The 54,983-nt window shown below is 71.3% G+C and carries 58 protein-coding genes (1 of these 58 running past the window's edge); 34 read left to right on the top strand and 24 right to left on the bottom strand.

Translation table 11 applies throughout. The annotated features are described in order from the left end of the window. On the bottom strand, positions 1 to 458 hold the 5' portion of the coding sequence (locus ACWV17_RS21150; RefSeq protein WP_455360976.1) for a hypothetical protein. The gene continues 214 nt to the left of window position 1, outside the view; the window shows 458 of its 672 coding nt (coding positions 1-458); the start codon lies at positions 456 to 458; the stop codon falls past the left edge of the window. Positions 459 to 551: 93 nt separating this feature from the next. On the opposite strand from ACWV17_RS21150, the gene ACWV17_RS21145 reads away from it, so the two are divergent. From ACWV17_RS21145 to amaP, 5 genes are read left to right on the top strand one after another with little or no spacing between them, the layout of a single operon-like run. Then, a complete protein-coding gene (locus ACWV17_RS21145) occupies positions 552 to 1,007 on the top strand; it encodes an Asp23/Gls24 family envelope stress response protein (RefSeq protein ID WP_455360975.1) in 456 nt (151 codons plus the stop codon). A 59-nt stretch (positions 1,008 to 1,066) separates the two neighbouring features. Next, entirely contained in the window at positions 1,067 to 1,258 is a 192-nt protein-coding gene (locus ACWV17_RS21140; RefSeq protein ID WP_455355816.1) for a hypothetical protein, read from the top strand. Then, positions 1,255 to 1,614 (top strand): Asp23/Gls24 family envelope stress response protein, encoded by a 360-nt coding sequence (locus ACWV17_RS21135; RefSeq protein WP_455360974.1) that lies wholly within the window; start codon positions 1,255 to 1,257, stop codon positions 1,612 to 1,614. The genes ACWV17_RS21140 and ACWV17_RS21135 overlap by 4 nt, the downstream gene beginning before the upstream one ends. Then, positions 1,611 to 2,243 carry a DUF6286 domain-containing protein gene (locus tag ACWV17_RS21130; protein WP_455360973.1) on the top strand — a complete coding sequence of 211 codons (633 nt, stop codon included), beginning with the start codon at positions 1,611 to 1,613 and terminating at the stop codon, positions 2,241 to 2,243. The genes ACWV17_RS21135 and ACWV17_RS21130 overlap by 4 nt, the downstream gene beginning before the upstream one ends. Continuing rightward, the gene (gene amaP / locus ACWV17_RS21125) at positions 2,215 to 2,829 is read left to right on the top strand and encodes an alkaline shock response membrane anchor protein AmaP (protein WP_455360972.1); all 615 of its coding nucleotides are present in this window, start codon (positions 2,215 to 2,217) and stop codon (positions 2,827 to 2,829) included. Before ACWV17_RS21130 ends, amaP begins: the two co-directional genes overlap by 29 nt. A 61-nt stretch (positions 2,830 to 2,890) precedes the next feature. Here the strand turns inward: amaP and ACWV17_RS21120 are convergent, their stop codons facing one another. The 6 genes from ACWV17_RS21120 to ACWV17_RS21095 form a co-directional block, all read right to left on the bottom strand. Next, a complete protein-coding gene (locus tag ACWV17_RS21120) occupies positions 2,891 to 3,646 on the bottom strand; it encodes an SDR family oxidoreductase (RefSeq protein ID WP_455360971.1) in 756 nt (251 codons plus the stop codon). A 4-nt stretch (positions 3,647 to 3,650) separates the two neighbouring features. Then, positions 3,651 to 5,435, bottom strand: coding sequence for a glycoside hydrolase family 15 protein (locus ACWV17_RS21115; RefSeq protein ID WP_455360970.1), 1,785 nt, complete (start codon positions 5,433 to 5,435; stop codon positions 3,651 to 3,653). A 57-nt stretch (positions 5,436 to 5,492) separates the two neighbouring features. Further along, on the bottom strand, positions 5,493 to 6,290 hold the full coding sequence (locus tag ACWV17_RS21110; RefSeq protein ID WP_455361016.1) for an SURF1 family cytochrome oxidase biogenesis protein: 798 nt from the start codon (positions 6,288 to 6,290) through the stop codon (positions 5,493 to 5,495). Positions 6,291 to 6,370: 80 nt separating this feature from the next. After that, a complete protein-coding gene (locus ACWV17_RS21105) occupies positions 6,371 to 6,604 on the bottom strand; it encodes a hypothetical protein (protein WP_455355810.1) in 234 nt (77 codons plus the stop codon). A 64-nt stretch (positions 6,605 to 6,668) separates the two neighbouring features. Next, the gene (locus ACWV17_RS21100; protein WP_455355809.1) at positions 6,669 to 7,673 is read right to left on the bottom strand and encodes a DEDDh family exonuclease; all 1,005 of its coding nucleotides are present in this window, start codon (positions 7,671 to 7,673) and stop codon (positions 6,669 to 6,671) included. A 72-nt stretch (positions 7,674 to 7,745) separates the two neighbouring features. Next, the gene (locus ACWV17_RS21095) at positions 7,746 to 8,363 is read right to left on the bottom strand and encodes a TetR/AcrR family transcriptional regulator (protein WP_455360969.1); all 618 of its coding nucleotides are present in this window, start codon (positions 8,361 to 8,363) and stop codon (positions 7,746 to 7,748) included. A 100-nt stretch (positions 8,364 to 8,463) separates the two neighbouring features. Here ACWV17_RS21095 and ACWV17_RS21090 point away from each other — a divergent pair, with 100 nt between their 5' ends. The 4 genes from ACWV17_RS21090 to ACWV17_RS21075 are packed head-to-tail and all read left to right on the top strand — an operon-like array spanning position 8,464 to position 12,699. After that, complete coding sequence (locus ACWV17_RS21090) at positions 8,464 to 9,267, top strand: acetoacetate decarboxylase family protein (RefSeq protein WP_455360968.1); 804 nt, start codon at positions 8,464 to 8,466, stop codon at positions 9,265 to 9,267. Then, on the top strand, positions 9,267 to 10,184 hold the full coding sequence (locus ACWV17_RS21085) for an SDR family NAD(P)-dependent oxidoreductase (protein WP_455360967.1): 918 nt from the start codon (positions 9,267 to 9,269) through the stop codon (positions 10,182 to 10,184). The genes ACWV17_RS21090 and ACWV17_RS21085 overlap by 1 nt, the downstream gene beginning before the upstream one ends. After that, positions 10,184 to 11,473, top strand: a complete 1,290-nt coding sequence (locus tag ACWV17_RS21080; protein ID WP_455355805.1) for an amidohydrolase family protein — start codon at positions 10,184 to 10,186, stop codon at positions 11,471 to 11,473. The genes ACWV17_RS21085 and ACWV17_RS21080 overlap by 1 nt, the downstream gene beginning before the upstream one ends. Further along, positions 11,470 to 12,699 (top strand): amidohydrolase family protein, encoded by a 1,230-nt coding sequence (locus ACWV17_RS21075; protein WP_455360966.1) that lies wholly within the window; start codon positions 11,470 to 11,472, stop codon positions 12,697 to 12,699. Before ACWV17_RS21080 ends, ACWV17_RS21075 begins: the two co-directional genes overlap by 4 nt. A 24-nt stretch (positions 12,700 to 12,723) precedes the next feature. Here ACWV17_RS21075 and ACWV17_RS21070 read toward each other — a convergent pair whose 3' ends face one another. Continuing rightward, complete coding sequence (locus ACWV17_RS21070) at positions 12,724 to 15,894, bottom strand: NACHT domain-containing protein (protein ID WP_455360965.1); 3,171 nt, start codon at positions 15,892 to 15,894, stop codon at positions 12,724 to 12,726. Positions 15,895 to 16,051: 157 nt separating this feature from the next. On the opposite strand from ACWV17_RS21070, the gene ACWV17_RS21065 reads away from it, so the two are divergent. The 3 genes from ACWV17_RS21065 to ACWV17_RS21055 all read left to right on the top strand — a co-directional run bounded on the left by ACWV17_RS21065 (position 16,052) and on the right by ACWV17_RS21055 (position 18,842). Then, entirely contained in the window at positions 16,052 to 16,957 is a 906-nt protein-coding gene (locus tag ACWV17_RS21065; RefSeq protein WP_455360964.1) for a sterol desaturase family protein, read from the top strand. 91 nt (positions 16,958 to 17,048) lie between these two features. Continuing rightward, entirely contained in the window at positions 17,049 to 17,729 is a 681-nt protein-coding gene (locus ACWV17_RS21060) for a lysoplasmalogenase (protein ID WP_455360963.1), read from the top strand. A 69-nt stretch (positions 17,730 to 17,798) separates the two neighbouring features. Beyond that, positions 17,799 to 18,842: a zinc-dependent alcohol dehydrogenase family protein gene (locus ACWV17_RS21055; RefSeq protein WP_455360962.1), complete on the top strand. Its 1,044-nt coding sequence runs from the start codon at positions 17,799 to 17,801 to the stop codon at positions 18,840 to 18,842. A 64-nt stretch (positions 18,843 to 18,906) separates the two neighbouring features. Here ACWV17_RS21055 and ACWV17_RS21050 read toward each other — a convergent pair whose 3' ends face one another. Then, positions 18,907 to 20,424, bottom strand: coding sequence for a S8 family serine peptidase (locus ACWV17_RS21050; RefSeq protein WP_455360961.1), 1,518 nt, complete (start codon positions 20,422 to 20,424; stop codon positions 18,907 to 18,909). 237 nt (positions 20,425 to 20,661) lie between these two features. On the opposite strand from ACWV17_RS21050, the gene ACWV17_RS21045 reads away from it, so the two are divergent. The 3 genes from ACWV17_RS21045 (at position 20,662) to moaA (ending at position 23,784) form a co-directional block, all read left to right on the top strand. Further along, positions 20,662 to 21,030 (top strand): DUF485 domain-containing protein, encoded by a 369-nt coding sequence (locus ACWV17_RS21045; protein WP_455360960.1) that lies wholly within the window; start codon positions 20,662 to 20,664, stop codon positions 21,028 to 21,030. Continuing rightward, positions 21,027 to 22,652: a solute symporter family protein gene (locus ACWV17_RS21040; RefSeq protein WP_455360959.1), complete on the top strand. Its 1,626-nt coding sequence runs from the start codon at positions 21,027 to 21,029 to the stop codon at positions 22,650 to 22,652. The genes ACWV17_RS21045 and ACWV17_RS21040 overlap by 4 nt, the downstream gene beginning before the upstream one ends. Before the next feature lie 142 nt (positions 22,653 to 22,794). Then, on the top strand, positions 22,795 to 23,784 hold the full coding sequence (gene moaA, locus ACWV17_RS21035; protein WP_455360958.1) for a GTP 3',8-cyclase MoaA: 990 nt from the start codon (positions 22,795 to 22,797) through the stop codon (positions 23,782 to 23,784). Here the strand turns inward: moaA and ACWV17_RS21030 are convergent. Next, positions 23,767 to 24,000, bottom strand: coding sequence for a hypothetical protein (locus ACWV17_RS21030; RefSeq protein WP_455360957.1), 234 nt, complete (start codon positions 23,998 to 24,000; stop codon positions 23,767 to 23,769). The two genes, moaA and ACWV17_RS21030, sit on opposite strands and share 18 nt — an antisense overlap. A 185-nt stretch (positions 24,001 to 24,185) precedes the next feature. Next, positions 24,186 to 24,560, bottom strand: a complete 375-nt coding sequence (locus tag ACWV17_RS21025; protein WP_455355793.1) for a DUF3099 domain-containing protein — start codon at positions 24,558 to 24,560, stop codon at positions 24,186 to 24,188. Positions 24,561 to 24,773: 213 nt separating this feature from the next. Between ACWV17_RS21025 and ACWV17_RS21020 the strand changes: the two genes are divergently transcribed. After that, positions 24,774 to 25,052, top strand: coding sequence for a GlsB/YeaQ/YmgE family stress response membrane protein (locus tag ACWV17_RS21020; RefSeq protein ID WP_455355792.1), 279 nt, complete (start codon positions 24,774 to 24,776; stop codon positions 25,050 to 25,052). Here the strand turns inward: ACWV17_RS21020 and tyrS are convergent, their stop codons facing one another. The 3 genes from tyrS to ACWV17_RS21005 form a co-directional block, all read right to left on the bottom strand. Next, a complete protein-coding gene (gene tyrS, locus ACWV17_RS21015; protein ID WP_455360956.1) occupies positions 25,053 to 26,378 on the bottom strand; it encodes a tyrosine--tRNA ligase in 1,326 nt (441 codons plus the stop codon). A gap of 217 nt (positions 26,379 to 26,595) precedes the next feature. Then, the gene (locus ACWV17_RS21010) at positions 26,596 to 27,987 is read right to left on the bottom strand and encodes a metallopeptidase TldD-related protein (protein WP_455360955.1); all 1,392 of its coding nucleotides are present in this window, start codon (positions 27,985 to 27,987) and stop codon (positions 26,596 to 26,598) included. Beyond that, on the bottom strand, positions 27,984 to 29,507 hold the full coding sequence (locus ACWV17_RS21005; protein WP_455355789.1) for a TldD/PmbA family protein: 1,524 nt from the start codon (positions 29,505 to 29,507) through the stop codon (positions 27,984 to 27,986). The genes ACWV17_RS21010 and ACWV17_RS21005 overlap by 4 nt, the downstream gene beginning before the upstream one ends. A gap of 167 nt (positions 29,508 to 29,674) precedes the next feature. Here ACWV17_RS21005 and ACWV17_RS21000 point away from each other — a divergent pair, with 167 nt between their 5' ends. The 5 genes from ACWV17_RS21000 (at position 29,675) to ACWV17_RS20980 (ending at position 32,508) form a co-directional block, all read left to right on the top strand. Continuing rightward, entirely contained in the window at positions 29,675 to 29,962 is a 288-nt protein-coding gene (locus ACWV17_RS21000; protein WP_455355788.1) for a type II toxin-antitoxin system Phd/YefM family antitoxin, read from the top strand. A 5-nt stretch (positions 29,963 to 29,967) separates the two neighbouring features. Then, entirely contained in the window at positions 29,968 to 30,354 is a 387-nt protein-coding gene (locus ACWV17_RS20995) for a PIN domain-containing protein (protein ID WP_455355787.1), read from the top strand. 127 nt (positions 30,355 to 30,481) lie between these two features. Continuing rightward, a complete protein-coding gene (fabG, locus tag ACWV17_RS20990; RefSeq protein WP_455360954.1) occupies positions 30,482 to 31,201 on the top strand; it encodes a 3-oxoacyl-[acyl-carrier-protein] reductase in 720 nt (239 codons plus the stop codon). Positions 31,202 to 31,206: 5 nt separating this feature from the next. Further along, entirely contained in the window at positions 31,207 to 31,974 is a 768-nt protein-coding gene (gene fabI, locus ACWV17_RS20985) for an enoyl-ACP reductase FabI (protein WP_455355785.1), read from the top strand. Between the two features lie 156 nt (positions 31,975 to 32,130). After that, on the top strand, positions 32,131 to 32,508 hold the full coding sequence (locus tag ACWV17_RS20980) for a hypothetical protein (protein ID WP_455355784.1): 378 nt from the start codon (positions 32,131 to 32,133) through the stop codon (positions 32,506 to 32,508). Here ACWV17_RS20980 and ACWV17_RS20975 read toward each other — a convergent pair. After that, positions 32,486 to 33,172 carry a FadR/GntR family transcriptional regulator gene (locus tag ACWV17_RS20975; RefSeq protein WP_455360953.1) on the bottom strand — a complete coding sequence of 229 codons (687 nt, stop codon included), beginning with the start codon at positions 33,170 to 33,172 and terminating at the stop codon, positions 32,486 to 32,488. The two genes, ACWV17_RS20980 and ACWV17_RS20975, sit on opposite strands and share 23 nt — an antisense overlap. Before the next feature lie 54 nt (positions 33,173 to 33,226). On the opposite strand from ACWV17_RS20975, the gene ACWV17_RS20970 reads away from it, so the two are divergent. The 4 genes from ACWV17_RS20970 to ACWV17_RS20955 all read left to right on the top strand — a co-directional run bounded on the left by ACWV17_RS20970 (position 33,227) and on the right by ACWV17_RS20955 (position 35,565). Then, on the top strand, positions 33,227 to 34,513 hold the full coding sequence (locus tag ACWV17_RS20970; RefSeq protein ID WP_455360952.1) for a CynX/NimT family MFS transporter: 1,287 nt from the start codon (positions 33,227 to 33,229) through the stop codon (positions 34,511 to 34,513). Between the two features lie 4 nt (positions 34,514 to 34,517). Continuing rightward, a complete protein-coding gene (locus ACWV17_RS20965; RefSeq protein ID WP_455355781.1) occupies positions 34,518 to 34,634 on the top strand; it encodes an SGM_5486 family transporter-associated protein in 117 nt (38 codons plus the stop codon). Positions 34,635 to 34,779: 145 nt separating this feature from the next. Further along, complete coding sequence (locus ACWV17_RS20960) at positions 34,780 to 34,986, top strand: hypothetical protein (protein ID WP_455355780.1); 207 nt, start codon at positions 34,780 to 34,782, stop codon at positions 34,984 to 34,986. A 60-nt stretch (positions 34,987 to 35,046) separates the two neighbouring features. Then, positions 35,047 to 35,565, top strand: a complete 519-nt coding sequence (locus ACWV17_RS20955) for a SixA phosphatase family protein (protein WP_455355779.1) — start codon at positions 35,047 to 35,049, stop codon at positions 35,563 to 35,565. 47 nt (positions 35,566 to 35,612) lie between these two features. On the opposite strand, the gene serB is transcribed toward ACWV17_RS20955, so the two are convergent. After that, positions 35,613 to 36,818: a phosphoserine phosphatase SerB gene (gene serB, locus ACWV17_RS20950; protein WP_455360951.1), complete on the bottom strand. Its 1,206-nt coding sequence runs from the start codon at positions 36,816 to 36,818 to the stop codon at positions 35,613 to 35,615. Between the two features lie 552 nt (positions 36,819 to 37,370). Beyond that, positions 37,371 to 38,942, bottom strand: coding sequence for a streptophobe family protein (locus ACWV17_RS20945; protein WP_455360950.1), 1,572 nt, complete (start codon positions 38,940 to 38,942; stop codon positions 37,371 to 37,373). Positions 38,943 to 39,185: 243 nt separating this feature from the next. On the opposite strand from ACWV17_RS20945, the gene ACWV17_RS20940 reads away from it, so the two are divergent. Continuing rightward, the gene (locus tag ACWV17_RS20940; protein WP_455360949.1) at positions 39,186 to 41,753 is read left to right on the top strand and encodes an FHA domain-containing protein; all 2,568 of its coding nucleotides are present in this window, start codon (positions 39,186 to 39,188) and stop codon (positions 41,751 to 41,753) included. 125 nt (positions 41,754 to 41,878) lie between these two features. Here ACWV17_RS20940 and ACWV17_RS20935 read toward each other — a convergent pair whose 3' ends face one another. From ACWV17_RS20935 to ACWV17_RS20925, 3 genes are all read right to left on the bottom strand, one after another. Further along, on the bottom strand, positions 41,879 to 42,652 hold the full coding sequence (locus ACWV17_RS20935) for a transglycosylase SLT domain-containing protein (protein WP_455357435.1): 774 nt from the start codon (positions 42,650 to 42,652) through the stop codon (positions 41,879 to 41,881). A gap of 290 nt (positions 42,653 to 42,942) precedes the next feature. Continuing rightward, positions 42,943 to 44,112 (bottom strand): S-adenosylmethionine:tRNA ribosyltransferase-isomerase, encoded by a 1,170-nt coding sequence (locus tag ACWV17_RS20930; RefSeq protein WP_455360948.1) that lies wholly within the window; start codon positions 44,110 to 44,112, stop codon positions 42,943 to 42,945. Further along, on the bottom strand, positions 44,109 to 44,816 hold the full coding sequence (locus ACWV17_RS20925) for an SDR family NAD(P)-dependent oxidoreductase (RefSeq protein ID WP_455360947.1): 708 nt from the start codon (positions 44,814 to 44,816) through the stop codon (positions 44,109 to 44,111). Before ACWV17_RS20925 ends, ACWV17_RS20930 begins: the two co-directional genes overlap by 4 nt. A 179-nt stretch (positions 44,817 to 44,995) precedes the next feature. Here ACWV17_RS20925 and ACWV17_RS20920 point away from each other — a divergent pair, with 179 nt between their 5' ends. From ACWV17_RS20920 to ACWV17_RS20910, 3 genes are all read left to right on the top strand, one after another. Continuing rightward, entirely contained in the window at positions 44,996 to 46,141 is a 1,146-nt protein-coding gene (locus ACWV17_RS20920) for a GAF domain-containing sensor histidine kinase (RefSeq protein ID WP_455360946.1), read from the top strand. Continuing rightward, positions 46,134 to 46,778: a response regulator gene (locus ACWV17_RS20915; RefSeq protein ID WP_455360945.1), complete on the top strand. Its 645-nt coding sequence runs from the start codon at positions 46,134 to 46,136 to the stop codon at positions 46,776 to 46,778. The genes ACWV17_RS20920 and ACWV17_RS20915 overlap by 8 nt, the downstream gene beginning before the upstream one ends. Before the next feature lie 140 nt (positions 46,779 to 46,918). Continuing rightward, positions 46,919 to 47,167: a chaplin family protein gene (locus tag ACWV17_RS20910; protein WP_455357438.1), complete on the top strand. Its 249-nt coding sequence runs from the start codon at positions 46,919 to 46,921 to the stop codon at positions 47,165 to 47,167. 266 nt (positions 47,168 to 47,433) lie between these two features. Here ACWV17_RS20910 and ACWV17_RS20905 read toward each other — a convergent pair whose 3' ends face one another. Next, on the bottom strand, positions 47,434 to 48,225 hold the full coding sequence (locus tag ACWV17_RS20905; protein ID WP_455360944.1) for a hypothetical protein: 792 nt from the start codon (positions 48,223 to 48,225) through the stop codon (positions 47,434 to 47,436). Between the two features lie 176 nt (positions 48,226 to 48,401). Here ACWV17_RS20905 and ACWV17_RS20900 point away from each other — a divergent pair, with 176 nt between their 5' ends. The 4 genes from ACWV17_RS20900 (at position 48,402) to ACWV17_RS20885 (ending at position 51,666) form a co-directional block, all read left to right on the top strand. Continuing rightward, on the top strand, positions 48,402 to 49,193 hold the full coding sequence (locus tag ACWV17_RS20900; protein WP_455360943.1) for an ABC transporter ATP-binding protein: 792 nt from the start codon (positions 48,402 to 48,404) through the stop codon (positions 49,191 to 49,193). Positions 49,194 to 49,307: 114 nt separating this feature from the next. Next, on the top strand, positions 49,308 to 49,736 hold the full coding sequence (locus tag ACWV17_RS20895; RefSeq protein ID WP_455357428.1) for an NfeD family protein: 429 nt from the start codon (positions 49,308 to 49,310) through the stop codon (positions 49,734 to 49,736). Positions 49,737 to 49,830: 94 nt separating this feature from the next. Next, positions 49,831 to 50,817 carry an SPFH domain-containing protein gene (locus ACWV17_RS20890; RefSeq protein WP_455360942.1) on the top strand — a complete coding sequence of 329 codons (987 nt, stop codon included), beginning with the start codon at positions 49,831 to 49,833 and terminating at the stop codon, positions 50,815 to 50,817. 75 nt (positions 50,818 to 50,892) lie between these two features. After that, positions 50,893 to 51,666 carry a sulfite exporter TauE/SafE family protein gene (locus ACWV17_RS20885; RefSeq protein WP_455360941.1) on the top strand — a complete coding sequence of 258 codons (774 nt, stop codon included), beginning with the start codon at positions 50,893 to 50,895 and terminating at the stop codon, positions 51,664 to 51,666. Positions 51,667 to 51,760: 94 nt separating this feature from the next. Here ACWV17_RS20885 and ACWV17_RS20880 read toward each other — a convergent pair whose 3' ends face one another. The 3 genes from ACWV17_RS20880 to ACWV17_RS20870 form a co-directional block, all read right to left on the bottom strand. Further along, positions 51,761 to 52,264 (bottom strand): HNH endonuclease, encoded by a 504-nt coding sequence (locus ACWV17_RS20880; protein ID WP_455357425.1) that lies wholly within the window; start codon positions 52,262 to 52,264, stop codon positions 51,761 to 51,763. Positions 52,265 to 52,453: 189 nt separating this feature from the next. After that, positions 52,454 to 52,990 (bottom strand): YbhB/YbcL family Raf kinase inhibitor-like protein, encoded by a 537-nt coding sequence (locus ACWV17_RS20875; RefSeq protein WP_455360940.1) that lies wholly within the window; start codon positions 52,988 to 52,990, stop codon positions 52,454 to 52,456. A gap of 48 nt (positions 52,991 to 53,038) precedes the next feature. Next, positions 53,039 to 53,821 carry a sporulation protein gene (locus ACWV17_RS20870; RefSeq protein ID WP_455357423.1) on the bottom strand — a complete coding sequence of 261 codons (783 nt, stop codon included), beginning with the start codon at positions 53,819 to 53,821 and terminating at the stop codon, positions 53,039 to 53,041. 137 nt (positions 53,822 to 53,958) lie between these two features. Here ACWV17_RS20870 and ACWV17_RS20865 point away from each other — a divergent pair, with 137 nt between their 5' ends. After that, positions 53,959 to 54,600: a DNA-3-methyladenine glycosylase gene (locus ACWV17_RS20865; protein WP_455360939.1), complete on the top strand. Its 642-nt coding sequence runs from the start codon at positions 53,959 to 53,961 to the stop codon at positions 54,598 to 54,600. The last annotated feature ends 383 nt before the right edge of the window (positions 54,601 to 54,983 follow it).

The raw sequence follows: 54,983 nt of genomic DNA, 5'->3' as shown, positions 1-54,983 counted from the left end.
GCTCCCGCCGGCTCAGCCTCTGCCACGGGCTCCTCCTCCGGTGCGCGCTCGGCCGCCGGTGCCCGGTCCAGCAGCGACGTCACCCGCACGTCCACCTCCGTCACCAGCAGCCCCAGGTCCTCCCGCGCCGTGGTGAACAGCGCCGCGCGCAGGGCCTGTGCCGTGGCCGGCAGCGGCGCGTCCGCCGTGGCCGCGAGCTCCGCCTCGATGCGCAGCGGTCCCGGCGGGAGCGCGCCCGGGGGAGCCGGCACCGCGGGCTCGCCGGCCTCGTCCGGATCGGCCAGGGCGATGCGCAGGGTCACCTGGCCGGCCGACGGTACGGAGGCCGCTGCACGCCGCAGTACGGAGGCCGCTGCCCGTTCCGCCAGCCAGGCCCCGTCCGCCGCCTCGCCCAGAGGCAGCAGCCTGCCCAGCCCGAGCCGCTCCCGCACCACCCGTGCCCATCGGTCAGCCGTCATTGCTCCAGCCTGCCGTATCCCCGGCGCGCTGCGGGGCAACCACGCCTAATGTGGGCAAGGGAGCCCATACATGCCGGAAAGGGACGAACAGCGATGACCGAAAGCGGACAGGCAGGCGCAGAACTCAGGAAGGCCGACGGCAGAAGGGGCGGCGGTGACCCGGCGAGCCGTGGCCGCACGACCATCGCCGACGGCGTGGTGGAGAAGATCGCCGGGATCGCCGCGCGCGAGGTGATCGGCGTCCACGCCATGGGCAGCGGTATCTCCCGTACCTTCGGGGCGGTACGCGACCGGGTGCCCGGAGGCACCAAGTCCGTCTCCCGCGGGGTCAAGGCCGAGGTCGGCGAGGTGCAGACGGCCATCGACCTGGAAATCGTCGTCGACTACGGAGTGGCGATCGCCGACGTGGCCCGCGAGGTACGGGAGAACGTCATCTCGGCCGTCGAGCGCATGACGGAACTCGAAGTCGTGGAGGTCAATATCGCGGTCAGCGATGTGAAGCTGCCGGACGAGGAAGACGAAGAAGAGCCGGAGTCACGGCTGCGGTAGCACGGTAGATCCGTACACGGCAGATCCCTGCCCGGCAGATCCGTAGAGGAGAGCGCAGCATGAGCATGGCCATGGTCGGCCTGGTGGCCGGCATGGCGCTGGGGTTCGCCGGATACTTCGGCGGCTTCGGGGCCTTTCTGCTGGTGGCGGCGCTCGGAGCCGTCGGCTTTGTCGTGGGCAGGTTCCTGGACGGGGACCTGGAACCCGGCGACTTCTTCCGCCCGCGCGAGCGTGGCGACCGGCTGCGGTGACCCACGTGACCCACTCGGGGCCGGTCGGGGCGGCTGAGCGCGGGGCCACCCGCATCGCCGACCGGGTCGTCGCGAAGATCGCCGCGCAGGCGGCCCGGGAGGCGCTGGACGCCGTTCCGGCGGGCGGCAGCGCGCCGCACGCGTCCGTCACGGTGCACCGCGACACCGCCAGGGTGCGCATCACCGTCGATCTCGGCTACCCGTCCGACATCGGCGGCCAGTGCGCCTCGGTGCGTCGCCAAGTCGCTCAGCGGGTGCACGCGTTGGCGGGAATGGAAGTGCCCGAGGTGGCCGTCCACGTGGAGGGGCTCTACTCGGAGCACACGCGGGGCACGGCCAAGGAGAGGATCCGATGAGTACCCGGCCGCCAGAACCGGATCAGCCGGCCTCCGCCGCGGCACACGACCCGGAGCCCGCCCCCGCCGAGCCCGCGGAAGCGGTCCGGGCCGGCCGGTTCTGGTCGGGGCGCAGACTCCCGGCCGGGCTGACCGCCCTGGTCGTGCTGGGCGCCGCGGGCCTGCTGCTCTACGACATCGCGTCGGTCCGGGCCGACCGCCCCGCGATGTGGTGGCGCCGGTTCCTCGCCGGGGAGCTCGCGGAGCGCTCCCTCGACGGCACCTGGGTGCTCGCGGGCGCGGCGGCGGCTCTCGCGCTGGGCGTGTGGCTCCTGGTGCTCGCGGTCACGCCCGGACTGCGCCGCATCCTGCCGATGCGGCGCGAGAGCGCCGACGTACGGGCGGGACTGGACCGGCGCGCGGCGGCACTCGCGCTGCGCGACCGCGCGATGGAGGTGCCCGGCGTCCACTCGGTACGGGTACGCGTGCGGCGCTCGAAGGCGGCTGTCCGTGCCGTGTCCCACTTCCGCGAACTCGACGAGGTACGGGCCGACCTGGACACGGTACTGGCCGCCCGTCTCAGGGATCTCGGGCTCGCCCGCTCACCGGGCCTGTCCGTCCATGTCGGCCGGCCGACGAAGAAGGGGTGAGGCGGCGGTGCTGCGTACGGTGAACCGGGTGCTGCTCGGACTGGTGGGACTGGTGCTGATCGTCACCGGGGGCGCGGTGCTGACCGCCGGCCTGGGCCTCCGCGTACCGTCCTGGTGGCCCTTCGACGGGCGCGACGACGTACTGCTGAGCCGGGCCGACCGGTACCGGTGGCGTGACGAGGGCTGGTGGTGGCCCGTGGTCCTGGCCGTCCTGGCCCTCTGCGTGCTCCTCGCCCTGTGGTGGCTGCTGGCCCAGTTCAGGCGCGCGCGGCTGGACGGGGTTCTGGTCGACAGCGGCGACGACGAGGGGGCGCTGCTGCGGGGACGGGCCCTGGAGGGCGTGGTGGCGAGCGAGGCGGAGGCGATGGACGGGGTGGCGCGCGCTCACGTCCGGCTCAGCGGCCGCCGCGACGCCCCGACGACCCGGGTGAACCTCCTGCTGGAACCGCACGCGGCGCCGGCGGAGGCTCTGGCGGGCCTGACGGACGAGGCACTGGCCCACGCCCGCGAGTCGGCAGGCCTGGCGGCCCTGCCGTCGGAGGTCCGCCTGCAGGCGGTCAAGCACCGCGCGGAACGCGTGGCCTGACCGCCCTGACCGCGCCGCCCTGACCGCCCTGACTGCCCCGCCCTGACCTCCCGGCGTACCGTCAGAAGCCGTGGCGGGCGCCGCCGTCCACCGGGAGCATGACTCCCGTCAGGTACGACGCCGCCGGCGAGAGCAGGAACGCCGCCGTCCTGCCGAACTCCTCCGGGGTGCCGTACCGGCGCAGCGGGATGCGGGACTCGTTCGCCGACCGGGCCGACTCCGCGTCGCCGGACAGCGCGTCGAGTTCCCGGACCCGGTCCGTGTCGATCCGGGCCGGCAGCAGGCCGATCACCCGGATGCCGCGCGGGCCGAGTTCGTCGGCGAGCGACTTCGCGAAGCCGGCCAGACCCGGGCGCAGGCCGTTCGAGATGGTCAGGCCCGGAACGGGCTCGTGGACCGAACTGGAGAGCACGAAGCCGATGACCCCGCCCTCGCCGAGTTCCGCCGCGGCCGCGCGGGCCAGCCGTACCGCGCCGAGGAACACCGACTCGAACGCCGCCTGCCACTGCTCGTCGGTGTTGTCGGCGGCGAAGCCCGGTGCCGGGCCGCCGACGCTGATGAGGATGCCGTCGAAGCGGCCGAATCGCTCCCGGGCGGTGCCGATCAGGCGCTGCGCCGCGGACGGGTCGGCGTTGTCGGCCGCGACGCCCAGCGCGCCCGGGCCGAGCCCGGCGGCCGCCTCCTCGGCGCTCTTCTCGTCCCGGCCGGTGATGATCACCCGCGCGCCGTCGGCGGCGAGTGCGGTGGCCGAGGCGTGGCCCAGCCCGCGGGTGGCTCCGGTGACGACGTAGACACGGTCCTTCAGTCCAAGATCCATGGCCCTATCCTGCCGTCTCCTCCTCGTCCAGAGCGAGGGCGGTCCCCACCAGACCGATGTGGCTGAACGCCTGCGGGTAGTTCCCGAGCTGCCGGCCCGAGAGCGGGTCGTACTCCTCGGCCAGCAGCCCCACATCGTTGCGGAGCGACAGCAGCCGCTCGAACACCTCCCGGGCCTCCTTCACCCGGCCCGTCATCCGCAGCGCGTCGGCCAGCCAGAACGAGCAGGCCAGAAAGGTCCCTTCGCCGCCGGGCAGTCCGTCGACCGGCAGGCCCCGGGTGCTGTAGCGGCGGACGAACCCGCTGTGGCCGAGCTCGTCGCGCACCGCGTCGATGGTCCCGATGACCCGCGGGTCGTCGGGCGGCAGGAATCCGACCCGGGGGATGAGGAGCGTCGCCGCGTCCAGCTCCTCCGAGCCGTAGAACTGCGTGAAGGTGTTGCGGACCGGGTCGTACCCCTTCTCGCACACCTCCCGGTGCACCTCGTCCCGCATCGCGCGCCACCGCCCGACGCTGCCACCGAGGGTCGGGTCCGCTTCCAGGGTGCGCACGGCACGGTCGGCGGCCACCCACGCCATCACCTTGGAGTGCACGAAGTGGCGGCGCGGCCCCCGTACCTCCCACAGCCCCTCGTCCGGCTCGCGCCAGCTGTCCTCCAGGAAGCCGAGCAGGCTGACCTGCAGATGCCAGGCGTTCTTCTCGCCCACCAGCCCGGCACCGCGTGCGAGATGGAGGGAGTCGATGACCTCCCCGTACACGTCGAGCTGGAGCTGGGTGACGGCGGCGTTGCCGGTGCGCACCGGAATGGACGACTCGTAGCCGCTCAGCCAGGGCAGTTCCGTCTCCGGAAGCCGCCGCTCACCGGCGAGCCCGTACATGATCTGCAGGTCGGCGGGATCCCCGGCCACCGCGCGCAGCAGCCAGTCCCGCCAGGCCGCGGCCTCTTCGAGATAGCCGGCGGAGAGCAGGGAGCCGAGGGTGAGGGTGGAGTCGCGCAGCCAGCAGTACCGGTAGTCCCAGTTGCGTACGCCGCCGATCTCCTCCGGCAGCGAGGTGGTGGCGGCCGCGACGATGCCGCCGGTGGGGGCGTACGTCAGCGCCTTGAGGGTGATCAGCGAGCGCAGGACCGCTTCGCGGTACGGACCCTGGTACCGGCACCGCCCGGCCCACTCCCGCCAGTCCTCCAGACTGTGCCGGAGCGCTTCGAACGGGTCGACCAGCGCGGGGCGCGGCTCGTGCGAGGGGTGCCAGGTGAGGACGAACGCGACCTTCTCCCCCTCGGCGACGGTGAACGTCGAGTGGGTGGCGTTCTGCTTGCCCCAGGTCTGTACGGCCGGTTCGCTGCGCAGCCATACGGAGTCGGGGCCGGCGATCGCCACCCGGTGCCCGTCGGCGCGGCGCATCCAGGGCACGATGTTGCCGTAGTCGAAGCGCAGCCGGAGCGTGCTGCGCATGGCCACCTCTCCGGAGAGGCCCTCGATGATCCGTACCACGTCGGGTGCGCGGTCGCGCTGCGGCATGAAGTCGGTGACCTTGACCGTGCCGTGCTCGGTCTCCCAGACCGACTCCAGGACGAGGGAGTCGTCGGCGTACGCTCGGCGGGTGCAGTTGCCGGCGCCCTCGGGGGCGATCCGCCAGTGGCCGTTCTCCTGGTCGCCGAGCAGCGCGGCGAAGCAGGCGGCCGAGTCGAACCGGGGCAGGCACAGCCAGTCGATGGAACCGTCCCGGCCGACCAGGGCGGCGGTCTGGAGATCGCCGATCAGGGCGTAGTCCTCGATGCGTTGGGTCACGCGATCCGTGTGCCCGGAAGGCCGGAAAGCCAATCAGCCAACGGCGTCGAGGAGGTCTCAGGAGACGGCGGCGGCCGGTTCGGCCGGGTCCCGCGTGCTCCGGGCGGCGGCCGCGGCGCGGTCCTGCTTCTCGCGGCGGACCAGGATCACCCAGCCGACGGGCACCCCGGCGGCGAACAGCCACCACTGGACGGCGTACGCCATGTGCGCGCCGATGGAGTCGTGGTCGGGGGCCGGGATCGGCTCGGGAGTGTCACCGGCGGGTTCGGGCGCGGTCTGCTCCAGGTAGCCGCCGAGCACAGGCCGGGACAGCGCTTTGGCCTGCTGCTCGCTGTTGATCAGCATGACCTGCCGGTCCGGCAGGTCCCTGAGGTCCTTGATTCCGCTGGTGCCCGTCGTCTCGTCGGCCTTCAGCCGGCCGGTGACGGTCACCTCGCCGCCGGGCGCGGGCGGCACCTCGGGGAACGCCCGCTGGTCGGAGGCGAACGGGATCCAGCCGCGGTTGACCAGGACCGCGCGGCCGTCCTTCATCACCAGCGGGGTCAGGACATGGAAGCCGACCTGGTCGTCGGCGTTGGTCCGGCGGCGGACGACGACCTCGTGCGCGCTGTCGTACGTCCCGGTGACTGTCACCCCGCGCCAGTAGTCGCCCCGGGGCACGGTGTGGCCCGGGGAGGTCAGCTCACCGGCCGGGACCGGTTTCGCGGCCAGGCTGGCGGCGATCAGCTGGTTCTGTGCGACCCGGCGCTCATGGCGGTGGAACTGCCAGAAACCCAGCTCGACCATCACCGGGATGAGGACGAGTGCCAGGAGGGTGAGGATCACCCACTGCCGGGACAACAGGAAGCGGTACACCCCACGACCGTACAACTCGGTCATGGGGTGTCCGGACGGAGGGGGGTGGAGCGCCCGGGCCGGTGCCCGGGGCCGCGGCCTCAGACTCTGTCGACGATGCCCACCTTCCCCTCCGCGCGGGCGCAGTGCGCGCCGCAGTAGAAGTGGCCATCGGCCTCCACGCCCTGTCCGATGATCTGGACCTTGCAGTGCTCACACAGGGGCGCCATGCGGTGAATGGCGCAGGAGAAGCAGTCGAAGACGTGCACCGCGCCCTGCGCGTGCACCTCGAACGACATGCCGTAGTCGTTTCCGCATACCTCGCAACGTGCCATGCGCCACAGGGTGCGGCGCGTGGCGGCGGCGGAGCGAGCGGGTGGCTGGCGAGTCGTCCGCCAATCACCCGTCTGCCGGGGCCGCGTCCGCCGCGGGGATGCCCGCCGGGGCCACATCCCGCAGCAGCTGGGTGAAGCCCGCCTCGTCGACCACCGGGGTTCCGTACGACCTGGCCTTGACGGTCTTGGAGGTCGCGGCGTCCGGGTCGTTGGTGACCAGCAGGCTGGTGAGCCGGGACACACTCGTGGCGATGTGCAGCCCGGCCTCCATCGCCCGGTCCTCCAGCAGCTCGCGGTCGACGGAGGTGTCACCGGAGAACGCCACCCGCATGCCCTGCTTCAGCGGCTTGCCCACCTCGTACCGCCCGGGGTTCGGGTAGGGGCAGGCCGGCCGCCTGCGCGAGGGCCGCCAGCTCATCGGCCGGTACGAGGCCTGGGGGCCGACCCGCGGGGTGGCCGGCGCGTCCGACCACTCCGTCAGCGGCCGGCATTCGAGCAGCGGCAGCCGGACCCCGTCCCGCACGGCCGCGTGCAGGCTCGGCCGGAAGGCCTCGGCCAGTACGCGCGCGTCGTCGAGGGCGTGGTGCGCGCGCTGCTGTACGACACCGAAGTGCGCGGCCAGGGACTCCAGTTTGTGGTTGGGCAGTGGCAGCCGGAGCTCTTTGGACAGGGCGATGGTGCAGAGCCGCTGTCGTACGGGGGCGGTGCGCTCGGCCCTCGCGTACTCCCGGGCGATCATGGACCAGTCGAACATGGCGTTGTGCGCGACGAGTACCCGGTCGGCGAGCCGGGTCGAGAACTCGTACGCGATGTCCTGGAAGAGCGGGGCGCCTTCGAGCACCTCGCTCGTCAGTCCGTGGATCCACACCGGCCCCGGATCGCGCTCGGGGTTGACCAGCGTGTACCAGTGGTCCTCGACGTTGCCCTGCGCGTCGAGCCGGTAGACGGCAGCGGACACTATCCGGTCGTCGCGGGCGAGTCCGGTGGTCTCCACGTCGACGACCGCGTACCCCTCGGGGTACGCGGCCGGCCACGCTGCTGCGGTCATCTGGTCGTCGAGCATGGTCACAGAGAATACGGGCTGCGACTGACAGCCCTGCCCCGGCCCGGAGTCCGGCCGCGCCCGGGGATGCCGGAAATGTCAGGGCGTCAGCAGAGCGGTCACCAACGCCCGTACGGACGTGGCGAACAGCTTCTCCGGATCGGCCGGCCGGGCCAGTGCCCGCGCCAGTGCCGGATCCTGTTCCGCGGTCGCGGTGTCCCACAGCTCGCTTTCGCCCGGGGACTGGACGGGAGAGCGCTCACGGTTCCGTTCGACCAGGACGAACCCGACAATCTGGTACTGGACGGCGCGTACGGCCTCCGCCGCGCGCGCCCCGCGCAGACCGGCGGCGTGCACCTCGTGGACGAGCGCCTGCTGCGCCGGAAGGAACATCCGCTCCGTGAGACCGCGTTCGTGGACCATCGCGATCAGGTGCGGGCGCTCGCGCAGCTCGCGGCGCAGCCGCCGGGCGACCGAGACGATCCGCTCGGCCGGGGTGCGGCCGGCCGGGCGGATGGCGCCCATCTCCTGGACGGTGCGTTCGACGAGGGCGTCGAGCAGCGACTCGCGGTTGCCCACGTGCCAGTAGATGGAGGTGACGGCGGTGCCCAGTTCGGCGGCGAGCTTGCGCATCGTCAGGGCTCCCGGGCCGTGCTGCCTGACGAGGCCGGCGGCGGCGTCGAGTACCTCTTCGCGGGTCAGTGCGGTTCTCGGCATCGCGCCTCCAACTCCGTTGCGTGCACGGCTCTTTACCCTTCGTCCGCTGCGGTGTAACTGTGTTACAGGCAGCTCCGTGTGAGAGGAAGGGCGGTACGACATGGCATGTGTACGGTACGGCGCGCGCACCGAGGCCGAGACCCGGGCGGCGCGCGAGCGCGGCTCCGCACTCCCCGACATCTGGTCCACCGGGCTGGTCGCGGTGTGGGAGAGCGACCCGGACGTGGTCGCGGCCGTCCTCCCGCCGCCGCTCAAGCCCGCCGAACGGCCCCTGGTCCGGGCCACCATCAGCAAGGTCGACCTGCCCGGCTATCCGCTGGGTGCCGGCTCCGTGGCCGTGTCCGCCCGGCACGGCGGCGTCGAGGGCTGGTACCCCCTGGTGATGCCGATGACGCACGAGCGGGCCCTCATCGGCGGCCGCGAGGTCTTCGGCGAGCCGAAGAAGCTGGGCGAGGTCACCGTCGAGCGGGACGGTGACATGGTCCGGGCCTCGCTCGCCCGGCACGGGACCGCCTTCGTGGAGGTGCGCGGCGTGGTGGAGGGGGCGCTGCCGCTGCCCGAGCCGGAGCGCAGGACCGACTTCTACTTCAAGTTCCTGCCGTCCGTCGACGGCGGGGGCTCGGGCTTCGACACCGAACCGGTGCTGGTCCACTGCACCCGCAACGAGAAGGTCCGCAGGCTGGAGAAGGTCACCGGCGACGTGGTGCTGCGCGAGTCGCCGTTCGACCCGGTCGCCGATCTGCCCGTCCGCCGCCTGGTCGGGATCACCCTCGGCGAGAAGACCACCGACCAGCAGGGCAGGGTGGTCGAACGGGTCAGCGCCCAGGCCCTGCTCCCGTACATCCACCAGCGCTACGACGACCCGCAGCAGATCCTCGACGGACCGCCCGAGGGGAGCGTCTGATGCGGCTGCGCCCGGGGCAGGTCGCCGTCGTCACCGGCGCCGCGAGCGGGATCGGGCTGGCCATGGCCCGGCGCTTCACCGACGAGGGGCTGAAGGTCGTCCTCGCGGACGTCGAGGAGGGCCCGTTGCGCAAGGCGGCCGACGAACTGATCGAAGGGGGCGCGCAGGTGCTCGCGCGCGTGGCCGACGTCAGCGAACGCGCCTCCGTCCAGGCGCTCGCGGACGCCGCGTACGACACGTTCGGCGCGGTGCACGTGCTGTGCAACAACGCGGGCGTCGGATCCGGCGCCGAAGGGCGTATGTGGGAGCACGAGCCGGCCGACTGGGAGTGGGCCTTCGCAGTCAACGTGTGGGGTGTCTTCCACGGCATCCAGGCGTTCGTGCCGCGCATGCTGGCGGCCGGCGAGCCCGGCCACGTCGTGAACACCTCCTCGGGCGACGGCGGGATCGCGCCGCTGCCGACCGCGTCCGTGTACGCCGTCACCAAGGCCGCCGTCGTGACGATGACCGAATCGCTCTACGCGCACCTGAGGGCGGAGGGAGCGGACATCGGAGCCTCGGTGCTCTTCCCCGGCCCGCACATGCTCCGCACCGGCCTGTGGGAGTCCCACCGCAACCGTCCCGGGCGGTACGCGAAGCAGCGCCCGCGCCGGAGCCCGTACCGCAGCCTCGACCAGTGGGAGGCGGCGATGAAGCAGGCCGGGCACGAGGTGCGGTTCACCCCGGTCGAGCAGGTCGCCGCACTCGTCGTGGACGGGATCGGGGCGGACCGGTTCTGGATGCTGCCGGAGAGCGAGCACAACGACCGGCAGATCCGGGCCAGGTCGCAGTCGATGCTCGACCGCGCCAACCCGGCGTACCTGGAGAGCTTCATTCTCGACCGACCCGACCGACCGGCTCGACCCAGGGAGCAGTGATGACGGACGACCACCACGACCCGTACCTGATCATCTCCTCCGACTGCCACGCCGGGCTGCCCACCGAGCGGTACCGGCCCTATCTCGACTCCCGCTTCCACCGCGCGTTCGACGACTTCCTGGGGCAGCGCGACGCACGCCGGGAGGAGGCCACCCGCCTCGGCATCCGCAACGAGGCCTTCGCCGACCAGTGGTTCCGGGACAACGAGGAGGGTCTGAAGGGCGGCTGGGACACCACGCAGCGCGTCAAGGAGCTCGACGGCGACGGCGTGGCCGCCGAGGTCGTCTTCCCCGATGCCGACGCCGTCGACAGCCAGACCGCGGCGCCCTTCGGAGTCGGCCTCGGCCTCTCCGGGGACCAGGACCCCGACCTCGGCATGGCCGGCGCGCAGGCCCACAACCGCTGGCTCGCCGAGTTCGTATCCGAACATCCCGAACGGCACTGCGGGGTCGCGCTGCTGCCTGTCACCGGCGAGCCGGAACGGGTCGTCGCCGAGATCCACCGGGCCAGGGAGTCCGGACTCGGCGCGCTGATGATCCCCTCGATGTGGGTGGACAAGGCCCCCTACCACGACCGGCGTTACGACCCGGTCTGGGCCGCGGCCGCCGAGACGCGGATGCCGGTGGTCACCCACTCCGGCGCGGCTCCGCGCCACGAGTACGGCGACCACCTCGGCATCTACGTCTCCGAGGTCACCTGGTGGCCGGCCCGGCCGCTGTGGTTCCTGCTCTGGTCCGGCGTCTTCGAGCGCCACCCGGGGCTGAGGTTCGGCGTCGCCGAGTCCGGCTGCTGGTGGCTGCCGAACCAGCTGTGGTTCATGGACCGGCTCTACCTCGGCGCGCACGGCGGCAAGAAGCTCTCGCCGTTCGCCGAGCTGAAGCGCCCGCCGAGCGAGTACCTGGACCGCCAGGTCTTCATCTGCGCCACCAACACCAAACGCCGGGAGCTCGCCCAGCGCTACGAGATCGGCGTCGACAACATCCTCTGGGGCAGCGACTTCCCGCATCCCGAGGGGACCTGGCCGCACACGGGGGAGTGGCTGAGGAAGACCTTCCACGACATCCCGGTCGGCGAGACCCGCCGGATACTGGGCCTGGCCGCGGCGGACGTCTTCGGCTTCGACACCCAGAAACTGGCACCGGTCGCTCGCCGTATCGGCCCCACCCCCGCCGAACTCGGCCAGCCCGAGGACCAGTCGGCGGTCGAGGCGTCCTGGGCGCGGTCGCGCGAGACCGGCCGGCACTGGCTCACCGGCCACGACTTCCCCCGGCTGGGGGTGGACGCATGACGGACGACCGCTACACCGTCATCTCGGCCGACTGCCACGCGGGGGCCGACCTGCTGGACTACCGGCCCTACCTGGAGTCGAAGTACCACGAGGACTTCGACGCGTGGGCGGCCACCTACGTCAACCCGTACGAAGACCTCCTCGCCGACACCGCCGACCGCAACTGGAACTCCGCCCGCCGCCTCGCCGAGCTCGAAGCGGACGGGATCGTCGCCGAGGTGATCTTCCCCAACACCATCCCGCCGTTCTTCCCCAGCGCCTCCCTGATGGCCCCCGCGCCGACCCGCGCGGAGTACGAGCAGCGCTGGGCGGGCCTGCGCGCCCACAACCGCTGGCTCGCGGACTTCTGCGCCGACGCGCCCGGCCGGCGGGCGGGCGTGGCGCAGATCCTGCTGAACGACGTCGCCGAGGCGGTACGGGAGATCCGCCGCGCGAAGGAGGCCGGCCTGACCGGTGGCATCCTGCTTCCCGGCGCCCCGCCCGGCTCCGGCATCCCCGAGCTCTACTCGCAGACGTACGACCCGGTCTGGGCGGTCTGCGCGGAGCTGGAGGTTCCGGTGAACCACCACGGCGGGTCCGCGTCCCCGCCGCTGGGCGACGAACCGGCCGCGCGGGCCGTCTTCATGGTGGAGACCACCTGGTTCTCCCACCGGGCCCTGTGGCACCTGATGTTCGGCGGGGCGTTCCGGCGCCACCCGGGGCTCAGACTGGTCCTCACCGAGCAGGGCTCGGGCTGGATTCCCGGCGTGCTCGACATGCTTGACTACTACCACGGCCGGCTCGTCGCGGCGGCGACCCGTGCCTCCACCGCGGAGTCCAAGTTCGGTGCGGGGCTGGCCGCCTCGATGGGCGAGGGGCCCAGCGAGGTCTGGCGCGAGAACTGCTTCGTCGGAGCCAGCTTCATGCGGCCGCACGAGGTGCCGCTGCGCGACCGGATCGGCCTCGACAAGATCATGTGGGGCAGCGACTACCCGCACGACGAGGGCACCACGCCGTACTCCCGCGAAGGCCTCCGCATCGCCTACGCGGGCCTGCCACACGAGGAGGTCGCGGCGATGGCCGGCGGCAACGCGGCCCGGGTGTACGGCTTCGACCTGTCCGTACTCGACCCGGTCGCGGCGAAGGTCGGCCCGGCGGTGGCGGAGATCGCCGAGCCCCTGACGGAAGTCCCGCCGAACGCGACGAGCCCGGCCTTCGCCCCGGGGGGCTCGGTCCGGGTGTGGTGACAGCTGCCTCCGGCCCGGGCCTGGTCACTCGGGCCGCAGGACCTTGGTCCGCTCCCGGACCAGACGGCCCGGCGGAAACCGGTCCTCCCCGGTCACGGCGACATGGTCGACCAGCGTGACGGTGAGCCGGTCGAGGCCGCTCAGCGGAGTGAGGTCGATCGGCCCGCCCACGGCCCGGCACTTGGACAGCCGCAGCGTGGTGAGGGCCGGAAGATCCCGCAGCGGGGAGAGGTCGCGGACCAGATCGCACTGCCACAGAATGATCTCCCGCAAGGAGGTCAGATGGGTCAGGACCGAGACGTCCAGCGCGCTCTGCCAGTGCAGTCGCAGAAACGACAGCGAGTCGAGCGTGGGCAGCCGCGGCAACTGCGGAGCCTGGACATCGCCGACCAGCGACAGCCAGGTGAGTCCCGGCCACCGTTCGATCCCGTCGAGTGAGACATGGCGGGCGTGGTTGTACAGCGCGAGTTCGGTGAGATCCGGCCCGAGCGGCAGCTCGCCCACGCTGCCGACCGGCAGGGGGTAGTCGAACCCGACGTGCCGCAGCTCGGGCATGTGCCCCAGCGCGTCCAGCCGGAGCTCCGGATCGGTGTCGAAGAGGTACAGCCGCTCGATCGCCGACCCGCGCAGCGGAGACAGGTCGCGCAGCGCGGGACAGCGGTCGAAGCCGACCAGCCTCAGCGCGGGCATCCCGGCCAGCGGTGAGACGTCGGTCAGTTCCGGATTGTCCGCGACGAAGAGCCACAGCGGGTCGTCGAGCACATGCAGCGGCGTCAGATCGGGGTGGCCGCCGGACAGATTGACCCGCCGGGTCCCCCGCAGCAGCGCGAGCGCCCGTAACTGCTCCGGAGTACGGACATGGAGGTACGTGTCGTCCCAGCCGCCCGGCGCCAGCACCGAGGTGACGTACGGCTCGGTGTCGAAGGCGGACCAGGACCTCGACAGCTCCAGCCGCACGCCGTGCCGCTCGTCCGCCCTGAACCGGGAGACCACCCCGAGCGCGGCGTCACCGCCGATGAGGGCGGCCGTCCGTACCGTCACCGCGGCGCTCTCCTCGTCCAGCTCCTCGGGGCCCGGCAGCAGCTCCAGGACCAGCTCGCCCGCCTTCGCCAGCTCCGCCGGGTCCTGTCCGGGGCGAGGTGGCAGCAGCTCCGCCGTTCGCCGCTCCACCTCCGCCCGGATCGCCGGGTCCAGCTCCGGCGCGTGCTCCAGGCAGGCCGCGGCCAGCAGGATCAGCCGGTGGCGGTGCGTCTTGACCCGGTCCGCGCGGCGCAGCAACTGGCGGAGCACGACGGCCCGTTCCTCCGGACGCGCGTGGCCCACCGCCATCCGTACCACGTCGTCCCACTGGTCGTCGTGCGCCTTGCTCACCAGCAGGCCGAAGTCCCGGGCCTCCACCGCCGCCTTCGCCCCCAGGTAGTCCTGGAACGTGCGGTGTACGAAGTCGACGGTGCCCGGCACCGGCTCGCGCAGCAGCCCGCTGCGGATCAGCAGGTGGGAGAACACCTGCTCCGCGGTGCCCTGGGCGCGTACCTGCGGCATGGCGGCCAGCCACTCGTCGATCATCTCGACGGCCTCCGCGCGGCCCGCCTCCACCTGGCCGTTGCGGATCAGCCAGTACGCGAGCCGCTGCAACAGCAGCGTCTGTTCGTCCCGGGTCAGATCGACGCCCTCCACGCCGGTGATCTCCCGCTCGGTGTCCCGCCGGACCAGCAGCATGTCCAGCGCCGCGTCGTACAGCTCCTTCCGGGCCCGCGGCAGATGCATCCGCCGGTCCCGGTTGAGGGCGCACAGCAGCGCGCACATCAGCGGGCTGGTGGCGAGCCGGCCCAGCTCCCGCCGGGTGGCGACCGCCTGCGTCAGCGACTGCTCGTACGTGTCCAGCGACTCCCGCTCGGCGGCCGACGCGCAGTCCCGCCGCGCGGAGTCGTGCCAGCGGGCGATGAACGCCCGGATGTCCTCGCGCTCCATGGGCAGCAGCGAGGGAGTGGCGAAGCCGAGACCGGCCAGCCAGTCCTCGGGGACCGCGGACGGGCGGGTGGTGACGGCGTAGCGGGCATGCGGAAAGGCCGCTGTCAGCGTCCTCAGCCAGGCCTCGGTACGGCTGCGCAGCCGCGCCGGAACCTCGTCCACCCCGTCGATCAGGACCAGGGCCCGGCCGTTGGAGAGCAGGGACTCCACCCAGCCGGGCGGCGCCGAGCCGTACAGCGGGACGCCCGCGGCCCGCAGGAAGTCCTCCGGCATGGGCAGCGCGTCGGGGGAGTTGAACGAGCGCAGCCGCAGGACGAACGGGACGCACCGGTTCCAGTCGGCCAGTTCCCGGCCGAAGCTGCGCCGCGCGGCGTTGAGGGCGAGCCACTGAACCAGCGTGCTCTTGCCCGAGCCCGCCGGACCGCGGAGCAGCAGTCTGGTGCTCCCCGCGGCGACCTGTTCGGCCCTCACCGCGACCTCCTCGGCGTGCGGGAGGCCCGGGCTCTCCGGGGGCGTGCCCGCGGTCCCGTCCCAGCGCATGCCGAGGCTGATGTACGCAGTGTCCAGCGGCCATTCGTTGCGCGCCTGGTTCAGGGTCAGCCCGAACAGCTCCAGCCGGCCGTGCGTCGCGGCGACGAAGTCCGCGTACTGCTGCTCGAAGCGGGCGGCCACCGAGCCGGGCGGTGGCCCGAGCCGGTCCCGTACGTCCTCCAGTGCCCGGCCCAACTCCCCGGTCCTGCGGACGACTTCGACGTCGGACCGGGCCGAGAACCCCGGCAGCGTCGTCACGTACTCCACGACATGGCGGCAGCACAGCCCGACCAGCTCCTCGAACAGGGCCGTACCCGCCTCACTCAGGCCGCTGCCCTCCGGCGCCTTCGCCAGCACCACCGAGGCCAGCCGGACGGGATCCAGGTCCTGGGCGAACAGCGCGTCCTGGTCCAGCGCTCCGGTCGCCGTGAACGCGTCCCGTACCGCGTCGGCCGCCGCCAGCCGCTCGTGTTCCGGCAGTCGCCCGGCCGCCACCGCCAGGCGGGCAGCGAGCCCCTCGGTCAGCCGGTCCAGTTCCCTGGGCCCCAGCTCCACCGGGCGGCGCCAGCGCGGCGCGGGGCGCTCCGGGTCCACGACGAGCCCCGCGCCGGGCGGCCGGCTGAGCATCGGCTTGACCAGCGCGCCGACGACCGTCCCCGCGAGCCGCAGCAGAACCGTCTCGAACCCCTGCATCCGTGCACTCTCCCCGTCCGGCCCGCCTGGACCCGCCCGACCGCCCAGTATCGGCGGCGCACCCCGCCTCCGCAGGGCGAACTCCAGGTAACACTGTCCAATACCGATCGGTAACAACCTCTAGCGGAGCCCCCAGGGGCGCCTTTATGGTGCGGGCATGCCGAACCTGCCCGATGCCGTGCTGTGGTCGATCCCGGCCTTCGTCCTGCTCACCGTCCTGGAGATGGTGAGCTACCGGTTCCATCCCGACGAGGACGCCGCCGGATACGAGACGAAGGATGCCGCGACCAGCGTCGGCATGGGCCTCGGCAGCCTCGCGTTCGACCTGCTGTGGAAGATCCCCATCGTCGCGATCTACACGGCGGTCTACGAACTGACCCCGCTGCGCGTGCCCGTGCTGTGGTGGACGATCCCGCTGATGCTCCTCGCGCAGGACTTCTTCTACTACTGGTCCCACCGCGGCCACCACGTCATCCGCATCCTGTGGGCCTGCCACGTGGTCCACCACTCCAGCCGCAAGTTCAACCTCACCACCGCACTCCGCCAGCCCTGGACGTCGCTGACCGTCTGGCCGTTCTACCTCCCGATGATCGCGCTGGGCGTGCACCCGGCGGCCCTCGCGTTCTGCTCCTCGGTGAACCTCGTCTACCAGTTCTGGATCCACACCGAACGGATCGACAAGCTGCCGCGCCCCTTCGAGTACGTGTTCAACACCCCCTCCCACCACCGCGTCCACCACGCGTCCCAAGGGGGTTACCTGGACCGGAACTTCGGCGGGATCCTGATCCTCTGGGACCGGCTCTTCCGGTCCTTCGTCGCCGAGACCGAGCGGCCGGTCTTCGGCCTGACGAAGAACATCAGCACGTACAACCCGCTGCGCGTGGCGACCCACGAGTACGCGGCCATCGCCCGGGACGTCCGCGCCGCGCGGAGCTGGCGCGAACGCGCGGGCCGCGTCTTCGGCGGCCCCGGCTGGCAGCCGGCCCCCACGGCCGCGCCCGCGCCGAACCCGGCCGCCGCCGCCGCCGCGGCCGCGGCCCCGGTCCCGGAGAGCGCCGCATGACCGCGCGCGCAGGCAGGGCGACGCCCTGTCCGGTGGCCGTCCGGCGCCCCGGTCCCGGCACGGCCGCCGCCCGCAGGGCCGGTGGTTCACGATGACCCGCGGCCGCATCGGCACCCTCCTCCTCGCCGCCTTCGGGCTCGCCGCGCTCGCCGACCTCGGCTCCCTGCTCGCCGGCTGGCACACCGGCCATCTCCTCGCCAAGCCGCTGCTCATGCCGCTGCTCGCGGGATACGTCTACGCCAGGCGCGGGCCGCGGCTGCTCGTCGTCGCGCTGCTCTTCGGCTGGGGCGGCGACGTCGCGCTGCTCTTCGACGCCGAGCCGGCCTTCCTCGTCGGGATGGGCTCCTTCGCCGCCGGGCACGTGTGCTACCTCGTGCTCTTCCGACTGGGCAGCACGTCCTGGCTGCTCGGCGCCGGGTACGCCGTCGTCCTCACCGGCACGGTCGCCCTGCTGTGGACCGACCTGCCCGCCGAGCTGCGCATCCCGGTGGCCGGCTACAGCCTGCTGCTCACCGCCATGGCCTTCCGGGCGAGCGGCCTCGGCCGGTACGCCGGGGCGGGCGGCGCGCTGTTCCTGCTCTCCGACACCCTCATCGCCACCGGTGTGGCCGAGTGGCCGCAGCTGCCCGTGCCCGACTTCTGGATCATGCTCACCTACCTCGCGGCGCAGGCCCTGCTCACGGCAGGCGTGCTGGCCGCAGGCGCCCCCATCGGGCAGGACGCACAGACCGCGGCCGGCCGCGCGTACCGTGTGGGGGTCACAAACACCTAGGGGGTGTCCGGTCGCTCGCTGACCCGGCCTGATCGACCGGACACCCCGTACCCCCAAGGGACAGCAACCATGCGCGCCACCGTCATTCACGCCCCGCACGACATCCGCGTGGAGGAGGTGCCGGATCCCAGAATCGAGCAGCCGACCGACGCCGTACTCAGGGTCCTGCGCGCCTGCATCTGCGGCAGCGACCTGTGGGCCTACCGCGGTGAGGCCGCCCGGCAGCCCGGTCAGCGCATCGGGCACGAGTTCCTCGGCGTGATCGAGGAGACCGGTTCCGCGGTGTCCGGCTTCGCCGCCGGTGATCTGGTCGTCGCGCCCTTCATGTGGTCCGACGGCGTCTGCGACTTCTGCACCGAGGGGCTCACCACCTCCTGCGAGCACGGCGGCTTCTGGGGCTCGGTCGGCCACGACGGCGGCCAGGGCGAGGCCGTCCGCGTCCCGTACGCCGACGGGACCCTGGTGAAGCTGCCGGCCGAGGCGGCCTCCGACGACCATCTGCTGACCGCCCTGCTCACCCTCTCCGACGTCATGGGCACCGGCCACCACGCGGCGCTCGGCGCGGGCGTCCGCCCCGGCGCCACGGTCGCCGTCGTCGGTGACGGAGCGGTCGGCCTGTGCGGCGTACTGGCAGCCAAGCGGCTCGGCGCCGAGCGGATCATCGCGCTGGGGCGCCACCAGGTGCGTACCGACATCGCCCGGCGCTTCGGCGCCACGGACGTCGTCGCGGAGCGCGGCGAGGCTGCCGTCGCGGCGGTCCGTGAACTGACGGCGGGCCAGGGCGCCCACGCCGTCATCGAGGCGGTGGGCACCGAGCAGTCGATGCGGACGTCCGTCGAGATCACCCGTGACGGCGGGGCGATCGGCTTCGTCGGCGTGCCGCACGGCAGCGGCACGGGCCTCGACCTCGGCGTGATGTTCGACCGGAACATCGCCCTGCGCGGCGGCGTCGCACCCGTCCGTACGTACATCCCGCAGCTGCTGCCCGACGTCCTGGAGGGCCGCATCGACCCCTCGCCGGTGTTCGATCTCACGGTCGGCCTCGACGGCGTGCCGGTCGGCTACAAGGCCATGGACGAGCGCACCGCCTTGAAGGTCCTCGTCACGCCGTGACCACAAGGACGGGGCTGGGCGGGAGAACCCCGCCCAGCCCCGTTCTCAGCTGTTCACAGCCCCGCTACTTGACCGCGTCCAGCGCGTTGACGATGCCGTAGCCGTAGAAGCCGTTGACGCGCTTCGACCCCTCGCAGGTGGAGTCCTCGACGCCGTTGCCGTCCGGGTCGTACAGCCCGGTCGGGCAACCCGGGTTGTCCGCCTGCGCCTTGAGCAGCGCCTGCAGCGCCTCGGGACCGGCCCACGGGTGGGTGCTCTTCAGGAGCGCCGCGACGCCGGCTGCGTGCGGGCTCGCCATCGAGGTGCCCTGCAGGTACGCGTAGCCGTTGTTCGGCATGGTGGACAGGATCCGGCCGTTCTTCGCCGGGGTGTCCGGGATCTGGTACTTGTCCCCGCCGGGGGCGGCGATGTCGGCGACTCCGCGGCCGTAGCTGGAGTAGTACGACTTCAGGTTCTGCACGCCGGTCGCGGTGACCGTGACCACGCCGGGCAGCTGGGTCGGGAGGTCCCAGCACTTCGACGGGTCGATGGTGCGCTCGACCGGGGTGGTGTCGTCGGGGCTGGAGTCGTCCACGATCGCGTCCGAGGCCAGGTCGTGGTTGGAGTTGCCGGCCGACGCGAGGTGCAGAGTGCCCTTGCGCTGCGCGTACTTCGAGGCCCGGTTGACCGCGTCGACGATGGCCGCCTGGTCGGGGTCGTCGAGGCAGTTGTAGAGCCACGGGTCGATGTAGTAACTGTTGTTCGTGATCTCGACGCCGTGATCGGCGGCGAAGACGAAGGCGCAGACCACGCTCTCCGGGAAGAAGAGGCTGGTCTCCGGGTCGCTCACCTTGATCGACGAGACCTTGACGCCGGGGGCCACACCGGCCACGCCGACGCCGTTGCGGGCGGCAGCGATCTCGCCCGCGACATGCGTGCCGTGGTAGTCGTCGGGGGTGTACGGGCGCCAGGCGCCCTCGCTGGTGTCCGCTACGCCGCCCACGCAGTTGGCCGACTGGCTCTTGGAGAAGTTGGCCGTGAGGTCCGGGTGGGTGTCGTCGACGCCGGTGTCGATCACGGCGACGGTGACCTTGCTGCTGCCCGGGTTGATCTTCGCGGCCTTGTCCGCGCCGATGGCGCGCAGGTCCCACTGATCGGCCTCGAGCGGCTCGGTGTCCGGCGCGGCGGGGGTCGCCACCGCCTTGCTGCTCTCGACGTACTGCGGGGCGCCCATCTCGGTGGTGCCCGCGGCCTTGAGCGGCGCGGTGCGGGTCGCGCCCGCGGTCTGCACACCGCGGACGGTGCGTATCTGCTGGGCGAATTCGGGGTTCGTCGAGTGGACGACGATCACGCCGATCTTCTCGTGGGCGACGACGACGGTGCCGCCCGCCTTGGCTATCGCCTTCTTGACGGACGCGATCGTGCGGTGGTCCGTCTTGGTGTTGACCACGTACGACAGCTTGGGACCGTCGGCGGCCACCGCCGCAGGGGTCTCCTGCGGTTCGGCCGATGCGGTGCCCGGGAGGAAACCAAGCGACGCGGTCAGCGCCAGGCCGACGGGTACCGCGAGGGCACGACGGCGTCTGGTGCGTGGCTGAGCCATGAGTTCTCCACATCATCGGTGACATCCGTCCAGACGCGGTTGCGCGTGGACGGGTACATGACGAGTGAAGCTAGCGCCGATCTTCCCGCCTCAGCAATGAATTCCGAAAGAAAAGTCGGTTCTTGAACCGTCCCGGGATGCGGCCCGTGCCGTTGACAGGGGGAGTCGCAGCCTCAACCCCCGGCGGAGGCCGACGTGTCCCGTCATCCCACAGCACCCGCGTCGCAAGGAGAGCCCGTGGCTACCGATGCAGCGCCGCCGCCCCTCGGCGGTACGGCCACCAGTCCCGCAGCACCCACGACGGCACAGTTCGTCGAGGTGCAGGAGAGCGCGGAGTTCGGCGAACTGCGCCGCTCCTACCGCTCGTTCGCCTTCCCCCTCACCGTGGCGTTCATCGCCTGGTACCTGCTGTACGTCCTGCTGTCCAACTACGCGGGCAGCTTCATGGGCACCAAGCTCTTCGGCAACATCAATGTCGCGCTGGTCTTCGGTCTCGCCCAGTTCGCCACCACCTTCCTCATCGCGTGGCTCTACGCCAGGCACGCCGCCACGAAGCTCGACCCCAAGGCCGAGGCGATCAAGTCCCGTATGGAGGCCGGAGAATGAGCGCTACGTTCCACCTCGCCGCGGCGGGCGCCGGCGAACACCGGCCGCTCATCATCACCCTGTTCGGGCTGTTCGTCGTCGCGACCCTGATCATCACCGTGTGGGCCGGCCGGCAGACCAAGGACGCCGCCGACTTCTACGCCGGCGGCCGCCAGTTCACCGGATTCCAGAACGGTCTCGCGATCTCCGGCGACTACATGTCCGCCGCGTCGTTCCTCGGCATCGCCGGCGCCATCGCGCTCTTCGGCTACGACGGCTTCCTCTACTCCATCGGCTTCCTGGTCGCCTGGCTGGTCGCCCTGCTCCTCGTCGCCGAACCGCTGCGCAACTCCGGCCGGTACACGATGGGCGACGTCCTCGCGTACCGGATGCGGCAGCGGCCCGTCCGTACCGCGGCGGGCACCTCCACCATCGTGGTGTCGATCTTCTACCTGCTCGCGCAGATGGCGGGCGCGGGCGTACTGGTCTCCCTGCTGCTGGGCATCACCAGCGACGGCGGCAAGGTCGCCATCGTCGCCCTGGTCGGCGTCCTGATGATTCTCTACGTGACCATCGGCGGTATGAAGGGCACCACCTGGGTCCAGATGGTCAAGGCCGTGCTCCTCATCGCCGGCACGCTGCTCATCACCTTCCTGGTGCTGCTGAAGTTCAACTTCAACGTCTCCGACCTGCTGGGCAAGGCCGCGGAGAACAGCGGCGCGGGCGCGTCGTTCCTGGAGCCCGGCCTCAAGTACGGCGTCAGCGCGACCTCGAAGCTGGACTTCATCTCCCTCGGCATCGCCCTGGTCCTGGGCACCGCGGGCCTGCCGCACATCCTCATCCGCTTCTACACCGTCCCCACGGCCAAGGCCGCCCGTAAGTCGGTGAACTGGGCGATCGGTATCATCGGCGCCTTCTACCTGATGACCATCGCGCTCGGCTTCGGCGCCGCCGCGCTGCTGAGCCGCGACGACATCATCGCCTCCAACAAGGCGGGCAACACGGCGGCCCCACTGCTCGCCCAGGCCATCGGCGGCGGCCCCGACTCCGCGGGCGGCGCGATCCTGCTCGCGGTCATCTCCGCGGTCGCGTTCGCCACCATCCTTGCGGTGGTCGCCGGACTGACCCTGGCGTCCTCGTCGTCGTTCGCGCACGACCTGTACGTCAACGTCATCCGCAGGGGCAAGACCACGACCGAGCAGGAAGAGGTCCGCGCGGCCCGCTGGGCCACGGTCTTCATCGGCGCCGCCGCCATCGCCCTGGGCGCCCTCGCCCGCGACCTCAACGTCGCCGGCCTGGTGGCGCTCGCCTTCGCGGTGGCCGCGTCCGCGAACCTGCCGACGATCCTGTACAGCCTGTTCTGGAAGAAGTTCACGACCCAGGGCGCGCTGTGGTCCATCTACGGCGGCCTGATCTCGTCCGTGGTGCTGGTGCTCTTCTCGCCGGTCGTCTCCGGCAAGCCCACCTCGATGTTCAAGGACGCCGACTTCTACTGGTTCCCGCTGGAGAACCCGGGCCTCGTCTCGATCCCGCTGGGCTTCCTGCTCGGCTGGCTCGGCACCGTCCTGACCAAGGAGGAGGCAGACAAGGGGAAGTACGCGGAACTGGAGGTCCGTTCCCTCACCGGAACCGGAGCTCACTGAGCGTGACCGCAGCCGGCCGCGTCGTAGACTCCTACGACGCGGCCGCGTCGCGTCTCGTTCGTTCCGGCACGCCGTGTTGTCACACGCGTCGCGTAGGCTCGAAATCAACTACTCGTCCGGACAGCGCTCAGGGGGGCCCACAGTGCTCATCGACACATACGGCCGCGTGGCCACTGACCTGCGTGTCTCACTCACCGACCGGTGCAATCTGCGGTGTACGTACTGCATGCCGGAAGAGGGCCTGCAGTGGCTCGCGAAGCCCGACCTGCTCACCGACGACGAGATCGTGCGCCTCATCCGCATCGCCGTCACCGACCTCGGGGTCGACGAGGTGCGCTTCACCGGCGGGGAGCCGCTGCTGCGCCCCGGCCTGGTCGGCATCGTCGAGCGGTGTGCCGCCCTCGAGCCGCGCCCCAAGATGTCGCTCACCACGAACGGCATAGGACTGCGACGCACCGCGACCGCCCTCAAGGCGGCCGGCCTGGACCGGGTCAACGTCTCGCTGGACACGCTGCGCCCCGAGGTGTTCAAGACGCTGACCCGCCGCGACCGGCACCACGACGTCCTGGAAGGGATGGCGGCCGCGCGCGACGCCGGCCTCGCCCCGGTCAAGGTCAACGCCGTACTGATGCCCGGCCTCAACGACGACGAGGCCCCCGACCTGCTCGCCTGGGCCGTCGAGAACGAGTACGAGATGCGCTTCATCGAGCAGATGCCGCTCGACGCGCAGCACGGCTGGAAGCGTGACGGCATGATCACCGCTGGTGACATCCTCGAATCGCTGCGCACGCGCTTCGCCCTCACCCCCGAGGGCGACGAGGAGCGCGGTTCGGCCCCGGCCGAGCGCTGGCTCGTCGACGGCGGCCCGCACCGCGTGGGCGTCATCGCCTCGGTCACCCGGCCGTTCTGCCGGGCCTGCGACCGCACCCGCCTCACCGCCGACGGCCAGGTGCGTACGTGCCTGTTCGCCCGGGAGGAGTCCGACCTGCGCGGCGCGCTGCGCTCCGGCGCCCCGGACGAGGAGATAGCGCGGCTCTGGAAGGTGGCGATGTGGGGGAAGAAGGCCGGATCGGGCCTGGACGACCCGTCCTTCCTGCAGCCCGACCGCCCGATGTCAGCGATCGGAGGCTGACCACTCCTCCAGCGTCACCACGTCCTTCAGGAATCCACGCACCCCGAGGAACTGTGAGAGGTACTCGCGGTGCTCCTCGCAGGCCAGCCAGGTCTTGCGCCGCTCGGGCGTGTGCAGCTTCGGGTTGTTCCAGGCGAGCACCCACACGGCGCCGGCGCGGCAGCCCTTGGCGGAGCAGACGGTCGTGGCTTCGGAGGTGGATTCAGGGGAGTTCACAGGCTCAACCCTAGGTCAGACAAAGGCGACGCCGAGCAGCCACGGGGGGAGCTGCCCGGCGTCGGTCCGTCGCTCCGACGGGGGATGCGGAGCGCGTACGCAGTATGTCACGCAGGACCGGGTGCGGTGCACTGGAACTGCATGATTGATCTGAGCTTTTCTTGAGCTTCGCGGACGATGACCGATCAGTGGTCGTCCGGTGACCGGGTCTGCCCGTCCGGCGCCCCGGCTTCCGCCTGAGATTCCGCCGGCCCGCCCACCGGGGCCGGTCCCAGTGCCGGGTGGACCGGCGGCGGGATGAAGGTCGACGGCAGCGAAGGCGCGTTCTCCCGGCCCGCGTTGGCGATCACGACGGCAATGTACGGGAGGACCAGGCCGAGCACCAGCGCCACGACCGCCACATGCCGTTCCACGTTCCACAGGGTCGCCGCGAGGATGACCGACACCGTCCGTACGGACATGGAGATCACATACCGGCGCTGGCGACGGCGCACATCGTCGGCGAGACCCTGCCGCGCGCCGGTGATCCGGAAGACCTCGGCCTCGTTGTGCTTCCGCATCACGTTCCACCACCCGATTCCCTGGCCGGACGCTCCCCGTTCCGGACCTGTTCCACGGTACGCCGCGGCTCCGCCGCATTCGAGAGCGGGCCCCGCCTCACCGTGGCCGACCGGACCGGCCGTAGCGCGTATGGAGCTGTCCGACATGCGACGTACGCCCCGTCGGCCCAAACTGGGCGCACATGCGCACATCGCGCCGCATCAGGAGGCGACATGAGTTGGTTGTGGGCCATCATCGTGGGTCTGGTACTCGGACTGCTGGCCAAGGCCATCCTTCCGGGCAAGCAGCAGATCCCCCTCTGGCTGACGGTTATCTTCGGCATTCTGGGCAGCATCCTCGGCAACGCCGTCGCCGCCTGGATAGGCGTGGCGGACACCAAGGGGATCGACTGGATACGCCATCTGCTGCAGCTGGCCGGAGCCGTTGCCGTGGTCGCCGTCGGCGACATGCTCTGGGCCTCGATGAAGGGCAGGCGGAGAACGCGAGCCTGATCACGCGGAAGCGGGCGGGGCGCACGCGTACCCGCCACCTCGCCGTGTCCCCGGGGGGTCCCCCCCCGCGAACCCTACCGCGGACAAGGTCTTTTTTCCCCGGCGGAGCACCAGCCAGCGCCCGTGCAGCAGGTCCTCCGGAGCGGGCACGGCCTCCTCGTCGGTCACCTTGACGTTGTTCACGTAGGCGCCGCCCTCCTTCACCGTCCGACGGGCCGCGGACTTGCTGGGCGCGAGACCCACCTCGGTGAACAGGTCCACCACGGGAGCGAGCCCGCCGACCTCGGCGTGCGGCAGCTCGGCCAGCGCCGCACGCAGCGTCGCCTCGTCGAGACCGGACAGCTCACCCTGCCCGAAGAGGGCCTTGGAGGCGGCGACGACCGCCGCGCACTGCTCGGCACCGTGCACCAGCGTCGTCAGCTCCTCGGCCAGCGCCCGCTGCGCGGCACGCGCCTGCGGCCGCTCCCCGGTCAGCTTCTCCAGCTCCTCGATCTCCTCGCGGGACCGGAAGCTCAGGATGCGCGTGTACGTGGAGATGTCCCGGTCGTCCACGTTCAGCCAGAACTGGTAGAACGCGTACGGCGTGGTCATCTCCGGGTCGAGCCAGACCGCCCCGCCCTCGGTCTTGCCGAACTTGGTGCCGTCCGCCTTGGTCATCAGCGGCGTAGCGAGGGCGTGCACGTTCGCGTGCGGCTCCAGGCGGTGGATCAGGTCGAGCCCCGCGGTCAGGTTGCCCCACTGGTCGCTGCCGCCCTGCTGGAGCGCGCAGCCGTACCGCCGGTAGAGCTCCAGGAAGTCCATGCCCTGGAGGAGCTGGTAGCTGAACTCGGTGTAGCTGATGCCCTGGTCGGACTCCAGCCGGCGGGCGACGGAGTCCTTGGTCAGCATCTTGTTCACGCGGAAGTGCTTGCCGATGTCCCGCAGGAACTCGATCGCGGTCATGCCCGCGGTCCAGTCCAGGTTGTTGACCATCACGGCCGCGTTCTCGCCCTCGAAGGACAGGAACGGCTCGATCTGGGCGCGCAGCCGCTCGACCCACCCGGCGACCGTCTCGGGGTCGTTCAGCGTGCGCTCGGCGGTCGGCCGCGGGTCACCGATCTGGCCGGTCGCACCGCCCACCAGCGCCAGCGGCCGGTGACCGGCCTGCTGGAGCCGGCGGACGGTGAGAACCTGCACCAGATGTCCCACGTGCAGGCTGGCCGCCGTGGGGTCGAAGCCGCAATAGAACGTGACGGGACCGTCCGCGAGAGCCTTGCGCAATGCGTCCTCGTCAGTGGACAGGGCGAACAGCCCGCGCCACTTCAGCTCGTCGACGATGTCCGTCACGGTCCTGTGTCTCCTTCAACGATGGCAGGTGATCCCCGTCAGTCTAGGGGCTGTCCGGCGGATCTTGGCCGGGGCCACGACGCCTGGCACGGCACCTCGCCGCGTTGCCGAAACGCCCTAATAGCTCCGCTATTAAGGCGCTCCGGCGCCTTGCGATGCACCGCACCAGACGCCGCGTCCTATCCGGCCCTGATCCACCGGACAGCCCCTAGGCGGGTCAGACCCCCTGGCTGACCGAGCTCATGTTGAAGTCGGGGATGCGCAGCGCCGGCATCGACGCCCGGGTGAACCAGTCGCTCCACTCGCGTGGCAGCGTCTTCTCGGTCCGGCCGGCCTCCGTGGCCCGGGACAGCAGGTCGACGGGCGACTCGTTGAACCGGAAGTTGTTCACCTCTCCGACGACCTCGCCGTTCTCCACCAGGTAGACGCCGTCCCGGGTGAGCCCGGTGAGCAGCAGCGTGGCCGGGTCCACCTCGCGGATGTACCAGAGGCAGGTCAGCAGCAGCCCGCGCTCGGTGGAGGCGACCATTTCCTGCGGCGACCGCTCACCGCCCGCGTCCAGCACCAGGTTGCCGATCGCCGGCGCCACCGGCAGCCCGGTCAGGCCCGCGCTGTGCCGGGTGCTGAGCAGGTGCGTCAGCGTGCCGTCCCGTACCCAGTCGGTCGCCGTCAGCGGCAGACCGTTGTCGAAGACCGACGCGTCGTCGCCCGAGCTGTGCGCGATCACGAACGGCGCGGACTCCAGGCCCGGCTCGTTCGGGTCACTGCGCAGCGTCAGCGGCAGCTCCGAGAGCGTCTCGCCGACCCGCGTGCCGCCGCCGGGCCTGGAGAAGACCGTACGGCCCTCGGCGGCGTCCCGGGCGGCGGAGGACCACATCTGGTAGATCAGCAGATCGGCCACGGCGGTCGGCGGCAGCAGCGTCTCGTACCGGCCTGCGGGCAGGTCGATCCGGCGCTCGGCCCAGCCCAGCCGCTGCGCCAGCTCGGCGTCCAGTGCCGCCGGGTCGACGTCCTTGAAGTCGCGGGTGGAGCGGCCGGCCCAGGCCGAACGGCTGCGATCGGGCGACTTGGCGTTGAGCTCCAGGGTCCCGGTCGGCTGGTCGTGCCGCAGCCGCAGTCCCGTCGACGCACCCAGGTACGTCGACACGAGCTCGTGGTTGGCGAAGCCGTACAGCTCACGTCCGCCCGCCCGGGCCCGGGCGAACGACTCGCCGAGCGCCGGCGCGAAGTCCGCGAAGACCGCGGAGGAGGTCTCGGCCGGGGCATCGGTGAAATCGGGGGAGGCGGACACCCCGGTGACCAGCGGCTGGGCGTCCTCGGCCGGACCCGCCGCCCGGGCGGCGGCCTCGGCCGCCCGGACCAGCGGCTCAAGGTCGTCGGCCGTGACGGCGGACCGGGACACGACCCCGGAGGCGGTGCCCTCCTTGCCGTCGACGGTCGCGATGACGGTGAGGGTCCGGCCGCGGGTGACCCCGTTGGTGGTGAGCGCGTTGCCCGCCCAGCGCAGATTGGCGGTGGAGTGCTCGTCCGCGATGACGACACAGCCGTCGGCGCGGGACAGCGCAAGGGCCCGCTCGACGACCTCGTGCGGCTTGGTCGTGCGGCTCATCGGCCCGCCTCCTGCGTGGTGTTGAGGATGTTGACGCCTCGGAACAGGGCCGACGGGCAGCCGTGGGAGACCGAGGCCACCTGGCCCGGCTGGGCCTTGCCGCAGTTGAAGGCTCCGCCCAGCACATACGTCTGAGGGCCGCCGACCGATTCCATCGAGCCCCAGAAGTCGGTGGTCGTCGCCTGGTAGGCGACATCGCGCAGCTGGCCGGCCAGCCGGCCGTTCTCGATGCGGAAGAAGCGCTGCCCGGTGAACTGGAAGTTGTAGCGCTGCATGTCGATCGACCAGGACCGGTCGCCGACCACGTAGATCCCGCGCTCGACGCCGCCGATCAAGTCCTCCGTCGACAGCCCGCCAGGATCCGGCCGCAACGACACGTTCGCCATCCGCTGGACCGGCACATGGCCGGGGGAGTCGGCGTAGGCGCAGCCGTTCGACCGCCCCAGCCCGGTCAGCTTCGCGATCCGCCGGTCCAGCTGGTAGCCGACCAGCGTGCCGTCCTTCACCAGGTCCCAGGACTGCGCCTGGACGCCCTCGTCGTCGTACCCGATGGTCGCCAGCCCGTGCTCGGCGGTCCGGTCACCCGTGACATTCATGACCGACGAGCCGTAGGCCAGCTTGCCGAGCTGGTCGAACGTGGCGAAGGAGGTCCCGGCGTACGCGGCCTCGTAGCCCAGCGCGCGGTCCAGCTCGGTCGCGTGGCCGATCGACTCGTGGATGGTGAGCCACAGGTTCGAGGGGTCCACGACCAGGTCGTACGTACCGGACTCGACGCTCGGCGCGCGCATCTTTTCGGCCAGCAGGGTGGGGATCCGCTCCAGCTCCGCGTTCCAGTCCCAGCCGGTGCCGGTGAGGTACTCCCAGCCGCGCCCGGCCGGCGGCGCGAGGGTCCGCATGGAGTCGAACTCGCCCGAGGTCGCGTCGACCGCGACCGCCGTGAGCGCCGGATGAAGCCGTACCCGCTGCTGCGTGGTGACGGTGCCGGCCGTGTCCGCATAGAACTTGTTCTCGTGGACGGTCATCAGCGACGCGTCCACGTGCGCGACCCCGTCCGCCGCGAGCAGCCGCGCGCTCCAGTCGGCGAGCAGCGCCGACTTCTCCTCGTCCGGTACCTCGAACGGGTTGATCTCGTACGCGGAGATCCACGTCTTCTCGGCGTGCACGGGCTCGTCGGCGAGTTCGACCCGCTCGTCGGAGCCTGCCGCGGCGATCACCTTCGCCGAGAGCTTGGCCATCGCCACCGCCTGGCCCGCCACCCGGGCCGCCGCGTCCATCGTCAGATCCACGCCGGACGCGAAGCCCCAGCTGCCGCCGTGCACCACGCGCACCGCGTAGCCGAGATCGGTGGTGTCCGAGGAGCCCGAGGGCTTGGCGTCGCGCAGCCGCCAGGAGGCGCTGCGGACGCGTTCGAGGCGGAAGTCGGCATGCTCGGCGCCCAGCGCGCGGGCGCGCGCGAGCGCCGCGTCGGCGAGCGCCCGCAGCGGCAGCGCCGTGAACGTCTGATCAATCTCGTGGGGCACGGGAGGCCCTTCCCTTCATGTGGCTCTGCCCTGCTGACCGTCTGCGGCAGTGAACCATGGCTCAGGGCTGGAATCTTCTGAGATTGCGCATGAGGCAAGCTCCCCGAGCTTGTAGGTACAATTCTGTGGCTGTAGGTACTCCTCGTTCGCCCCGGAAGGGAGACCCGATGAGCACCATCTCGGTCCGTGAGTTCTCCTACAACCCCAGCGCCGTCTTCGCCCGAGTCGAGAAGGGTGAGGCGGTCCAGGTGACTCGCCACGGCAACGTCATCGCCATACTGCTGCCGGGCTCCGGGCCGGTGGCCCGCTATTCCGACCTCGTCGCCCAGGGGAAGATCCGGCTCAAGGCGGCCACGACTTCCGACCTCGCGCGCCTGCCCCGATACGACATCCCGGCCGATGCGCCCGATCCGGTCGCACTGCTCCTTGCGGAACGGGAGGACGACGACCGTTGATCTACATGGATTCCTCGGCTCTGCTGACCCTGCTGACCGGCCGCCCCAACGCCACTGCACTGCGGAGCTTCCTCACGGCCCGGCCCGGACTGCCCATGGCCACCAGCACCATCGGCGTCGTGGAGACGGTCCGTCAGCTCGACAAGGTCGGCTCGTTTCCAAGCGCTCTGGCGGATCTGGACACCATGGTCACCGAGATCCTCCTCACCGAGGAGGTCCGGGATCTGGCGACCAGAGTTCCTGCGGCCCTGCGTTCTCTGGACGCCATCCACGTGGCGAGTGCGCTGGCCATCGGTGAGGCTCTCGATTCCTTGATCACCTACGACAAGCGGATGCTCGACGCGGCCCGCGAGGTCGGACTGGCTGCATTCGCGCCCGGTATGGCGGACTGACGCACCGGCGAAACTGTAGGGATCCGACAGTGACCGTCGTGCGGCGCTGTCAGGGGTGGATTCTCCTCAACCAGGACAGGACCGATAGATTTCCCGGGAACGAGACTGCTATCGAAAGGGTGATCCGTTGAGCCGCTCGGTTCTCGTCACCGGAGGTAACCGGGGCATCGGCCTCGCCATCGCCCGCGCTTTCGCCGACGCCGGCGACAAGGTCGCGATCACGTACCGGTCGGGTGAGCCCCCGGAGGCCCTCATTCAACTGGGCTGCCTCGCCGTCAAGTGCGACATCACCGACGCCGAACAGGTGGAGCAGGCCTACAAGGAGATCGAGGAGAAGCACGGTCCGGTGGAGGTGCTGGTCGCGAACGCCGGCGTCACCAAGGACCAGTTGCTGATGCGGATGTCCGAGGAGGACTTCACCTCGGTTCTGGACACCAACCTCACCGGCACCTTCCGGGTCGTCAAGCGGGCCAACCGGGGCATGCTGCGGGCGAAGAAGGGCCGCGTCGTCCTGATCTCCTCCGTGGTCGGCCTGCTGGGCTCGCCGGGCCAGGCGAACTACGCCGCGTCCAAGGCGGGTCTGATCGGTTTCGCGCGCTCCCTCGCCCGTGAGCTCGGCTCGCGCAACATCACCTTCAACGTCGTCGCACCCGGCTTTGTCGACACCGACATGACGAAGGTGCTCACCGACGAGCAGCGCGCGGGCATCGTCGCCGGCGTGCCGCTCGGCCGTTACGCGCAGCCGGAGGAGATCGCCGCCGCGGTGCGGTTCCTCGCCTCCGACGACGCCTCGTACATCACCGGAGCCGTCATTCCCGTTGACGGCGGATTGGGCATGGGTCACTGATCGCCATGAGCGGAATTCTCGACGGCAAGCGCATCTTGATCACAGGTGTGCTGATGGAGTCCTCCATCGCCTTCCACACCGCCAGGCTGGCGCAGGAGCAGGGTGCCGAAGTCATCCTGACCGCGTTCCCCCGGCCCACACTGACCGAGCGCATCGCCCGGAAGCTGCCCAAGCCGGCCAAGGTCATCGAGCTGGACGTCACCAACGACGAGCACCTGAACCGGCTGGCGGACATGGTCCGTGAGGAGCTCGGCGGCCTGGACGGCGTCGTCCACTCCATCGGCTTCGCTCCGCAGGACGCGCTCGGCGGCAACTTCCTCAACACGCCGTTCGAGTCCGTCTCGACGGCGATGCACGTCTCGGCGTTCTCGCTGAAGTCGCTCACGATGGCCTGCCTGCCGCTGATGCAGGAGGGCGGCGCGGTGGTCGGCCTGACCTTCGACGCGCAGTTCGCGTGGCCGCAGTACGACTGGATGGGCCCGGCCAAGGCCGCGCTGGAGGCCACCTCCCGCTACCTCGCCCGCGACCTGGGCAAGCAGAACATCCGCTGCAACCTGGTCTCGGCGGGCCCGATCAGCTCCATGGCGGCCAAGTCGATCCCGGGCTTCACGGAGCTCGCGGACGTGTGGAACCACCGCTCCCCGCTGGAGTGGGACATGGCCGACCCGGAGCCGACCGGACGCGGAGTCGTGGCGCTGCTCTCGGACTGGTTCCCCAAGACGACGGGCGAGATCGTCCACGTCGACGGCGGCGTACACATGATGGGCGCCTAGCCACCCACTCGCACATAACAGAGCGGCCGCGCACCGGGGTGCGCGGCCGCTCCGCTTTCGCTCCCGAGCGCTTCCCGAGTCGAAAAGACCGGCGAACCCTTGCAGACTGATCGAACCGGGACATTCCCGGCGTTCCTGCGGGGAGGAGGTGCGGGTGTGCGCCCGAGGCGGAGCCGAGCGGTATCCCTGCTGCTGACGTCACTCGCCCTGTCCGGTCTCCTGGTCCCGGCTACCCTCGCGCGGGCCACCGCGACCACGGACGCCGAGCCGCCCGGTCCCGCCCCCGCCCCGGCCCCCGCCCGCTTCGGCGCCGAATGCCGTACGGCGATCGACGGCTCGCGCGTCACCGCCTTCTGCCACAACCCCTACCCCGAGACCGACCTCGTCCGGCTGCACGTCGAATGCGACCGCTGGTGGGACATCGACGGGGACAGCGCGCCCGTGGCCATCGACCCGGCCGGCTACGCCGAACTGTCCAACCGCTGCTGGAAGGAGGTCCGCGCGGTCTGGATCAGCCACCAGCCCCCTCGGTGACCGCCAGGCACATGAACGGATAGCCGGCCGCCTCGGTGGCGGCCGTCTCCGCGTCGCCGCGCCGGATCGCCTCCACCAGTCGCGAGTGGTCCATATGGTCCTCCGGGCGCAGATGCGGACCCACGTCCTCCCGCAGCCAGTCGCGCATCAGGTCGCCCAGGTCGGCATAGAGCTCGGTCAGCACCTCGTTGTGCGAGGCGGCGACCACCGCCATGTGCAGCGACGCGTCCGCCGCCACGAACAGCTCCGCGTCACCCGTCGCCCACGCCTCCTCGCGGCGCGCGAGCAGCGCGTCCAGCTGCTTCAGGTCCTTCTCGGTACGCCGCTGGGCCGCCAGCCGGGCCGCCGACGACTCCAGCGTGGAGCGCAGTTCGGCGATGTGGCGCGGATCCGCCCCGGCGAACCGCCGGTGCATCACCCCGGCCAGCTCGCTCGTCGCGATCACATACGTGCCCGAGCCCTGACGGATGTCCAGCAGTCCGTTGTGCGCGAGCGCGCGCACCGCCTCGCGGACGGTGTTGCGCGCGACCCCCAGCTGCTCCACCAGCTCCGGTTCGGTGGGGATGCGCGAACCGACCGGCCACTCGCCCGAGGTGATCTGGTTGCGCAGCTCGGCGATCACCTGATCGGAGAGCGCGGAACGCCGGGGAGAGGACAGTGCCATGGTGCTCCTTCGTGGATTGGACAACCAATCATCCCATGATTCTATGATGATTCCATGCCCGACGACGACATCCAGACCCTGAACCCCGCGACAGCGACCCGCACCGACACCCGTTCGGCCCCGGCCGCCGCCCCCGTGTCTCCCGGCTGGCTCGCCCCGCTGCTCCTCGTCGGCATCGTCCTCGCGGCCCTCAACCTCCGTCCCGCCATCACCAGCCTCGGCGCGCTCCTGGAGGAGACCCGCGCCGGGCTCGGCATGAGCGGCACCGTCGCCGGACTCCTCACCTCTGTACCGCCGCTCTGCTTCGCCGTCTTCGGGATCACCGCACCCCGGCTCGCCCGCCGGTTCGGACCCGCGGCGATCCTCTGCGCCGGTATGGCGGCCATCGCCGCGGGCCTGGTGATCCGTCCCTTCGCCGGCGGCACGGCGGCCTTCCTGGCCGCCAGCGCCCTGGCGCTGGCGGGCATCGCGCTCAGCAACGTCCTGATGCCGGTCGTCATCAAGCGCTGGTTCCCCGACCGCGTCGGCACCATGACCGGCCTCTACTCCATGGCACTGGCCCTCGGCACCTCCCTTGCGGCCGCCGCGACCGTGCCCATGACCAAGGCCCTGGGCGGCAGTTGGCGTACCGGCCTCGCCGTGTGGGCCGTGCTCGCCGCCCTCGCCGTACTGGTCTGGCTGCCGGTGGCCCGTGAGCGCCGCTCCGCGGCGGCCGGCGCGAGCGCCGCCCCGCACCCGGACGCCCCTGCCGTACGCATCACCCGCAGCCGCACCGCGTGGGCGCTGGCCTGCTTCTTCGGCCTCCAGGCCACCGCCGCGTACATCACCATGGGCTGGATGCCGCAGATCTTCCGCGACGCCGGAGTCTCCGCGGGCACCGCCGGTGTGCTGCTCGCCGTGACCATGGTGATGGGTGTCCCGCTCGCCTTCGTCATCCCGAGGCTGGCCGGCCGGATGAAGAACCAGGGTCTGCTCGTCGTCGCCCTCGGCGTCTTCGGTCTCAGCGGCTACGCCGGCCTCTACTTCGCCCCCGCGGCCGGCGCGTGGGTGTGGGCACTCCTCCTTGGCGTCTCCAACTGCGCCTTCCCGCTCGCCATCACCATGATCGGAATGCGGGCCCGGTCCGGGCCGGGAGTGGTCCGGCTGTCCGCCTTCGCGCAGAGCACCGGCTACCTGATCTCCATCCCCGGACCGCTGGTCATCGGGGCGCTCTACCAGCACAGCGGCGGCTGGGACCTGCCCATCGCGCTGATGGCGGGCCTGATGGTGCCGCAGATCGTGGTCGGCCTGCTGGCGGGCCGGGACCGCACGATCGAGGACGAATGCGGCATGCGAGACTGACCGTATGCCTGTGCTCGACCCCCACCCCCAGAACGGCCAGAAGAAGCTGCTGCTCGTGTTCGGCACGATGCTGGCCATCGGCGTGATCATCGGAATCATCGCGTCCATCGCCTCGCCCTGACGTCGCGCAAGCGCCGGGGTGGGGCTGGCCCCACCATCCCCTAGGGGGCCAGGCTCAGGGTCGAGTGGGTGGATCACCGGATGGGAACGCCCCCCGCGGATCCGTAGGTTCGAGGTACACGAACCGAAGACCCACGGAGGCGGCCATGTCGGCCCGTACGCAGACCCGGTCCATCGCCCCGGCCAGGGGCGGCGTCGAGGCGCGGCTGCCGTGGTGGGCCGTCCTGCTGCCCGCGATCGCCTTCGCCGTACTGCTCCTGCTCATCGTGGGACCGGGCGAGGCGCACGCCGCGGGCGGCGAACCGGGCGTCGCGGAACTGCTGGAGCGCATCCAGCAGACCCTGGCGAAGTAGCCGGACCGAGCCTTCCAACACCCTGCGCCCCATGGCTCGATTCATGCGAAGCTGGAATGCATGAGCGTCGATACACCCCGCAGGATCGTCCTCCTCAGGCATGCGAAAGCCGACTGGCCCCAGGTGTCCGACCATGAGCGGCCACTCGCGGAGCGCGGCCGCAAGGACGCCCCCGCCGCCGGCCTCCGGCTGGCCGAGACCGGCATCACCTTCGACCTGGCCCTCTGCTCGACCGCCGCCCGGACCCGCGAGACCTGGAAGCTCGCCGTCCAGGAACTGCCGCACCGGCCCAAGACCGTGTACGAGGAGCGGCTGTACGAGGCGTCCCTGGGCGAGCTCATCGCGCTGCTCAACGAGACCCCGGACGAAGTAAGCGACCTGCTCGTCATCGGCCACAACCCCGGTATGCATGCCCTCGCCGACGCCCTCACCGGCCGGGCGGAGGGCGATGCGCTGGCCCGGATGAGCCGGGGCGGCTTCCCGACCGCGGCGCTCGCCGTCGTCGGCTTCGAGGGCTCCTGGAAGACGGTGGAACACGGGGTCGGCACGCTGCTGGAGTACTGGGCCCCGCACGAGTAACTCCCCTGATCCTTCGGGCCCCCGGGTATACCGGGGGCCCAAAGCCTCTACTCCACGTCCGCGGCCTCGACCTCTTCGCGAGTGATGCCCAGCAGATAGAGGACGGCGTCGAGGAAGGGCACGTTCACCGCCGTGTGGGCGGCCTCGCGTACCACCGGCTTGGCGTTGAAGGCCACGCCGAGACCGGCCGCGTTGAGCATGTCCAGGTCGTTCGCCCCGTCGCCGATGGCCACGGTCTGTGCCAGCGGGACCCCCGCCTCAGCGGCGAAACTGCGCAGCAGCCGGGCCTTGCCCGCGCGGTCCACGACGTCGCCTATGACGCGTCCGGTCAGTGTCCCGTCGACGATCTCCAGGGTGTTCGCCGAGGCGAAGTCCAGCCCCAGCCGCTCCTTCAGATCATCCGTGACCTGGGTGAACCCACCCGACACGACGCCGACTTGGTAACCGAGCCGCTTGAGCGTACGGATCAGGGTGCGGGCGCCGGGGGTGAGCCGTACCTCGGCCCGGACCTTGTCCACCACCGACGCGTCCAGGCCGGCCAGCAGGGCCACGCGCGCGTGCAGCGACTGCTCGAAGTCCAGCTCACCGCGCATCGCCTGCGCGGTGACCTCGGCGACCTTGTCCTCGCAGCCCGCGTGCGCGGCGAAGAGCTCGATCACCTCGTCCTGGATCAGGGTCGAGTCCACGTCCATGACCACCAGCCGCTGGGCCCGGCGGTGCAGTCCGGCCGAGACGACCGCGACATCGACGCCGATCTCGGCGGCCTCGGTGGCCAGGGCGGTCCTGAGCGGCTCGGTCTCCGCACCGGACACCGCGAACTCGACGGCGGTGACGGGATACTTCGCGAGCCGGAAGATACGGTCGATGTTGCCGCCGGTGGCGGTGATACGGGCGGCGATCGCGGCGGTCGATTCCGCGGTGAGCGGGTGCCCGAGCACGGTGACATGCGAACGCCCACTGCCGCGCGGCCGGTTGTCACCCATGCCGGAGATGATCTCGGCCTGCAGCTTGAGCGACTCGGCCCAGCTGTGCACGGTGGCGCGGAGCTCGCCCTCGGTGGTGCCGCCGGCGGCGGGCCGGGTGACGAGCGCGCACAGCACGATGCGGCCGCGGGTGACGACCTGCTCGATGTCGATGACATCGACGGAGTAGGCGGCGAGGGTCTCGAACAGTCCGGCGGTGATCCCGGGACGGTCCTTGCCGAAGATCTTGACGAGGAGAGTGGGGAACTCGGAGGTCTGCGATGCGCTCATGGTGCTCCCACCGTATAGGTCCCCACCGGCGGGCGGTCCCCCCGTCCCGCCCACCGGACGGGGCTCCCTGGCGGTCGCGGGGTACCGGTTGCCTTCTCGCGCCCGGGGGCGGGGTGCGGGGCTCTCTGGCGGGTCGCGGGGTTCGGGTGCCGGTTTGCGCGCCCGGGGGCGGGGTGCCGGGGGCGGGCCGCTCCGGGGTGCCGTTCTGGACTGTACGATTTACGGCGCCTCGGCGGCGGCGAGAAGTGCTCCAGCGGTCCGCGCCACAAATCGCACTTCTACGTCCAGAACAGCACCCCTGCACGTCCCGCCCCCTCCCGCGGGGCCAGGGGCGGGCGGCGGCCCGGCGGCGGGCCTCAACGAGCCGGGCGGGTGGGACGGCGGAGGGGGTCGGGGTCGGAGGGAGTGGTGTCCGGGACGTAGAAGTGCGATTTGTGGCGCAGGGCCCTGGGCACCGGATTCACCCCCGCTGAACGCGCCGTAAATCGTACAGTCCCGGACGCCACTCCCGGAGGCCCCGGCCCCCGGCACCACAACGCCCCCGGCCCCCGGTCAGCGCCCGCGGGGCGTACCCGGCGGGGGTGGGCCATCACCCGGAGGCGGCGGCGGAGGCGGCGGCGGGCCCGACACCGTCGGTGCGCTGTACCACTCCTCCGCCGGCCGCCGGTACGGGTTCGTCTCGACCGGACCGTACCCGGGCGACGGCCTGTACGGCCCCGGCAGGTACGCCAGGTCCGGGTACGTACGGCCGCCATCCCCCCGGGCCGCCACCGCCCGCGCCCCCGCCACCCCCGACGCGCACGCGAGCACCGCCCCCACCCCACCCGCCCCCGCGCCCCACACCGCACCGAGCAGCGCCGCCACCCCCGCGTTCCCGTGCAGTGCGATCCCCGCACCGAACGCGTCGACGCCGAGCACCGAGAGCGAGGCATCGGCGGACACCCCCGTCAGCCACACCAGCAGCGGCAGCGCGAGCGCAGCGGCCACGCCGAGCCGCAGCGCGCACCACCCCGCGAACCGGGTCGCGCCCAGCCCCGGCGGCCGGGGCGTACGTACGGCCGTCAGCACGCCCGCGTACAGCATCAGCAGCGCCGTCGCGACGGCGAGCAGCCATACCCGGCCGTCCAGCTCGGCGAGCCGGCCCACCGTCACCGGCTCCTCCGCCGAGACCCGCAGCAGCTCGCCCAGCGGATCGGGCAGCAGCTTCGCGAGCTCACCGGTGGCCGCGCCCTCCCACGGCACGAAGAGCCCGAGCGGGATCGCGAGCCACGCCCCGTTCGGGGCGCCGAGCAGCGCGACGCCCGCGATCCGCGCCGGTTGGTCGCCGCCGACGGCGGCGTACGCGGCGTACGCGGCGGCCGCCAGCCCCGCCAGGACCGCCACCAGCAGCACACTCACCAGCGCCGACACCGCCGGCCGCACCACCCGGTGCAGTACGTCCCAGCCGCGCGGCAGCGGCGCGCGACGGGAGGCGAGCAACGCGACGACGAGCACGCCGAGCACCCAGCCGGCCCCACCGGCCAGCGAGGGCCCGGCGTTGACGGTGAAGCCCACCGACGCCTCGGCCCGCGCGAGATCGCCGAGCCGGTCGGGCAGCAGACCTCCGATGTCGATGCCTCCGATGTCCCCGACTCCGTCCGGCAGTTCTGGCAGCCCAGGCAGCCCTGGCTGCCCAAGCGCGTCGCCGTCGATCGTGACGACGTCATGACCCACCCACGCGAGCCCGCCCACCATGGCGACGAACACCACGGCCACCGCCACCACCCGCGCGACGAGTTCGCCCCCGGAGATGGCAACCCCCGCTCCCCGCAAGGACCTCAGGAAGATGAGCGCGAGCACCAGCGCCCCGGCCAGCCCCACCCCCAGCGGCGCCACATCGATGGCCGTACGCGCCTGCGCCCCGTCGAGGCCGAAGGCCGACACATCGCCCGACGGGCTGACCGAACCGCCAACTGCCAGCGCCACCACGGCCGCGGTCATCGGGCCCAGCGATCCCGCCGCGTCCGCGCCGAGCAGATGCAGCCCGAGCGCGGCCGTGCCGGCCATCGCGATCAGCGCCCAGCTCACTGCGGCGACCGCTGCGACGACCGCGTCACCCCACCGCGCGCCGCCCGTACTTCGCATCGCCCCCATGAGGACCCCCCGGATCTCTGCTGGGTATGCCCCGGTTAGCCGCATTCGCGCATGATCCGTACGCACTCATGGGCGCTTACTACTCTCCGGGCGTGTTTCGGTGGAGTCAACGGCGCCCGGTACGCAGTCTTCACGCGGCCCGACTTTCAGTTTGGGGACCGGGCCTGAAATAGTTCCCCACGATGTTCGCCATCCCTAGACTCCCTCTGATGGGGGTACCTCGGGGGACAACTAGTGGGGCATGGAGTGCCGGAACTCGTACTGGAATTGAACGGAAGAACCTGGACGCTCGACCCGTCCAGGTCGTACACCCTCGGACGTGATCCGCAGGGCGACATGGTGATCGACGACGCCAGGGTCTCCTGGCGGCACGCCACCATCAGCTGGAGCGGCCGGGGCTGGGTGATCGAGGACCACGGCAGCACCAACGGCACCTATGTGCAGGGCCAGCGGATCCACCAGATGGAGATCGGCCCCGGCTCGGCCGTCCACCTCGGCAACGCCACCGACGGGCCGCGACTGAGCCTGTCCGGCAGCGCGGCGGGCGCCGCCGTGCCCAGCGCGCAGGGCGCGGTGCCCCAACAGGGCCAGCAGGCCCAGCACACACCCCACCACGGCTGGGCGGGACAGGGCCAGGCACAGGCCCCGCACCCCCAGACCCCGCAGCAGGGCGGCTGGCAGCAGACGCCTCAGCAGCAGGCGCAGGTCCCGCACCAGCAGGGCCCCGCCGACCAGTACGCCCAGAAGACCCCCGGACCCGGCGGTGCCGCGGGGGCCCCACCGGTGTACGGAGACCGCAGCCCCACCACGTTTCACCAGCTGGCCCTCGGCCGGGTGATGCGCATCGGCCGTGCGCTCGAGAACGAGCTGGTCGTCTCCGACCTCCAGGTCTCGCGCCACCACGCCGAGTTCCGCGCGACGCCCGACGGCCGCTTCGAGATCCACGACCTCGGCAGCCACAACGGCACCTACGTCAACGGGCAGCCGCTCGCCAAGGCCGGCTCCGCGCTGCTCGGCCCCAACGACATCGTGGGCGTCGGCCACTCGACCTTCCGCCTTGTCGGCGACCGGCTCGAGGAGTTCGTCGACACCGGTGAGGTCTCCTTCTCCGCACGCCACCTGACGGTGACGGTCGACGGCGGCAAGCAGATCCTCAAGGACGTCTCGTTCGGCGTCCCGGAGAAGTCGCTGATCGCGGTCATCGGCCCGTCCGGCTCGGGCAAGTCGACGCTGCTGAAGGCGCTCACCGGCTACCGCCCCGCCAACCAGGGCGATGTCCTCTACGACAACCGCAACCTGTACAAGCAGTTCGCCGAGCTGCGCCAGCGCATCGGTCTGGTTCCGCAGGACGACATCCTGCACAAGGAGCTGACCGTCCGCACCGCCCTGAAGTACGCGGCCAAGCTCCGCTTCCCCGGTGACACCGCCGAGGCCGAGCGTGCCGCCCGTATCGACGAGGTGCTGCGCGAGCTCAAGCTCGACATCCACAAGGACAAGAAGATCACCTCGCTCTCGGGTGGTCAGCGCAAGCGCGTGTCCGTGGCCCTGGAGCTGCTCACCAAGCCGTCGCTGATCTTCCTGGACGAGCCGACCTCCGGCCTCGACCCGGGCATGGACCGCGACGTCATGCAGCTGCTGCGCGGCCTCGCGGACGACGGCCGTACGGTCCTGGTGGTCACCCACTCCGTCGCCGAGCTCGCCATCTGCGACAAGCTCCTGGTGATGGCGCCGGGCGGTTCGGTCGCGTACTTCGGCCCGCCGGAGGAGGCGCTCAACTTCTTCGGCTACACGACGTGGGCCGACGTCTTCTCGGCCTTCGAGAACTACCGCGACTACGACTGGGCGGGCCGCTGGAAGGGCTCGCAGCACTACCAGATGTACGCCGCGGACATCGACGCCGTCGCCCCGCAGTCCGTACACATGCCGTCGCCGCAGCAGATGCGCCCGCCGAAGCCGCAGGGCTGGGGCTCCCAGCTGTCCACGCTGATCCGCCGCTACGTGTCGGTGATCGCGTCCGACAAGGGCTTCATGGGCCTGATGGTGATCCTGCCCGCCGTCCTCGGTGTGGTGAGTGTCGTCATCCCGGCCGACTTCGGCCTGGCGCCGCCCACGCCGCCGTCCCGGTTCAACGGTGACGCCGGCACGATCATGCTGATCCTGGCGGTCGGCATGTGCTTCTCCGGCGCCGCCAACTCCGTACGTGAACTGATCAAGGAACGGGTCATCTACGAACGGGAGCGGGCCACCGGCCTGTCCCGCTCGGCGTACCTGATGTCCAAGGTGATCGTCCTCGGCCTGATCACCGCCCTCCAGGGCGTCATCATCTGCGGCATCGGCTTCGCCACCCGCGAGCTGCCCGAAGAGGGCCTGATCATGCCGCCGGCCGTCGAGCTCTGCCTGGGCGTCATCGCGCTCGGCTTCACCTCGATGATGTTCGGCCTGGTGATCTCCTCGCTGGTGAAGACCGCCGAGAAGACCATGCCGCTGCTCGTCATGTTCGCCATCGTGCAGGTCGTCTTCACCGGCATCCTCTTCCAGGTGTACGACTCGCCCGGCCTGGAGCAGTTCGCCTGGCTGATGCCGTCCCGCTGGGCCATCGCCGCCACCGGCGCGACGCTCGACCTCGCGCACCTGATGCCGCCGTGGGACCAGAAGAACCCCGGCAACCTGGACCCGCTCTGGGAGCACACCGCCGGGCAGTGGGGGCTCAACATGACGATCCTGCTGCTGATCGGCATCGCCTGCGGCTTCGCGGTGGCGCGCCTGCTGCGCCGCCACGAGCCCGAGGTGATGCGCAAGTAGCGGAGCAGGGGCGGGGCCGGCCGCGTCCGGCCCGCACATGCCCGAAGGGCGGCACCCCCGTACGGGGTGCCGCCCTTCTGCCGTTCTTCAAGGTGTCCGGTTCGCGCGCCGGCCTCTGTGTCGGCTCAGTAGGCGCCGTTCACGTTGTCCATGGAGCCGTAGCGGTCGGCCGCGTAGTTGCAGGCGGCGACGATGTTGGCGACCGGGTCGTACAGGTCCTTCTTGGTGCCCTTGACGTGGTAGGCGTCGAAGGTGGGCTGGATCACCTGGAGCAGGCCCTTGGAGGGGACGCCGTTGATGGCGTTGATGTCCCAGTTGTTGATGGCGCGCGGGTTACCGCTGGACTCGCGGAGGATGTTGCGCTTGATCCCCTCGTACGAACCGGGGATGCCTTCCTTCTTCATGATGCTCATGGCCTCGCGGATCCAGCCGTCGAGGTTGTTGGCGTAGACCGGCTTGCGGGCGGCGGCGCGGCTGGCGGCCAGCTGCGTGGCGCGCTTCTTCGCGGCGGCCTCGGCCTTCGCCTTGGCCTGAGCCTTCGCCTGAGCCTTCGCGGCAGCCGCGGCCTTCGCCTTCGCCGTGGCGGCGGCCTTGGCCTTGGCCTGCGCGGCGGCCTTGTCGGCGGCGGCCTTCGCGGCCTTCGCCTGCAGGTTCGCGGCAACGTGCTGCTTGGTCAGGTTCTTGTGCACGGTCTCGGCCTGCAGGCTGTGCTTGGCCGAGGTCCACGCCACCGGGGCGGCGGCGGCGCTCAGGGCGGCGGGCTCCGTGTGGGCGGAGGACGCCGACGCCGGGACGAGCGTGAAACCGAGGGCGGCGGCGCTGACGGCGGCGACGCCACCGATCGACAGCTTGTGCTTCTTGGTCAGGCGACTGTGGCCGGAAGTGCGGAACACGGACATAGCAGAAACAACCTCTTCGAATAGCGGGGGCCGCAGGTAAACGCCGCGGGTTCGAATCCGCGGCGCTGTGCGACGGCAGCCATTCTTAGCGGCGGCAAAATTCTGTGGCAAAGGTGTGACGTACGATCCCGCTTAGTGGATCGGGGGCTCCCGAAAAGTCCGGATCACCCACTCTCACACCGCTCACATCGCCTTTATCTCTCCACTAGGCACCTTCGTAAGTGACCTGCGTCCTATGCGCGGGCTCACATCGCGCGACCCGTCGCCTCACCGAGAGTTGCATCAGCAATTCATGCTGTGAGTGCCTCGGAAGGCCCGGATTCCGGGAGGATGAGGTGGACGTCGCCGAACTCGTGCCAGAGGTAGAGACGGCGTACGGCCTCGGCATAACTGCGGCACACGGCCGCCCGGCCGGCGATCGCCTCGAGCATCAGCAGATGTGACGCCTCCGGCTCGTGCAGACCGGTCAGCAGCCCGTCCACCGCACGGACCCCGCGCCCCGGCGTGATCACCAGATCCGTCCAGCCGCCCGCCGCCCGCACCACCCCGTCCGACCCCGTCGCCGACTCCAGCGCCCGCACCGCGGTCGTTCCCACCGCGACCACCCGGCCGCCACCGGCCCGCGCCGCGTTGACCAGCCACGCGGTGGCGGCCGGCACCTCGAAACGCTCCGGGTACGGCGGTTCGTGCGCCTCCGTGGACGCCACGCCCGTGTGCAGGGTGAGCGGAGCGAACTGCACCCCCCGGCTCACCAGCTCCGCGACCAGCTCCGCGGTGAAGGGCCGCGCGGCGCTCGGCATCTCGGCCGAGGCGGCGCCGTCGGGGGAGGGGCGGGCGAACACCGTCTGATACGCGGCCAGCGGCTGGTCGCGCTCGGTGTAGGCGTACCGGATCGGCCGCCCGTACCGGTGCAGCAGCGCCGGCACGTCCGCGGCGGACGCGGTACCGGGGGACCCCGGCGCCTCGGCCGAGCCCGCCGGCGCATCCGCGGCGGACACCCTGGCCCACCACAGCCGCGACCCTTCCCCCGCCCCCGCCGGGCCAGGCGCCCCGGGGGCCAGCGGCTCCTCCAGTACGAGATGCGCGCCCCCCGGCAGCCGCACCACCGCCCCCACCGGGCCCCCGGCGCGCGGTCCCGTGGTGCCCCGGCCGTCCGGCTCGCGCAGCTCCACCGCCCAGCGCCCGTCGTCCGCCCGCGTGGAGAAGTGCACCACCAGGCGCCGGCCGCCCAGCCGTGCGTTGACCGCGGCGGGCAGTGTGGCAGACGTGTTCACCACCAGCACGTCACCCGCCCGCAGCTGCCCCGGCAGATCCCGGAACGTGTGGTGCGACACCTCCGTCCCGCGCGAGACCAGCAGCCGCACCGCGTCCCGCCCCAGACCCGGCCCGCGCTGTTCCACGGGCACCCGGGCCGACAACGTCTCGGGCACCCGCAACGCCTCAAACACCGGCAGCTTCACCGTGCCGCCCCCGCCACCAGCAGGGCCGGCGCCGTGTACCGCCCGCTGGGCGGCCGCTCGTCCAGCAGCCGCAGGAACGCGGGCGCCACCTCCTCGGGCAGTGGCACCCCCGCCGGATCCTCGTCCGGTTCCGCCGCGGCCAGCATGTCCGTACGCATCCCGCCCGGATCGACCCACCACACCCGCAGCCCCGGCTCCTCCACTGCCAGCACGGCCGACAGCTGGTCCACGGCCGCCTTCGTGGCGCCGTACGCACCCCATGTCGCGTACGCCTCCACCCCGGCGTCCGAGCTCACATTGACCACCGCCCCGCCCGGCGCCTCGCGCAGCAGCGGCAACGCCTCCTGAAGCAGGCCCAGCGGAGCCACCACGTTGGCCTCCAGCGCCGCCCGGAACCCGTCGAGCGGATGGCGCTCCAGCGGCACCAGCGGCTCGGCGCCCAGGATCCCGGCGTTGTTGACCAGCAGATCCACCCCGCCGAACTCCCGCGCGGCCGCCACCAGCTCCGCACGGTGTGTGCCGGCCGTCACATCCCCGGCGAGGGCCACCACCCGCGTCCCGTACTTCTCCAGCTCCCGCGCGGCCTCCGCCAGCGGCCCGGCCGTCCTCGCGTCCAGCACCAGATCCCAGCCCCGGCCGGCCAGCGCCGCCGCGAGGGCGCGTCCCAGCCCCCGGGAGGCCCCCGTAATGATCGCCACAGCCATGACATCCGCCCCTCGTCGACTCCTACGCCTTGTCAGCCCCAACGTAGGAACGCCCGGCGCCCGCCGCCTCAGCCGTCGGCCGCACCGTGCCAAGGCCCTTCGCCCTAGGTCTTGCGGCCCAGGAGGTGTACGCCACCGAGCCGATACGGGCAGGCCGCAACCGCCGGTACGGTGATCGCATGAGCCATCGCCCCCGCTCCGGGCTGTCCGCGGTGAGCACCGCACTGCTCGCCATGAGCCGGCATCTCGAGGTGCGCGACGTCCTCAAGACGATCGTCGCCTCGGCGCGCGAACTGCTGGACGCCGAGTACGCCGCCCTCGGCGTGCCCGACGACCACGGCGGCTTCGCCCAGTTCGTGGTGGACGGCGTCAGCGACGAGCAGTGGAAGGCCATCGGCCCGCTGCCCCGCCAGCACGGCATCCTCGCGGCGATGCTGCACGACGCCACCCCCGAGCGCCTCGCGGACGTACGCAAGGACCCGCGCTTCGAGGGCTGGCCGGCCGCACACCCCGACATGTCCGACTTCCTCGGCCTGCCCATCCGGGACGGGGACGAGGTCATGGGCGCGCTGTTTCTCGCCAACAAGCGCTGTCCCAAACCGGCCGGCGGCTGCGGCTTCACCCAGGACGACGAGGACCTGCTCGGCATCCTCGCCCAGCACGCGGCCATCGCCCTGACCAACGCCCGGCTGTACGAGCGCAGCCGCGAGCTGACCATCGCGGAGGAACGTTCCCGCCTGGCCCACGAGCTGCACGACGCGGTGAGCCAGAAACTCTTCTCTCTGCGCCTGACCGCCCAGGCGGCCGCCGCGCTGGTCGACCGGGACCCCGCCCGCGCCAAGGGCGAGCTCCACCAGGTGGCGGCGCTGGCCGCCGAGGCCGCCGACGAACTGCGCGCCGCCGTGGTCGAGCTGCGCCCCGCCGCCCTCGACGAGGACGGCCTGGTCGCCACGCTCCGTACCCAGATCCAGGTCCTCGACCGTGCCCACACCGCCCGCGTCACCTTCGACAGCGCCGGGATACGCGCGCTGCCCGCCTCCCAGGAGGAAGCGCTGCTCCGGGTCTCCCAGGAGGCACTGCACAACGCGCTCCGGCACTCCGGAGCGGGCAGGGTCGAGGTCACCCTCAGTCGCCGCGACCACGGCGCGCTCCTGCGTATCTCCGACGACGGGCAGGGCTTCGACCCGAGGACCGTACGACGGGCCGGCCGCCACCTGGGTCTGGTCTCGATGCGGGACCGGGCGAGCGGCGTGGGCGGCAGCCTCAGGGTGGAATCGGAGCCCGGCAAGGGCACCACGATCGAGATGGAGGTCCCCGGTGGCTGAGAAGACCATCCGTGTGCTGCTGGTGGACGACCACCAGGTGGTCCGCCGCGGACTGCGCACCTTCCTGGAGGTGCAGGACGACATCGAGGTCGTGGGCGAGGCCTCCGACGGCGCCGAAGGCATCGCCCGGGCGGAGGAGCTGCGTCCGGACGTCGTCCTCATGGACATCAAGATGCCCGGCACCGACGGCATCGAGGCGCTGCGCAAGCTGCGCGAGCTGGCGAACCCGGCACGGGTGCTCATCGTGACCAGCTTCACCGAGCAGCGCACCGTGGTCCCCGCCCTGCGCGCGGGTGCCGCGGGATACGTCTACAAGGACGTCGACCCGGACGCCCTGGCCGGCGCGATCCGGTCGGTCCACGCGGGCCATGTCCTGCTCCAGCCGGAGGTGGCGGACGCACTGCTGGCCCAGGAGGAGAGCGCCGGCGGCACGGGCCGGGGGACCACCCTCACCGAGCGGGAAAGGGAGGTCCTCGGCCTGATCGCCGACGGCCGCTCCAACCGGGAGATCGCCCGCGCGCTGGTCCTGTCCGAGAAGACCGTCAAGACCCACGTCTCGAACATCCTGATGAAACTGGACCTGTCCGACCGCACGCAGGCGGCGCTGTGGGCGGTACGCCACGGGGTGGCGGGCTGAAGCGGAGCGGTTCCCTCCAGGCGAAGATTCATACTGTCGGGTGTATGTCCCCCACACGGCGCATCCTGATCGGCTCCCGGCCGTTCTCCATGGCGTGCTGCGGCGGCCGGCCGCAGCGATCAACCAGGAGGACCCAAGAAGTGAAGAACCTCAAGAAGGCCGCTGCCCTCACCATGATCGCGGGCGGTCTCGTCGCCGCGGGCGCCGGTGCCGCCTCCGCCACCGACGGCGGCGCGCACGCCCACGGCCACGCGACCCACTCGCCCGGCGTCGCCTCCGGCAACCTGGTACAGGTCCCGGTCCACGTGCCGGTGAACGTCGTGGGCAACTCCGTGAACGTGGTGGGCCTGCTCAACCCGGCCTTCGGCAACACGGGCGTCAACCACTGACTCCACCCCCACCAGGCCACCGGCCCCCAGCCCAAGAGCCGGGGGCCGGAGCCGTCCGCAAAATGCGCAGCGCGGCAGCGCACCCACGGTCCCGCAGTGAGCCGTGGCGGAGCCAAGGGCCCGCAGCCGCCGACGGCGGCGGCCACCCACGGGAAACGCCCACCTCTTCACTCCCGCCGAACGGGCGGGCGGGGTGGGCAAGCCCCCGCGCGCAGCGCGGGGAACAACCACCGGCCCGCACCGCGCAACCGCACTGCGGAACCGCGTCAGCACCCCCGCCCCGCCTCCTCCACATACGCGTTGTACGCCGCCACCTGCGCCCGCCGCGCCACCCGCTCCACCGGACGCAGCGTCTCCGCCCGCGCCGCCATCTCCGCCGCGCTCACCGCCCCGCCGTGCCCGCTCTCGTACGCCACCGAGATCAGCAGCCCCACCCGCTGCGCGAGCTCCAACACCCGCACCGCCCGCGGCGGATACCCCGGAGCCAGCACCTCCCGGCCGGAGGACCCGCGCGCCCGCGCCCGGTACGCGTCGATCGCCGCCTCCGCCACCGGTCCCGACCCGGCCACGTCGAGCCTCGTCAGTCCCTCCGTCGCATCCCGCAGCGCCTCCGCGAGCTCCCGCTCCGCCTCCCCGAGCGAGGGCACATCGGCCGGCGGCGCCTCCCGTACCGGCAGGCAGTGCCAGACGACCTCCACATGCAGATCGCCCTCGGGCCCCACCTCGTACACCTCCGGTACGAGTCCGACCGCCGCGCCCACCGCGACGACCGCCTCCTCCGCCTCCAGCGCACGCGCGTTGAACTCGGGCGGCCCGCTGAGCCCCAGCGGATGCCCCGGCGCCGGCAGTGCCAGCCGCAGGCCGGTCACCCCCAGCGCCCGCAGCCGCCCCAGCGCGAGCGTGAGCCCGACCGGTCCGGACTCACCCGGGAGCCCTTCGACCCGGTGCACGGCGTCCTCCCCGACGATGGAGAGCGCGGCGTCATCCGGCGACACAGATCCGGCCAACAGGGCATTTCCCCATGCGGCCAATCGTCCTGAACGTGGTTCCGAGAGCATGCACCCACCCTAAGGACTCGCGCGGGAGCGGACCGGGGCAGTCACCTAAGCACCGACCCAAGGACTAAGCACCGACCTAAGGACCGGCCCGTCCGGACAGTGGCGTAGGTTTTCCCTGGGGGCTGCGCCCACACGCGCACGCGACATCCGAGACTGCAATGGGAGACAACGCGCTCATGAGCGATGTACTGGAGCTGGTGGACGTATCCGTGGTCCGCGAGGGCCGGGCTCTGGTGGACCAGGTCTCCTGGTCGGTCAAGGAGGGGGAGCGCTGGGTGATCCTCGGCCCCAACGGCGCCGGCAAGACCACCCTGCTCAATGTCGCGTCCAGCTACCTCTTCCCGTCCACCGGCAGCGCCACCGTCCTCGGCGACCGGCTCGGCAAGGTCGACGTCTTCGAGCTGCGCCCGCGCATCGGCATGGCCGGCATCGCCATGGCCGACAAACTGCCGAAGCAGCAGACCGTCCTGCAGACGGTCCTCACCGCCGCGTACGGCATGACCGCCACCTGGCAGGAGAGCTACGAGGACGTCGACGAGCAGCGCGCCCGCGCGTTCCTCGACCGCCTCGGCATGTCGGACTACCTCGACCGGAAGTTCGGGACGCTCTCCGAGGGCGAGCGCAAGCGCACCCTCATCGCCCGCGCGCTGATGACCGACCCCGAACTCCTGCTGCTCGACGAGCCGGCCGCCGGCCTCGACCTCGGCGGCCGCGAGGACCTGGTCCGCCGCCTCGGCCGACTGGCCCGCGACCCGTACGCCCCGTCGATGGTCATGGTCACGCACCACGTCGAGGAGATCGCCCCCGGCTTCACCCACGTCCTGATGATCCGTCAGGGCAAGGTCGTCGCCGCCGGACCGCTCGAACTCGAACTGACCTCACGCAATCTCTCCCGCTGCTTCGGCCTGCCCCTCGTCGTGGAGCAGAACGGTGACCGCTGGACCGCCCAGGGACTCCCTCTCGGCTGACCCGGCTGACCCGGCTGACCCGGCTGACCCGGCTGACCCGGCGAACCGACCTGACCGGGACGACCTCAACTCGCCCTCTGTCCCGACGGGGACCCCCGCACCTAACATGACCATGTGGAAATCGACGCGTGGGTGTGGTGGCTGATCGCGGCGGTCGGGCTGGGCATTCCGCTCGTGCTCACGGCGATGCCCGAGTTCGGCATGTTCTCCGCCGGTGCGACAGCCGCCGCGGTCGTCGCCGCCCTCGGCACGGGCATCGTGACCCAAGTGCTCGTCTTCGTGGCGGTGTCGGTCGCGCTGATCGCCTTCGTACGCCCGATCGCCAACCGGCACCGGGCGCAGCGCCCCCAACACGCCAGCGGTGTCGACGCGTTGAAGGGCAGATCCGCCGTCGTCCTGGAACGGGTCGACGGCAGCGGCGGCCGCATCAAGCTCGCCGGCGAGGTCTGGTCCGCCCGCTCCCTCGACACGGACCGCAGCTTCGAACCGGGCCAACAGGTCGATGTCGTCGAGATCGACGGAGCGACCGCAGTCGTCATGTGACCGAACGCCCCACAGCACGGCCCGAGTTCTGCGAAACTCGATCTTGGGCTTCTGGGCTCACTCTCTCGAAGCATGAAGGGCACGGGCAAACACGATGCAGCCGATCATCATCGTCCTGATCATTCTGGTGGTGCTGGTCTTCATCGCCCTGATCAAGACGATCCAGGTCATCCCGCAGGCCAGCGCCGCCATCGTCGAGCGCTTCGGGCGCTACACCCGCACCCTCAACGCGGGCCTGAACATCGTCGTCCCGTTCATCGACTCGATCCGCAACCGGATCGACCTGCGCGAACAGGTCGTGCCCTTCCCGCCCCAGCCGGTGATCACCCAGGACAACCTGGTGGTCAATATCGACACGGTCATCTACTACCAGGTGACCGACGCCCGCGCCGCGACCTACGAGGTCGCCAGCTACATCCAGGCGATCGAGCAGCTGACCGTCACCACGCTCCGCAACATCATCGGCGGCATGGACCTGGAGCGGACCCTCACCTCCCGCGAGGAGATCAACGCGGCTCTGCGCGGCGTCCTCGACGAGGCGACCGGCAAGTGGGGCATCCGCGTCAACCGCGTCGAGCTCAAGGCGATCGAGCCGCCCACCTCCATCCAGGACTCGATGGAGAAGCAGATGCGCGCCGACCGCGACAAGCGCGCCGCGATCCTCACCGCGGAAGGCATCCGGCAGTCGGCCATCCTCACCGCGGAGGGCGAGAAGCAGTCGGCGATCCTCCGGGCCGAGGGTGAGGCCAAGGCCGCCGCCCTGCGCGCGGAGGGCGAGGCCCAGGCCATCCGTACGGTCTTCGAATCCATCCACGCCGGCGACGCCGACCAGAAGCTCCTCGCCTACCAGTACCTCCAGATGCTCCCGAAGATCGCCGAGGGCGACGCCAACAAGCTCTGGATCGTGCCCAGCGAGATCGGCGACGCGCTCAAGGGACTGAGCGGGGCCATGGGCAACTTCGGCCCCCTGGGCGGCGTCGGAAACGGCGGCAACAGCGGCGGCAACGGCGGAAACAGCGGCGGTACGATCGGCCGTCAGGCCACCGGCACCGAGCGCCGCGAACAGCCCCCCATCGACTGACGGGCGGCCCCTTCCTGCATGATCAGTGAGGCCCCTCGACCTTCGGCGGGGAGGCATCTCACTGACGTGAAGGAGATGGCGTTGTCCATCTGGGAATCACTCGCGGTGTTCGTGGCCGGCATCTGCGCCGGCACCATCAACACCATCGTCGGCTCGGGAACCCTGATCACCTTCCCGGTACTGCTCGCCACCGGCCTGCCGCCGATCACCGCCAACGTCTCCAACTCCCTGGGCCTGGTGCCCGGCGCCATCAGCGGCGCCATCGGCTACCGCAAGGAACTGCGCGGCCAGGGCCGCCGCGTACTCCGCCTCGGCATCACCGCCCTCATCGGCGGCCTCGCCGGCGCGATCCTGCTGCTCGCCCTCCCCTCGGACGCCTTCGACGCGATCGTCCCCGTCCTGATCGCCCTCGCCCTGGTCCTCGTCATCGCACAGCCCCGGCTCTCCAGGGCGATCCAGCGCCGCCGCGAGCGCAACGAGACCGACACCCACCCCGACGGCGGCCCCGTCCTCCTCACCGGCCTGCTGTTCTCCAGCGCGTACGGCGGCTACTTCGGCGCCGCCCAGGGCGTCCTCTACCTGTCCCTGATGGGCCTGCTGCTCCGCGACGACCTCCAGCGGATCAACGCCGTCAAGAACGTCCTCGGCGCGATCGTCAACGGCGTCGCCGCCGTCTTCTTCCTCTTCGTCGCCGAGTTCGACTGGACCGCCGTCCTGCTGATCGCCGTCGGCTCCGCCTTGGGCGGCCAGCTGGGCGCCAAGGTCGGGCGCCGCCTGCCGCCGCCGGCCCTCCGCGCGGTGATCGTCGTGGTCGGCATCATCGCGATCGTCCAGCTCGTGCTGAGCTGACGCGCGCTGAGCCGCCGCGTGCTGAGCCGAGAACGACGAGGCCCGCCTCCGTCTCGGAGGCGGGCCTCACCCACACGCCCACATCTCTCAAGTCCTACGCCGACTGCGCGAGCCACTCCGGCAGGGCCTCCCGGTCACCCGCGCCCAGCGCCAGCAGCATCGCGTCGGCGGGCGTGGGGACGAACGGCCTCCGGAGCAGCGGCATGCCGGCCTGCTCCGGAGTACGGTCCGCTTTGCGGTGATTGTCCTCTGCGCACGAAGCAACGGTGTTCAGCCAGGTGTCCTGACCCCCCTGAGCCCGCGGTACCACGTGGTCCACCGTCGACGCCCGCCTCCCGCAGTACGCGCACCGGTGCTGGTCCCGTACCAGCACGCCCCGCCTCGACCACGGAGCCTGTCTTCGAAACGGCACCCGCACGTACCGGCAGAGCCGGATCACCCGGGGCACCGGAAGATCGACGGCGGCGCCGCGCATACGGAGTCCGGGGTGGGCCTGCTCGACCACGGCCTTGTCCTGCAGGACAAGCACCACCGCGCGGTTGAGTGTCACCGTCGACAGCGGCTCGAAGCTCGCGTTCAGTACCAGCGTGTCCCGCATATCGCCCACCTCCCGTGTGCCGGCCCCACCCCTGTTGGCGGGCTTGGGCTTGGATCAACTCTGGCCGGGCGCGCCGAGATGGACAACGCAATATCTGTGCCTCCCCAGGGCCGTCACCGACCCCCGGCATAAAAATTGCCCTGCCCTGATCTCTCCAAGACCAGGGCAGGGCAAACAACCGACGAACGTTCAGCTACCCGCGGGCGACTCGTACTCACCGATCAGCTGCGCTCGCGCGAGCGTGTGGAACCGCAGATTGAAACCGACGGCCGCGGGCGAGGTGTCCTCGTCCGGGCCCAGCTTCGCCTGGTCCACCGCGTAGACGGTGAACACGTAGCGGTGCCGCTCGCCGGGCGGCGGAGCGGCCCCGCCGAAGTCCTTCGACCCGTAGTCGTTCCGCGCATGCACCGCGCCGGCCGGCAGCCCCTCGAACTTCCCGCTCCCCGCGCCCGCGGGCAGTTCGGTGACGGAAGCGGGGAGGTCGAAGAGCACCCAGTGCCAGAACCCGCTGCCCGTCGGTGCGTCGGGGTCGAAGCAGGTCACGGCGAAACTCTTCGTCCCGGCCGGTGCCCCCTCCCACCGCAGCTGCGGCGAGACGTTCCCGCCCGACTTCGCCTGCGCCTCGTCCAGGTCGCTCCCCGGGGTGACATCCCCGCTCACGAGATGGAACGACTGCACTGGCGGGTGGAAGTCATGGGGGAGCGGCGGCCTGTTGAGCTCGGTCACGACGGAACCTCCTGATCGCGAGAGTGGCTACGGACGGGAGCCTAGGCTCTAGGCCCAGTTCCGCTTGCCACCGACAGCGGCGAGCCATTGGTTGAGGTAGGCGGCCCAGTCGGTGTCCTGGTAGGAGTTCAGCCCGACCTTGAAAGCCCGGTAGGAGTCGCTGCCCTCGGAGAAGAGCCCCGGCTTCTTGTCCATCTCCAGTACGACGTCCATCTCGCTGTGGTCGGCGATGAAGGTGAGCTCGACCTGGTTCAGCCCCCGGTACTGCTGCGGCGGCACGAACTCGATCTCCTGGTAGAAGGGGAGCCGCTGACGCGTACCGCGGATGTGCCCCCGCTCCATGTCCGCACTCCTGAACCGGAAGCCCAGCTGCCCGAAGGCGTCCAGAATCGCCTGCTGCGCCGGCAGCGGATGCACGTTGATCGGGTCCAGGTCACCGGCGTCGACCGCACGCGCGATCTCCAGCTCGGTCGTGACCCCGATGTTCATCCCGGGCAGCTGGTGTCCGGCCAGGCTCGTGACCGGCGTCTCCCAGGGGATCTCCAACCCGAACGGCACGACGTGCACCGCGCCCGCCTTCACCTCGACGGCTCCGCCGAGACGCTGCTTGACGAACTCGATGTCCTGCTTGACCTCCTGGTCACCGCCCTCGACCTCGACGCGCGCCTGCAGACCGACGGAGAGCCCCTCGATCTGCTGGTCCACGGACCCGCCCTGGATCCGTACCTCACCCTGGACGACACCGCCGGGTACGACATTGACCTCGGTCAGCACCGTCTCCACCGACGCGCCACCGGCACCCATGCTCGCGAGCAGCCTCTTGAAGCCCATGCGTCTCTCCCCATCACTCGATCCTGACCTCTACAAACGCGGAACCGACCTACCTGGTTCCGCCCCCGTCACCCTGGCAAGCCGGGGCGACCCGTGACCACCTACCCGTACGCACCGGTTCCAGTACGCTCGTACGGATGATCGCGAGCCCCGACCGTACGCCCCTCACGCACGACTTCTTCGACCGGCCGGTCCTTGCCGTCGCCCCCGATCTCCTCGGCCGCACCCTGGTGCGCAGGACGCCCGACGGCTCGATCGAACTCCGCATCACCGAGGTGGAGGCGTACGACGGCCCTGGCGACCCCGGCTCCCACGCGTTCCGCGGCAGGACCCCGCGCAACGCGGTGATGTTCGGTCCCCCCGGCCACGCGTACGTCTACTTCACGTACGGCATGTGGCACTGCCTGAACATGGTGTGCGGCCCCGAGGGCACGGCGAGCGGTGTACTGCTGAGGGCCGGCGAGGTGACGGCCGGCCACGAGCTGGCGCGCAAACGTCGGCTTTCGGCCCGTAATGACAAGGAACTGGCCAAAGGCCCGGCCCGGCTCGCGACGGCCCTCGGCGTGGACCGCACCCTCGACGGCGCGGACGTCTGCGCCGGCCCCGATGCCCCGCTGTCCGTACTCCAGGGCACCCCGGTAGGCCCTGACCTGGTGAGGAACGGCCCTCGCACGGGAGTGGGCGGCGACGGTGCCCACCACCCCTGGCGGTTCTGGCTTTCTGACGACCCGACAGTCAGTCCGTACCGCGCACACGCCCCGAGGCGCAGGGCAACTTGACTCTGCCCCCGAGGACGCCTAACGTAGCCCGAGCCGCTTGAAACGGGCACTGCTGTCGGTACGGCCCCAGGGCCGGACCAGAGGCAACCCGAAGCGGCCAACCACTACCTACGATTCACCCTGGCGGGGATGAATTCGGCATGCCTGAATTCGGACTCACCGGCTCGATTATGAGCAGCAAGGGAAATCCGCTAACGTAGTGAACACGCCGAAAGGCAAAAGGCCACTCCAGCGGCCACCGGAAACAGAATCCGAACCGGAAACGGAACGGAAATGATCTGGTAAGCTGGAAAACACGAAGGGAAGCGCCCGGAGGGCCCGATGAAAAGGGACCAAAGGAAGCGTCCGTTCCTTGAGAACTCAACAGCGTGCCAAAAGTCAAC

Source organism: Streptomyces mabaensis (assembly GCF_053763515.1).
This window is presented reverse-complemented; position numbering and strand designations above follow the sequence as displayed.

Coding starts and splice junctions, on each gene's coding strand:
- ACWV17_RS21145 (WP_455360975.1), top strand. CDS start 552: ATGACCGAAAGCGGACAGGCAGGCGCAGAACTCAGGAAGGCCGACGGC.
- ACWV17_RS21140 (WP_455355816.1), top strand. CDS start 1,067: ATGAGCATGGCCATGGTCGGCCTGGTGGCCGGCATGGCGCTGGGGTTC.
- ACWV17_RS21130 (WP_455360973.1), top strand. CDS start 1,611: ATGAGTACCCGGCCGCCAGAACCGGATCAGCCGGCCTCCGCCGCGGCA.
- amaP (WP_455360972.1), top strand. CDS start 2,215: ATGTCGGCCGGCCGACGAAGAAGGGGTGAGGCGGCGGTGCTGCGTACG.
- ACWV17_RS21120 (WP_455360971.1), bottom strand. CDS start 3,646: ATGGATCTTGGACTGAAGGACCGTGTCTACGTCGTCACCGGAGCCACC.
- ACWV17_RS21105 (WP_455355810.1), bottom strand. CDS start 6,604: ATGGCACGTTGCGAGGTATGCGGAAACGACTACGGCATGTCGTTCGAG.
- ACWV17_RS21095 (WP_455360969.1), bottom strand. CDS start 8,363: ATGCCGAGAACCGCACTGACCCGCGAAGAGGTACTCGACGCCGCCGCC.
- ACWV17_RS21090 (WP_455360968.1), top strand. CDS start 8,464: ATGGCATGTGTACGGTACGGCGCGCGCACCGAGGCCGAGACCCGGGCG.
- ACWV17_RS21085 (WP_455360967.1), top strand. CDS start 9,267: ATGCGGCTGCGCCCGGGGCAGGTCGCCGTCGTCACCGGCGCCGCGAGC.
- ACWV17_RS21080 (WP_455355805.1), top strand. CDS start 10,184: ATGACGGACGACCACCACGACCCGTACCTGATCATCTCCTCCGACTGC.
- ACWV17_RS21075 (WP_455360966.1), top strand. CDS start 11,470: ATGACGGACGACCGCTACACCGTCATCTCGGCCGACTGCCACGCGGGG.
- ACWV17_RS21070 (WP_455360965.1), bottom strand. CDS start 15,894: ATGCAGGGGTTCGAGACGGTTCTGCTGCGGCTCGCGGGGACGGTCGTC.
- ACWV17_RS21065 (WP_455360964.1), top strand. CDS start 16,052: ATGCCGAACCTGCCCGATGCCGTGCTGTGGTCGATCCCGGCCTTCGTC.
- ACWV17_RS21060 (WP_455360963.1), top strand. CDS start 17,049: ATGACCCGCGGCCGCATCGGCACCCTCCTCCTCGCCGCCTTCGGGCTC.
- ACWV17_RS21055 (WP_455360962.1), top strand. CDS start 17,799: ATGCGCGCCACCGTCATTCACGCCCCGCACGACATCCGCGTGGAGGAG.
- ACWV17_RS21050 (WP_455360961.1), bottom strand. CDS start 20,424: ATGGCTCAGCCACGCACCAGACGCCGTCGTGCCCTCGCGGTACCCGTC.
- ACWV17_RS21040 (WP_455360959.1), top strand. CDS start 21,027: ATGAGCGCTACGTTCCACCTCGCCGCGGCGGGCGCCGGCGAACACCGG.
- ACWV17_RS21025 (WP_455355793.1), bottom strand. CDS start 24,560: ATGCGGAAGCACAACGAGGCCGAGGTCTTCCGGATCACCGGCGCGCGG.
- ACWV17_RS21020 (WP_455355792.1), top strand. CDS start 24,774: ATGAGTTGGTTGTGGGCCATCATCGTGGGTCTGGTACTCGGACTGCTG.
- ACWV17_RS21010 (WP_455360955.1), bottom strand. CDS start 27,987: ATGAGCCGCACGACCAAGCCGCACGAGGTCGTCGAGCGGGCCCTTGCG.
- ACWV17_RS21000 (WP_455355788.1), top strand. CDS start 29,675: ATGAGCACCATCTCGGTCCGTGAGTTCTCCTACAACCCCAGCGCCGTC.
- ACWV17_RS20995 (WP_455355787.1), top strand. CDS start 29,968: ATGGATTCCTCGGCTCTGCTGACCCTGCTGACCGGCCGCCCCAACGCC.
- fabI (WP_455355785.1), top strand. CDS start 31,207: ATGAGCGGAATTCTCGACGGCAAGCGCATCTTGATCACAGGTGTGCTG.
- ACWV17_RS20975 (WP_455360953.1), bottom strand. CDS start 33,172: ATGGCACTGTCCTCTCCCCGGCGTTCCGCGCTCTCCGATCAGGTGATC.
- ACWV17_RS20970 (WP_455360952.1), top strand. CDS start 33,227: ATGCCCGACGACGACATCCAGACCCTGAACCCCGCGACAGCGACCCGC.
- ACWV17_RS20965 (WP_455355781.1), top strand. CDS start 34,518: ATGCCTGTGCTCGACCCCCACCCCCAGAACGGCCAGAAGAAGCTGCTG.
- ACWV17_RS20960 (WP_455355780.1), top strand. CDS start 34,780: ATGTCGGCCCGTACGCAGACCCGGTCCATCGCCCCGGCCAGGGGCGGC.
- ACWV17_RS20955 (WP_455355779.1), top strand. CDS start 35,047: ATGAGCGTCGATACACCCCGCAGGATCGTCCTCCTCAGGCATGCGAAA.
- serB (WP_455360951.1), bottom strand. CDS start 36,818: ATGAGCGCATCGCAGACCTCCGAGTTCCCCACTCTCCTCGTCAAGATC.
- ACWV17_RS20945 (WP_455360950.1), bottom strand. CDS start 38,942: ATGCGAAGTACGGGCGGCGCGCGGTGGGGTGACGCGGTCGTCGCAGCG.
- ACWV17_RS20935 (WP_455357435.1), bottom strand. CDS start 42,652: ATGTCCGTGTTCCGCACTTCCGGCCACAGTCGCCTGACCAAGAAGCAC.
- ACWV17_RS20925 (WP_455360947.1), bottom strand. CDS start 44,816: ATGGCTGTGGCGATCATTACGGGGGCCTCCCGGGGGCTGGGACGCGCC.
- ACWV17_RS20920 (WP_455360946.1), top strand. CDS start 44,996: ATGAGCCATCGCCCCCGCTCCGGGCTGTCCGCGGTGAGCACCGCACTG.
- ACWV17_RS20905 (WP_455360944.1), bottom strand. CDS start 48,225: ATGCTCTCGGAACCACGTTCAGGACGATTGGCCGCATGGGGAAATGCC.
- ACWV17_RS20900 (WP_455360943.1), top strand. CDS start 48,402: ATGAGCGATGTACTGGAGCTGGTGGACGTATCCGTGGTCCGCGAGGGC.
- ACWV17_RS20890 (WP_455360942.1), top strand. CDS start 49,831: ATGCAGCCGATCATCATCGTCCTGATCATTCTGGTGGTGCTGGTCTTC.
- ACWV17_RS20885 (WP_455360941.1), top strand. CDS start 50,893: ATGGCGTTGTCCATCTGGGAATCACTCGCGGTGTTCGTGGCCGGCATC.
- ACWV17_RS20880 (WP_455357425.1), bottom strand. CDS start 52,264: ATGCGGGACACGCTGGTACTGAACGCGAGCTTCGAGCCGCTGTCGACG.
- ACWV17_RS20870 (WP_455357423.1), bottom strand. CDS start 53,821: ATGGGCTTCAAGAGGCTGCTCGCGAGCATGGGTGCCGGTGGCGCGTCG.
- ACWV17_RS20865 (WP_455360939.1), top strand. CDS start 53,959: ATGATCGCGAGCCCCGACCGTACGCCCCTCACGCACGACTTCTTCGAC.